We start from the raw sequence: 57,671 nt of genomic DNA, 5'->3' as shown, positions 1-57,671 counted from the left end.
AAACCAGCTTGCTGAACGGTGGATCCTTCTACGATTACTACAAAACTCAGGATAACCGCTGGCTCTCTGTAGGAAGCCTGGAGCCGCAGTTCTCCGCAAGGCTATGTGATGTGCTTGAACTGGCCGAAATGAAAAGCATGGCACTGAGCCAGAAACCGGAACACCAGAAAGCATTCAAGGCCGCGCTCAGTGAAAAGATACAGCAAAAAACGTTGGCGCAATGGCAGGTGATTTTTGCAGATACAGACGCCTGTGTCGAGCCGGTATTGACCATTTCTGAAGCGGCTGATCATCCGCAGCTAAAAGCACGGGACATGGTAATTGGTGTTGATCGGGGTGATGGCACGCTGCAGAGGCAGATAGGGTTTCCAATCAAGTTTGAGAAGACGGATTGTAAAGCCTCCCATCCAGGAAAATGATAATTACTTTTGGTGGGCGCTGATTACTCAGCTTGGTCCTCCTTAAATAAGAAAAACCGCGTGACCTTTCGGTCACGCGGTTTTTTCTCGTATTGTTTACGGGTTCTTAGGGAGGGGTGGGTAATGAGCCCATCATTGTGAGTGTTGCTCCAATCATTCCACCGAACGTGGCTGCTGCATCCGGTTGTGTCACAACTACATCACCGCCAGCTGAGAACGTGCGGTCTTTCAAGAAGCTGAACGACAAGTTTTGGTAGTCCGGTGCTTTTGTAACATCAGCTGTTGGCAGCACTGGTGTGCCATGGACCCCTTCTTCATAGTCTGCAAAGAAAGCGCTGCTATCGATTCCAAGGAACTTGGCAAGCGGCAGAGAGCCAGCCAAAGGCGCTTGGGAAGACCGGATTGGGAAGAACTGTGGAATATTCAGCTCAGCCGGGAGAACCCAAGGCGCGCTTCCAAAATCTTTGTAAGCGGCGTTTATGGTAGTTCTGTCTCCGGTTACCTGGGATACCATGACTGGTGCGCCCGAGGTCACCAAGTTGTCTGCAAAGTTGATAGGATCTGTTGAGTCGAGCGCCGCTTGGAACACGTTGAAGAACGTTTCAAGGTTTGCATCCCCTTGCATTAGACCCGCGCCCAAAGGAGTTGGCTGAGATAGACCACCAAGGATCCTGGGCGCAAATGATGGAGAGTTCTCAAGCATTCTCACGATGCCCGATGCAGGTGTCAGCAAGTGAGTCCCGGCAACCTCCAGATCTTCAGCACCGCTATCTGTGACAGAGGATACGAAGCTGGTTCCATTAACCGTACCAAGAGAGTGGCCAATCAAGAAAACGTTGCTCTGATCGACACCATCCCAGCTTGCGATGGTTTTTCTAAGGTTCATGAGGTCAACCGCGCCTTGGCGAAGGTTATCCCTGGAGTTCAGGAAGCCTTTGAGGTTGATGAACAGGTCTCCCGAGCCGCCCACTGCGTTCGCAGGGTCGAAATTCATAGCAACAACATCGTTCGTCGCATTGGTTGCGAGATTGAAGTGACGCTCTGAAACTCCGTCAATTGATGCCAAGCCCGGAATCGTGCTGCCCGCGTTGGCGACGGTTTTCTGAATTACGGCTACAGAGCCAATCGCCTTCTGAATATTAGCATCACTTGCAAGTGCGTTAACCGTGGGATCTGCGCTCGTAGCACTGAACAGAACCACAGCAACTAACTCAGTTGCCTGCTGTGTCGTTATAGTGGTTCCTGCAAGGGCTTGGGCTAGGTTAACTGTAAATCCAATGATAAATGACCCGTCAACAACTCCGGCGACATTTGCATCAGTTGGTGTTAGTAATGCCCCAAGAGGGGGAGTTTGAGAGGCTGCTGTAAGAAGCTGCTCTGCGAGCCCGCTTTGTTCTGCAGAGCTAGAGGGAGCTAGACCGTGTAGAGGTTGATCAATAGCAACTACAATTAGATTACCATCAGAATTATTGATCAGCGCACTACCAAAGCCCAGAGCGGCACTTCGGTCTGTCGTAATACCATGCTGGAAGATCGCAACCTTGTAATCGTTCGCGCCATCTGCGAGATCCGCTTCCGTAACACCTTTTGGTGTCATAACCAGAAGTGGAACCGTCTGGTCAGTTGTCTTCTCCGGGAAGGGGAAAATGCTGTTTACAACGGTGGATACATCCGAATCTGATTGCGCGACTTTGAAGCCAAGTTTGTCTGCAAGAATACTCGCGAGAGCAGTATCTGCGGTCCAGAAGCTGCCCCTCACTTTGGCAGTATCTCCGCCAACAGGAGTTCCGAGATAGTAAGGCAAAGTAATCGAGGCTTGATGTACGTCGACTTGAACTTGAGGAGCAGGCTTTAACACTGATGATAAAACAGCCGACACTTGCTGAGCGCTAGTAGGCTGAGAAATGCTGAAGTCTACAGTTTGTACGCTAGGTGCCGGGAACTCTGCCCCATATACGTTACTGGCGGTGCCATATAGCACGTTTCCTGTACACGCGAGTTTTAAATCTGTGGTAGGGGCTGCATCGCATTGACCCACGCCGGCGGGGACCAGCTGTGGGAATTGAGCGCTGGGCACGAATCCAGTGAGGGCACCTTGGACGGCAAGGTCTACATCTGCATAACCAAAATCTGCGACGCTACCGGAAGCTAGCAGAAAGCTACTTGGTGGGTTGTCATAGAAAGGCGAAAAGTCAGCAGCATTTACGACACCGTTTTTGTCAATGTCCCAAGTCGTACCGGGTAAATTTGGAGCACCGGGTACATTGTTTTGATTGAGGAAGTACAGCTGTGCACCACGAATTTTCTTCGCGGTTGTTGAAGTAATTAGCGCTCTGACTTGATCTTGAAACCATTTGGCAGGATTAGCCATGTAAGTCAGTACTTTTTCATCATTCGATGTTGTAAAACTATAGGCAAGAGCAATATCTGCGCGATTGGGCGCTACAGTTTTTTCAGCGATAGGTTCCCACAGCTTGTTAATGAGGTTAACAACCGGCTCAAGACCCGGGCCAACGGTTGTGTTGTCACTGTTGATTTCCGGGTAATTGGGATCAGGAAACTCGTTGTCTTTCAGCACGGTATAACGTGGTGAGCTAACGATTGGATTGCCATCTGCCGCATTCAGGCCTTTTTTGACCACAACAATATAGCGGGTGTTTGGCTTAAGGGGCTCTTTTGGTGAAATCCGAATGAAGTCGGTAATCGTGCCGTCTTCTGTTGTGAGTTCTTTTATTTCTATATCAACGCTTAGAATTCCTCCAGGGAGTCCCGGAACTGACATACGAGAAACGGTCGCTGGTTCTGATGCCGAGAGTCCGCGCAAGGGCTCTCCGCTGGCATACTTTGTTTCGATTAAAAATACGTTGCCAGCCAGCACGGCGGGGTCAGTAGCCTCAAGTTTACCACTCAACTGGATATCTATCGGAGCAACTGTTGAAGATCCGCTCAAACCATTAAGGGCAGCAATAACGGGATTTTCATCTGGATTGCTGACGGAGTAGGAGCCGTCCGCTGGTAGCCCTTTATCTGCTGCCGCTGAGGCATAGATCAGGTCATTGGGAATTGGCAGTTGAGAGACTGCGGGAACGGGGTCAAACAGTGGGTAAACTTTGCCCGCGAACTTTGCCTCGAATTCAGCCGAAAACTTATCCTGACTAATCTGATAATCCGGATTAGCATTCGCCCCCTCGTCGCCGCCGCTGAGGCAGCCAGTTAGCCCAAGGGAAGACGCCACGGCAAGACTTATTAGAGTTTTCTTGAACATGGGTGGAACCTTTTCCTGTTGTTGTATCGTTATGTTCGGCAACTAACGGGGCCGGTCTGATGCGGTAAACCCTATGTCAGTGGCCTGTTCTGCTTAAACAGTTGTCTGAAATTGTAGCCAGCGCATGAATCCAATTTCTATACCTATGACTATAGCGCCACTATAGCCAGTGTAGATCAGCCAAAAGTGTGATTCTTGCTGTTTGAGTCCTCCTCGCACAACTCCCAAAGCTCTCCATAGAAGGAAGCTTGGCCCCCATGAAAAAATAGTTGGCTGGGCGCCGTTTGTCGAGCCGCTGGGAATTATTTGAACCCTGAGAAGTCTGGCTTGCGCTTTTGCATAAATGCGCGGAAGGCTTCAGCTGCTTCCGGCGATTTCAGGCGTTCTCCGAACAGTTCGCCTTCCGCCAACATGGTGGCTTTGAGTTCTGCCTGAGTGGGGCCGCTGAGGAGCTTTTTGGTAGCCCGTATGGCGGCAGGTGGCTGGCTGGCGAGTTGCTGACAAGCTTTTAGAGCCGCTGCTTCGGTGTTGGCGGGATCACATACCCGGTTTATCAACCCAAGGCGATAAGCATCGTCTGCGCTAAAGGCTCCGCCCAGCATGAGGAGTTCGGCCGCGCGCACCCGGCCGATCCATGAGGGCAGTAGCAGGCTGGAGCCACCTTCAGGGCACAGCCCCAGGTTGGCAAACGGCATCTGGAAGCGTGTGTTGGTGCCGGCGAACACCATATCGCAATGCAGGAGCATGGTGGTGCCGATGCCAACTGCCGCTCCGTTAACTGCTACTACAACCGGTTTGGTTGCGTTGGCCAGAAGAAGGAGAAAGCGGCCTACGGGTGTTTCTTCGAAGTTACCGGGTAACCCGCTGGCAAATTCGCTCAGGTCGTTGCCTGCGGTAAAACACTCTTCACTGCCGGTAAACAGTACGCAGCGAATATCAGAATCGGAGTCGGCCTTTTCAATCGAGTCTCCCAGCGCCGTGTACATGGCATGGGTAAGGGCGTTCTTGCGCTCCGGGCGGTTGATGCGAACGGTCAGAATTTGGTTGTTGAGCTCGGTAAGAACGAAGTCTGTCACGGTGTCTCCTAAGGTGCTTCCTGAGGTCTTTTTATCATTTGATTAGGATGATACCTTTTTTGAGGCGTTTGTTAAGAAATGCCTTGCCTTCTGTCGAGTCCTCGCTCTTGCGAATTTCTGGTAAACTGTGCCTCCTGTTTTTCGACGATCCAATCATAACGAGACCAACCTGATGAGGCGCCTATGACCACCGTAATCCGCCAGGATGACCTGATTGAAAGCGTAGCGGACGCGCTGCAATTTATTTCCTATTATCACCCGAAAGATTTTATTCGGGCTGTTCACGAGGCCTATCAGCGTGAAGAGTCGCAGGCGGCCAAGGATGCCATGGCGCAGATTCTGATCAATTCACGTATGTGCGCCGAGGGTCACCGGCCACTGTGCCAGGATACCGGCATTGTTACGGTATTCGTGAATGTCGGCATGAACGTTCAATGGGATTGTGAGATGTCACTGGACGACGTGATCAACGAAGGTGTGCGCCGGGCCTACATGCAACCGGATAACGTGCTGCGGGCATCGATTCTGGCCGACCCGGATGGTAAGCGTCAGAACACCGGAGACAACACGCCCGCCATCATCCACTACAAGATTGTTCCGGGCGATACGGTTGAAGTACATGTGGCGGCCAAAGGTGGCGGTTCTGAAGCCAAATCCAAATTTGCCATGCTGAATCCATCTGATTCTGTGGTGGACTGGGTACTGAAAATGGTTCCGCAGATGGGTGCTGGCTGGTGTCCGCCCGGCATGTTGGGGATTGGTATCGGCGGAACGGCCGAGAAAGCCATGGAAATGGCCAAGGAATCTCTGCTGGATCCGATTGATATCCACGACCTTCAGGCGCGCGGTGCGTCCAATCGCGCCGAGGAACTGCGTCTTGAGCTGTTCGATAAGGTGAATGATCTGGGTATTGGCGCTCAGGGCCTGGGTGGCCTGACAACTGTGCTGGACGTGAAGGTAAAAGATTACCCAACCCACGCGGCGAACAAACCGGTGGCGATTATTCCTAACTGTGCCGCTACTCGCCATGCACACTTTACGCTGGACGGCACCGGCCCCTCTCTGCAAACACCGCCAAGCCTGGAAGACTGGCCCGAAATTACCTGGGAAGTGGGTGAAGGTGTGCGCCGTGTAAACCTGAATACGGTTACACCGGAAGAGGTAAAGGAATGGCAGCCGGGAGAAACCGTTCTGCTATCTGGCAAAATGCTGACAGGCCGCGACGCAGCCCACAAGAAGATGGTGGATATGATCAATGCTGGCGAAGAGCTGCCTGTGGATCTGAAAGGCCGCTTCATTTACTACGTAGGCCCGGTCGATCCTGTGCGCGAAGAAGTGGTTGGCCCCGCAGGCCCCACCACCGCGACCCGCATGGACAAGTTTACCCACACCATGCTGGAGAAGACCGGCCTTACTGGCATGATAGGTAAGGCTGAGCGTGGTCAGGTGGCTATTGACGCCATTAAAGAGTTTGGTGCTGTGTACCTGATGGCGGTGGGCGGTTCTGCTTATCTTGTATCCAAAGCCATCAAGCACGCAGAAGTGGTTGCCTTTCCGGAACTGGGTATGGAAGCTATTTACGAGTTTGATGTGGAAGACATGCCGGTAACCGTGGCAGTGGATTCCAAAGGTACATCGGTTCACCAGACCGGCCCTGTTGAGTGGCAAGAGAAGATCATTGCTGCCAAGGCCGTCTAGAGCTGCCAAAGCAATTAAACCGCGGGCCAGGTTTTCAGGTCTGGCCCCGGTTTCTCCCTTTTTCCCTGTTCCTAGCTCGAGCAGCTGATGTTTATGTGTTTGCCCCATTCTGGCGGCAGTGCAGCGTACTTTTCGTACTCAGGCTGCTCATCGTAGGGTCTTTCCAGAACCCTGATCAGTTCTTTCATCGGCTCGTAATCTCCATTCTGTGCTTCCAGGATGACTTTCTGCGCAAGGTAGTTCCGCAAGATGTATTTGGGGTTTACCTTGCGCATCTCGTATTCGCGTTCATCGTGGGCACGGGTTTCTTGTTCAAGTCGCTGCTCATAGCGCGCCAGCCATTTATCCGCCGCTTCGCGATCAACAAACAAATCCCGCACAGGTGCATGGCCATGGGCCTGCAGGTTTGAAAGTGCCCGGAAAAAAGCCGTGTAGTCCGTATGATGCTCTTGCAGCATGCTGAAGGTGTCCATAATCAGGCTGAGGTCGGCCTCGTCTTCCTGCACCAGGCCGAGTTTGTCTCGCATGTTCTGTAAAAAATGCCCGTTGTAGGCGACTTCGTAGCGCTGCAAGCTGTTGCGGATGGTGCCTTCATCCATTACTGGAAGAAGCGCGTTGGCAAGATACTGGCAGTTCGCAAAGCCCACCTGGGGCTGGCGGTTGTATGCGTAGCGGCCACCCTGGTCGGTGTGGTTGCATATGTATCCGGCATCGAAGTCGTCCAGAAATGCGAAAGGCCCATAATCGAAGGTATCGCCAATGATAGACATGTTGTCGCTGTTCATAACTCCATGGCAGAAACCGACCGCCTGCCAGTCCGCAATCAGGCGAGCCGTTCGCTCCACCACTTCTTCAAACCAGCGGGCGTAACGCTCTTCTTCAGCCAGCTTGATCAGGTGTGGAAAATGGAGCGCGATCACATGCTCAAGCAACGTTTTCAGCGCTTCCGGTCCTTCGTGGTGGGCAGCAAACTCAAAATGACCGAAGCGGATATGGCTCTGAGCTACGCGCACCAGTGCCGCGGCGGTTTCGATGGATTCTCTGCGTACCGGATTCCGGGCACTGATCATAAACAGTGCGCGCGTCGTTGGAATGCCCAGCCCGTTCATGGCTTCGCTGCACAGGTATTCGCGAATGGTTGAGCGTAAAACCGCCCGGCCATCCCCGAAGCGAGAGTAGGGTGTCATGCCAGCGCCTTTCAGGTGCCAGTCCCAACGACGGTCATCGGGGCCTACGGTCTCCCATAAAAGCAGACCACGGCCATCACCCAGTTCCGGGTTGTACATGCCAAACTGATGGCCGGTGTATTTCATGGCCACCGGGTCCATGCCCTCAAGCAGTTCCGTGCCCCCGCCGATTCCGGCCCAGTCGGCCTCATTGGTTACATGAAAGCCCATTTCCTGCGCCAGTTTGTGGTTGAAGCACGCCATTCTTGCGTCTTTAAGCGGAGTGGGCTGGACTCGGGTGTAGAAGCTGTCCGAGAGTTCCAGGTAGCGGTGTTCTACACGAAAATCGTTGCTACTCATAAAAACCTATACTCCCATATGGTACGAATTCTGCTGAATGCTTAATTAACCGATCCATCAAAGACGGGAACCATAACGTGACTGACAGTGAGCTTAAAACAACCATTGACGCCCTGATTGAGAAAGAAGGGCTTCCGCAAAATTACGCTGCCACCGTAGAACAGACCATCCTGCCTCTGATTGAACAAATTGTCTCGTTAAGGAACGCGAAGAAGAGGACCGTTGTTGTGGGGATTCACGGCGCCCAGGGCACCGGGAAGTCCACTTTGACATTGTTTCTGACCAGGCTGCTTTGCGATCACTGGCAATACCCCACAGCGAGCTTTTCGCTGGATGATCTTTACCTTACCAGAGCCGAGCGGCGGGCACTTGCTGAGCAGGTACACCCCCTGTTTATGACCCGGGGTGTGCCCGGAACACATGATGTAGAGCTTGGCGAGAGGGTTATTGGTCAGCTTCGAACCGCCGGCCCGCGCGATCACACCCCCATTCCTGCGTTCGACAAGTCTCATGACGACCGTGTCCCATCGAATGATTGGCCCGTTTTCGGCGGCAGGGCAGAGGTTATTCTGGTTGAGGGCTGGTGTCTCGGCGCTCTCCCTGAAGAAGAGAGCGCTCTGGCAGCCCCCCTCAATGCACTGGAAGCGGAGGAGGATCCCTCGGGCACCTGGCGAAGGTACGTAAATCAGTGCCTTAAGGGCAAGTATCAAGAATTTTTCAGCGAGCTGGATAGTCTGATTATGTTGAAGGCTCCGTCGATGTCACGGGTTCAGGAATGGCGCACTCTGCAGGAACATAAACTCGCTGAAAAAGCAGGTAATGCACTAAATGAGCGCACCTCGGCGAACGCTGCGCAGGATTTGCGCATCATGAGTGACCAGGAGGTGATCCGCTTTATCATGCACTACGAGCGGATAACCCGGTCCTGTCTCAAGCAACTACCAAGCCGGGCGGACGCGCTGATTGAGGTCTCAGGAGACCATGCCTTGAGCCGTCCTTATTTCCGGGCCCAATCATAGAGGAGCTTTCCATGGCCAAGCCGCGCCTGCTCATATTTACCGATCTGGATGGAACGCTGCTCAACCATGAAAACTATCGTTGGCAGCAAGCGAAGCCGGCATTGCAGAGAGTGGCTGAGGCAGGCATTCCGCTGATCCTGAATTCCAGCAAAACCGCTGCGGAAGTCCGGGTGCTCCGCGAGCAATTGGGAAACACCGATCCTTTCATCGTAGAAAACAGTGCAGCTGTTGTTATTCCTGCAAATGCTTTTGGGAATGAAAGCGAGCAAGTTGTGCATTTTGGGGCATCCCGGGATGAAGTGCTGAAGGTGCTGGCGACACAAAGAGCAAGTGGCGCACGTTTTCGGGGCTTTGCGGATATGTCAGATGACGAATTGGCGGAACACTCCGGGCTGGATTCTGCATCGGCTGCACGGGCCCGGGAGCGCCTGGGAACGGAGCCGCTGTTGTGGGAGGGAAGCGAGGACGAGCGGGTGTGTTTTGAAGCTGCCCTGACCGCTGAAAACCTGCGACTTGTTAAAGGCGGACGGTTTTATCACGCCATGGGCATTTTTGATAAGGCCGATGGGGCCCGCTTTTTGCTAAACAAATACAGAGAGCAATATCAGGAACGCTATGGCCATCAGCAAGTGACGGCCATAGCTTTGGGGGACAGCCCCAACGATCAGCAAATGCTGGAAGAGGCCGACATTCCGGTCGTCATCCGTGGGGTGAATAGCAATGAGGTGCAATTGCCCTCAGGGAAGCACGCTATGCGCTCTCTCAGGCCCGGCCCCGAAGGCTGGAACGAGTGTGTACTCAATCTCCTGTTTGAGTACGGATATTAGTACCGCAAAGGGGAATCGCCATGGGCGACTTTTATCAGAACGGCATCGTTACCACACTGCACAACCTTGTTCGCCGGCCGGTAGAGGATCTGGAAGCCGAGTTGATGACATTTCGCAAGTCCCGGCCGATGTCACTCGTGCTGCCGTCGCTCTACTCCGAACTGGAAGGACCGGCGTTAAAACACATCGTGCATGAACTCACGAAAGTGCCTTATCTGGACGAAATCGTTATTGGCCTGGACCGGGCCAATGAAGAGCAATACCGTCATGCGCTGGAATATTTTTCTGAACTTCCCCAAAACTTCAAAGTTCTCTGGAACGATGGCCCGCGCCTTCGTGCCATTGACCTGAAGCTTCGAGAGCAAAACCTGGCGCCGACGGAAATGGGTAAGGGCCGCAATGTCTGGTATTGCTTCGGCTACGTGTTAGCTTCCGGCGTGAGTGAATCGGTTGCACTGCATGATTGTGACATTCTCACCTATTCACGAGATCTGGTGGCGCGTTTAATCTATCCGGTGGCTAACCCCGGTTTTAATTATATGTTCTGCAAGGGTTACTACGCCCGGGTGGCGGATGGTCAGATGAACGGGCGTGTCAGTCGCCTGCTGGTGACGCCTCTGATTCGTGCTTTGAAAAAAGTGTGTGGTCCGAGTGATTTTCTGGATTACCTCGACAGTTACCGCTATCCCCTGGCTGGAGAGTTCTCCTTCCGCACGGATGTGATTAATGATCTTCGCATTCCCAGCGACTGGGGGCTGGAGATCGGGGTGCTCTCGGAGATGAAGCGGAACTATGCCACCAACCGGCTCTGCCAGGTGGACATTGCTGATGTCTACGATCACAAGCATCAGGAACTCTCACCGGAGGATGTCAACCAGGGCCTGTCCAAGATGAGTGTGGATATCGCCAAGGCACTGTTCAGGAAACTGGCAACGAACGGAGAGATATTCTCAAGCGAAAAATTCCGCACCATCAAGGCCACATATTTTCGTATTGCCCTGGATTTTGTAGAGACCTACCAGAATGATGCCATCATCAACGGTCTTGGGTTTGATCGCCATAAGGAAGAGAAGGCCGTTGAACTCTTCGCCCAAAACGTGATGAATGCGGGTGCATACTTTCTCGAGAACCCCATGGATACGCCCTTTATTCCAAGTTGGAACCGCGTAACCAGTGCTATTCCAGACATCAAGGAGCAACTGCTTGAGGCTGTGAATCTGGACAATGAGGAATATCGGCCGTGAGCCAGGTATTGAAGGCTAAGCTGGTTAGCATGCTTGAGACCGTTTATCCGTCGCTGGACTGCAATTTCATCGCCGGGCAGCTACTGACAGCAATGGGTCTCCATCCGGAGCAGGCTCCACCGCCGGCGCATCAGAACCGCTGGACGGAATCGGATGTCGTTCTGATCACCTATGCGGATACGATTCAGCAAGCGGACGAAAAGCCATTGGCGACACTGCATCAGTTTTTGAACCGGTGCCTTTCCGACATTATTTCCGCCGTCCATATCCTGCCTTTCTTTCCTTACAGTTCCGATGACGGCTTCTCGGTGATGGACTACCTTGCGGTTAATGAGTCTCACGGAAACTGGGAGGATGTCGAAGCCATTGCGCGGGATTTTAAACTTATGGCAGATCTGGTGATCAACCATATGTCAGCCCGCAGCCGTTGGTTTGAGAATTTCAAGAAACGGATTGATCCAGGCAAGGACTATTTTTTCGAGGGCAATCCGCGGGACGACCTGAGTGCCGTGGTCAGGCCGCGCACATCACCATTACTTACGCCGGTGCAGACCGACGATGGCGAGCGTTATCTCTGGTGTACCTTCAGTGAAGACCAGGTTGATCTTAACTTCGCCAATCCTCAGGTGTTGATCGAGTTCGCTGCCATTATCCGGTACTACCTTGAGCGCGGCGTGATTATTTTCCGGTTGGATGCTGTTGCATTCCTGTGGAAGGAGCCCGGGACCCCGAGTATCCATCTGCAACAGACCCATGAGCTGATCAAGATTTTGCGCCTGCTTATAGAACACCACAGCTCCGATGCAGTGGTCATTACAGAAACCAACGTGCCCAACCGGGAAAACCTGACCTATTTCGGCAACGCCAACGAAGCCCACGTAATCTACAACTTCTCTCTACCACCACTACTGATCAATACGCTGGTTACTGGCGACTGCAAACACCTGAAAACCTGGCTTATGAGCATGCCGCCGGCACAAATGGGAACTACCTATCTCAACTTTATTGCCTCCCACGATGGCATTGGCATGCGACCCACGGACGGGCTGCTGTCTGAAGAGGAAAAACAGCGACTGGTCAACACCATGGATTCATTCGGCGGTAAAGTGTCGTTCCGGCGCACGCCAGATGGCCGGGACCAGCCTTATGAAATCAACATCGCTCTTTATGATGCGCTGAAAGGTACGGCAGAGAATGGCGCGGACCATTGGCAACTGCAGAGGTTTATCTGTGCGCACATGGTGATGCTCGCACTGGAAGGCATACCCGCTTTTTACATACACAGCCTGCTGGCTACGGAAAACGATACCGCTCGGATGGAACATACCGGCCGCCTACGCTCTATCAATCGCGGCCAGTGGCAGCTTGCGGATCTGGAAAAGGACCTGGAGAACCCGTTGAGCCACCACAGCAAGGCCTATCAAGAGTTGAAGCGCCTGATTACGATTCGTCGCAAACAGTCAGCTTTTCATCCTAATGCGACCCAGTTCACCTTGCATCTGGGGCTAAAGTTGTTCGGCTTCTGGCGCCAGAGCATGCGGCGGGATCAGTCAATTTTCTGCATTCATAACATCAGTGACGAAGTGCAGCAGGTGGCATTGAGCGACATCAACCTGATCGGCACGGATCGCTGGCACGATCTTATCGCGGGTACGGCGATCGAGGATCTTTCAGGTGCTATTACATTGAAGCCTTATCAGAGCGTCTGGTTGTCCAATCGGGAGTAGGGCAGAATGCCCCTATGCCCAAAACGTCCACGCTCCGAAAACCCAGAATCCTCTTGCTCTCTGCCTATGATACAGGCAGCCATCGCCGCTGGAGAGAGCAGCTGTTGCTCAGTCAGCCGGAATTCGAGTGGCATGTACTTTATTTGTCTCCGAGGTTCTTCCGCTGGCGAATTCGAGGTAACGCGCTTACCTGGCTGAATGAGCCCCTGCTGAAACAGAGTTGGGATCTGCTGCTCATGACGTCCATGGTAGATCTGGCGTCAATTCGGGGGTTTCATCCGAATCTGGCACATACGCCAGCGCTTCTCTATATGCACGAAAACCAGTTTGCCTATCCGGCATCTGATGATCAGCACAACAGCATTGACCCCCAAATGGTAAATCTGTACAGCGCTATTGCGGCCGATAGTGTGCTGTTCAACAGTGACTGGAACCGGCGGAGCTTTCTTGATGGTGTTGATGCACTCTTCCGACGATTACCTGATGGCATCCCGGAGGGAACGCTCGAACTTCTTGCTGCGAAATCCTTTGTTCTGCCGGTTCCTATCGATGACCACGTATTCATCAACAACGATGGGTGCCGGAACACTGAGGTGGGAGAGTGTTTATGGAGCAATGGTCGTGAGCTCAGACCTTGTTCATCACGCCTAAGGATTGTGTGGGCGGCCCGCTGGGAATATGACAAGGGCCCTGACCGGTTGCTCGCGATTCTGAAGGAACTCGATCGTAGAGCAGTGAACTATCAAGTGTGCATTCTTGGTGAGAGCTTCCGAAAAGTACCCGAAGCGCTGGTGACAATCCGGGAGCAGTTTTCCCATCGGCTGGTTCAGTTTGGATATGCCTCCAGCCGCACTCAATACTACGAGTGGCTGGGAAGTGCGGACGTCATTCTTTCGACCGCGTTGCATGAGTTCCAGGGGCTGGCGGTGCTTGAGGCTGTCGCCGCTGGCTGTGTACCCATTGCACCGGAACGGGAAGTTTATCCAGAGTTGTTTGCACCGGAATACTTGTATCCGGACGGTGGTGACGATATTTCAGCTGAGGCTGCCCACGCAGCGGCACTGATTGAAAACCAGTCTGTGGATAGCCGCCATGAGCGATTAACGGTGCCAGATGTGAAGCGTTTCAGTCGTGACTCATTGACGCCGGTATACAAGACGCTGCTTTCGAAAACTATTGCAGGCAGCGTCTGATATCAGACCCGGGCACAAGGTACAGACGGTAACCGGATTGTGAAAACATACTCATTACAACCACCCAGCCACATGGGGTATCCTGACGTGATATTCCGGACTGGTCACTCGATTCATGACTGGACACTCAAAAGTGCCGAGATTCGATACATGATGAAAGCAATCAAGATAAACGGCGACTCCCTGGCATGGGAAGACTGCGCGAGCATTGAAGAGCTGCCGGCAGATCACGTAGAAATAGACGTTGTCTGGACTGCGGTTAACCGTGCCGACCTGTCGCAACGGGCCGGGGTTTATCCCCCACCTCCGGGTGCGTCTGACATTCTTGGGCTGGAAGTGAGTGGTCGCATCTCAGCAGTTGGCAAAGCCGTGACAACGTTCAACCCGGGCGATGAAGTGTGCGCATTGCTTACAGGCGGTGGTTACGCGACTAAAGTTGCTGTTCCTGCGGTTCAGGTGCTGCCGATTCCGAAGGGATTCACGCTGAAAAAGGCAGCGGCTATTCCGGAAGTGTTTGCGACGGCCTGGCTGAACCTGTACCAGGAAGCTGATCTGAAGCCTGGTGAAAGGGTGCTCTTGCACGCGGCCGCCAGTGGGCTGGGCACAGCCGTTATTCAGATTGCCACAGCATTTGGTAATCCGGTATTTGCGACAGCCGGCGATGAAGAAAAGCTGGAGGTGTGTCGTAATCTGGGTGCAACGGGCACCTGGAATCGAAAAGACGGCTCGTTTGTGGATGCGGTGAAAAGTTGGGGCGGTGTCGATATGGTGCTGGATCCCGTCGGCGGAAGCTACATTCAGGAAGATCAGAAAGTCCTGAGTGCCGATGGCCGGATTATTCTGATCGGCCTTCTGGGTGGTCGCTTTGCGGAAGTTGATTTGGGTCTCATGTTGATGAAGCGCCACCGATTGATTGGTTCTACATTGCGGTCCCGTTCAGTAGCAGACAAAGGGCGTGTCATGCAGGCGCTGTATCGCAACGTTTGGCCGTTGCTGGTCGCAGGACAGATTGAGCCCATGATCGATAGCACTTGGCCCATTGCGCAGGTTGAAGAGGCTATGGCGCACGTAGCGGCCAACAACAATACCGGGAAGGTGCTTCTCAAAATAGGAGAATAGCCTTCCCGGCGTTGAGTACCGTTTTGTTTTAGTCGGCGATATGAACCAGTTGCTTACCGAAGTTTTTGCCCTTCAGCATGCCCTTGAAGGCCTCAACTGCGTTTTCGAGGCCTTCAGCAACCGTCTCACGGTATTTGATCTGGCCTGAAGCAATACGACTCGTAAGAATATCGGTAATTTCCTGGTGCTTGTCTTGCCACTCGGTTACCAGGAAAAAACGGTGCTCGGGTACCGGGTCGAGGCGCTTGAGAATATCGAATGGCGTCTCTACCTCGTCTGTGCTCTTGGCGTTATACGCTGAGACATAACCGCAAATGGGTACCCGTGCCCCTGGGTTCAGCAGTGGAGCAACGGCTCTTGTAACGTCACCTCCTACGTTCTCATAGTAGATGTCGATGCCGTCGGGGCAGGCGGCTTTCAGATCGGCTTCCAGATTGCCTGCTTTGTAATCCACGCAGGCATCAAACCCCAGTTCATCAACCACATAGCTGCATTTTTCCGGACCGCCGGCAACACCCACTACCCGACAACCGTTGGTTTTGGCAGTTTGGCCGACAACTGTACCCACCGGGCCTGATGCCGCAGAAACCACGACGGTTTCGCCGGCTTTGGGCTTGCCCACGTAGGTCAGGCCGCAGTAGCCGGTGCGACCTGGCATGCCGGCAACGCCAAGATATGTCTGCAGCGGAACGCCTTCTTTCTGATGGATTTTGTAAACCATCGGCGCGTCTGCCGGGAAGGTTACGTATTCCTGCCAGCCTGAGTAACAGGTTACCAGATCACCGACTTTAAGCTTGTCTGACCGGGACTCCACAATCCGCGCCACGCTCTCGCCGGTGATGGGTTCATCAATGGCGATCGGGTCCATGTACCCTTTTGCATCGTTCATGCGAGGGCGCATGTAGGGATCCAGAGACAGCCAAAGAATCTGGGCAACGACTTCACCCTTTTTGGGCTCGCGCACCGGGCGCTCTTCCATAACCAGATCGCCCTTCTGGATTTCTCCGTTGGGACGCTGCTTCAGCACAATGGCATGATTTTGATATTGGCTCATGGTGTTTCTCTCTACCTGAAGTTGAATGGTGCTATATGTTAGGTGGTACGACCCTACCTGAAGTGAGGTAATTCGGAGCGGTCTTGCTCTTTGGGTTGCGTAATGAAACCAGATTAGCGTGCAGCAGAATGATGTTGTGGTCAACCTCTCATGTTTTCTGCGGCCTCAGTGCTGCGGGGTTACATTACGGAATCTGAAGGTTATAATCGGGCATCGGCTCAGGATGAGCACGAACAAGACACCAATCTTCAGGGATCGAAGATATGCTCCAGGCAAACGGACTGCAGTTTACCGCCAGTGTTGGCGACCTCCCCTCTGATCTATTTTCTGTTGTCGGCTTTACGCTGACCGAACGGTTATCCGAACTGTTTCACGGCTGCCTTGAGCTGGCCAGTACCAACCCGGACGTGGGTGCGGGTGAGGTTCTGGAACAGCAGGTGGATCTGGTGGTCTGGCAGGATGGCGTGCCGCTTCGCCGCTTCACCGGCGTGGTCAACGAGTTTGCCCGGGGTGATTCCGGCCACCGTCGCACCCGCTACGAACTCATCATCCAGCCGCCTCTATGGCGCTTGGGGTTGATGCACAACAGCCGCATCTTTCAAACCCAGACCACCGACACCCTCGTGCGCACCCTGCTGGAAGAGCGGGGCATTGCGAACTCAGTGTTTGATCTCAAGCGCAATCCTCAGGAGCGCGAGTACTGCGTTCAGCACCGGGAAAGTGATCTGGCGTTCATTGAACGCATGGCCGCAGAGGAAGGCTGGCATTACCGCTACCAGCACGGCAGTGTAGACGGGGATGAGCAGCCGGGCCTGGTCCTTGCCGACCACCACGGCGACGCACCTCGCCTCGAACCTGCCGAATACAACGGCAAAGCCGGTGGAAGCACCCAACAGCCGGCGGTCTTCCGTTTCCGCTACGAAGAACGGGTGCGTGCCGCCTCGGTTGCCATGAAGGACTACACCTTCAAAAATCCTGCTTATGCCTTAATGCACGAACAGAGCGCCGCCAGTGCAAACCAACGCCAGGATTATCAGCACTTCGACTACCCGGGCCGCTTCAAAGCCGACGCCAGCGGCCAGCCGTTTACCGAAGCAAAGCTGGACGCCCTCAGAAACGACGCCAGTACTGCCCACGGCGAAAGCAACCGCGTCGACTTTACATGCGGTGCCAAAACCGAACTCACTGAGCACGACAACCCCAGCCTGAACCGGGACTGGCTGCTCACCGCCGTTATCCACACCGGCAAACAACCCCAGGCCATGGAAGAAGAGGGCGGATCTGAACCGACCACCTATCACAACACCTTCAGTGCCGTACCTGCCGACAAAACCTGGCGACCAAAACGTACCCATCGCCCACTGATGGACGGCCCGCAAATTGCCATAGTGACCGGCCCCGAAGGTGAAGAAATTCATTGCGATGAATATGGCCGGGTAAAGGTGAGGTTTCCTTGGGATCGGCGCCAGCGGCCAAATGAGGTAGAGAGCAGTAAAAACGATGAGCACAGCAGCGCCTGGCTCCGTGTCAGCCAAGGCTGGGCTGGCGGGCAATACGGCTTTATGGCCTTGCCGAGAATTGGCAACGAAGTGATCGTCTCCTTCCTCGACGGCGACCCGGATCAGCCCATCATCACCGGCCGCACCTTCCACGCCACCAACACACCGCCCTACGCGTTACCGGAACACAAAACCCGCACCACCCTGAAAACCCAGACTCACAAGGGAGAAGGCAGCAACGAACTGCGGTTTGAGGACGAAGCCGACCAGGAGCAGATCTACATCCACGCCCAGAAAGATCTCGACCTGCTCACCGAAAACAACCGTACCGAAGTCATCAACAACGACAGCCACCTGACCATTGAGAACGACCGCTTCAGCCACATAAAAGGCAGCAAACACCAAACCATCGACGGCGAAAAACGCCAAAGCATCGGAACTGATTGTAGCCAAAACATTGGTGGCACCCTGCACCAGAAATCCGGCTGCGCGACATTGTGTGAGGCCGGCAATGAGGTTCACCATAAAGCTGGTGCCAAGGTGGTGCTAGATGCAGGTGTTGAACTCACCATTGCCGGTGGCGGCAGCTTCATCAAGCTGGACCCCAGCGGGGTTACGTTGAGTGGGCCGGGGATCAAGATTAATTCGGGGGGAGCGCCGGGGAGTGGGAGTGGTGTGAGCCCTGAAAGCGCAGATTTGCCAAACCTGTTGGATGGCGATACGCCTGCCTCTCCGCTTGCCACAACTCTTACGAATGTCAGTGCGCGCAAAAATGCGTCTGCGGATCCGCTTCATATAGAAGAGCTGCCAAGTACCCACCGAAAGCTCATTGTTGATGTGATTGGAGGGAATGCCAGCGGGGGAGTCGTTGACGTTATCAAGGATTCTTCAGAAGGAGGTGAAGCGTGACAGGTCCTGTAACTTTTACTGATGAATCCAGGGATCGCTCAGTTCGTCGCAAAGCAGAATACGATGACAGCAATCCTCACGATCTGGTTCTCACGATAGCCAAGCGTGAAGGGGGGCAAATCACTATCCCTCTCCTGAAAAGTGCCCGTTCGAATATTGAGCGGGAAGACTATCAGGAGAACACCCTGTTGAGAATTAAACCCTTTGCAGAAATTGAAAGCGCATTGCCCGTCTCCACCGGCTATGGCACCCCGGTTTATCAGGGTAAGGCTGTTGCAATGCTCCGCCCGGGTTATCTGTATATCTATCGCCGGGACAGGCTGTGGCGTGAGCTGGAGATTGGGCCAGATTCGAAGGTGAGTGATGTGGATCTGGCTGCTGCTCGAAAAGCCGTAGATAGCCCGGAAAGCAACTTACGGATACAGCGGCCAGCCGAAGGTGAATGGCTTGATGATGTGCTTGTACCGGTATTCCTGCAGGGCCAGGGGGTCATGCACGATATCCGCATGGCTTACAGTGAAGTGCAGTGGGATTGGGGATATATCCAGAAGCTGGAGGCAGACGAAAAAGCCCGAAATGCCCGCACGACAGGCGTCGGGCACGCCTGGGCCGTGACTACGGTGGAAGGTCTCAGTTTCCAGACCGGATTTCCGGCATCAAGAGTTGAGGATTTGCCAGAACTCCGCGCAAGGGATCTGGGTGTTGAACTGATGCTGGAGAACCCCAGGGACTTCACACCCGAATTCGAAAAACCCTCTGATTCAGAGCTCTGCGCAAAACTAGCCGCCCGCCTGCGCGAAGCGCAAGAAAAGGGTGAAGAACCTGTTGAACTGGATATCCGTTGTGATCCCGATGAAGACCGATTGGCTGGACTGAGAGGGCAGAAAGGACTGGCCTGTGTGGCATTGCCGGATCCGCTATTCAAACTGCGCCATTCTCTAGCTCAGTTACAGTTGGCTTTGCATTATCTTGATGCGGTTGATGTATCCATCCAGAAGAATCCGATGGCTCACTCGGCGATGCTCATTCGGCAAGCGGTGTTTGATCCACAGGCAGACGGAAAGGCTTCGTCATTGGCAAAATATGCAGAGGCTATTGACCGCCAGAAGTTGGATGAGGTGTTGGATACCGCAGAAAAGAATCATGCCATCCGCGTCATTGAACAACATGCTGAAAGCCTAACCGGCATGATGAAAATGGGGAGACTCGACCCATTCTTTGATGACTACCGGACATGCAGTGATCATGCGATCTGTGAGGCTTATTTTCTGGTAGCGGATAAGCTTAATGTTTTGCAGCAAATCCCCGGCGTGCTCAAGGCGCAAGGTGTGAATAGCCATGCCCAGGTGTTAAGCGGATTAAAACAATGGATCCTTAAGGGTAGTTTTCTGACTGATTGGGCACCGCAGCACAAAAATGTGGACTCAACTGCTGAGAATGGCGGGATACCGTCTCCTTATGAACGGTTGCGGGCGCTTGCTGATGGGCAGGCCGAGATTGATGAGGCTATGCTGAACCGCCTGAACACGCAGTCATTGGTGTATCTGGAAAAGCAGCTTAAAGAAAAAAGAGAGGGTACTGACAGCGTTATCAAGGATGTTTCCAATGCGGGGAAAGTTGGAGGTCTGGTATCCGGCGCATTGACTGAGTGGAGCTCCGCGATATTGGCGGTGTGCAAACGCCTGTTGGAGGAAGGCGAAATTCAGCAGGTTGAATTGCAGAGGGTCATGCAGGGTGTTTCATCGAACCTTGTTTTGGCTGATCCCGAGTTGAAAGGCATCAGGGTGATGGATCGGGCAGGTGCCGTCATAAGTGGCTCTATTCTTGGTGTGCACGGAAATGGCCTCGACCGGGGTTTAAATGACTTTGACCATACAGAAGGCGTACTCACTCGAAAAAAAGATTATCTGTATGCGGACCTGTTCGACAGCTCTGATGACGTAATGGCATCAAGCAGCCCCACACGAGCCGCTGATGCGGTGGAGGAAGCTGTTCATAAGGTAGCCGGTGGAACCATGGTGTTCTTTGCGCCTGACGCGCACCCCGAGGCACAGAAGCTTGGGCTGTTGAAGGTGGATTTCGCCAAGCGTGTCGGGAAAATTGTAGATGGCCCGGTTGTGTCCCGTGGGTTGGTGGTGTTGGCGGCATTTAATATTTTTATGGAATCTCAAAACGTGATTCAGGTGCTTCGGCGTCGTGACGGCAATACTTTATTGGCATCTAGCAAGATGGCCGGCGCTTTTACAGAGTTACTTGCTGCATCTCTAAAGCTTAACGTTGTTCTGGAGGGCAATAATAAGATAAAAACCAAGGTTTACAGGTTTTCCGTCCGACCACTTTTTGACATGAAAAACTGGGTCTTTATTGGTACCAGGCTAAGAAAACTTAGAGCAGGCACACTCGTTCGAACTGTTGGCTTAGCAAGTTTTACAGCGGGAGCCGTCGGTGTTGCCTTGAGCTCTTGGGAGATGCGAATTAGTCTGTCCAATAAAGATTTCGATGCTGCTACAGGCCACGCAATAGCAGTGACAGGTGGTTTGATTTTCCTGGCTCAGCCACTCGTCGGCTCTTTGCTGGCCATACCCGGTTGGGGTTGGGCCATCCTTGGTATATCAATGGTCGTTGGAGGCGGGGTATATGCAGACGCAGCAACAGACGATTCGTTCGAACAACTACTAAAGCGTGGTCACTGGGGGTGCTATCCCGACGACTTGCTGGCTAGGCAAGATGATCAAGCTTATTACAGCCAGTTGCTTTCTCTTCTTTCACCGATTCAGGTGACTGCCCAAAAGTACGCAGATATTGAGCCAGACCCAGCACTATCCCATCCGAGTTATTCGCCGCAGCCGGATGATTACGTGATAACAATGCAATTCCCTCTCGTCAGCCAGTTGAGTATTTTCCGTGGGAATGAGTGCAGGGAAGACTTACCTGTGAGGCCATTCAATCTGGTCGTACAGGAAGTTGCCTACCAATCGTCGAATACAAGTATTGTTGCGCCGGGCTCAATAGCTCCAGTTAGCAGCACTCAGCTCGTCAAAACCACACCGTTGACGAATGTCATGGCCAGGCAATCCCTGCCGCACCTGTCTGCTGTTCGATTTCTGGTGAAACGAGAGCTTCAGGGTAGTGAGTATCGTAGCCTGCTCTATCAGGAGTCGGTGACGACCCGGGTTAGGGTCGGGCTTCAGGCTACTTTGGATACCGAACTGGGGCCACTGGTGTTTCCTGCACCGCTGTATGAAGACTACGAACCATATAGCGCTGCCCGCCACAGCAACCCACCACCTAAGGAGCGGACTATCTTGGATCCTCATTCTCAGCCCAAGTCGCCGTATTGGTTTTTCGTTGAGGTTAGCGCATGAGAGGCTCCCAAGCTATGTGTGAATTTTCGGCCACGGTCTTCAGGGCGACGGCTATAGAGCCTTTGCCCGAAAGTCCACAAAAACGCATCCGTATTGGCGAAGAATTGCAGCCCGTTGGCAGCTATGCAGGAGTCATTCCCTATCACGGAACAGTCCAAGATGTGGAGGCACTTCAAGATCATGAGAAAACAGATTCTGAATTCAAAGACGAAGATTGGTGGTCGGATCACCAACGTCTTCGCTTTCTTAACGGAAAGCAGGGGATCAAATTCCTGATTCTAGCCTTACCGCTGACCTGGGTACTAACACTAGTAATCGGTGGATTAGGATCCGTAGTTTGGGGGGTGGTGCAGTTAACTGAATGGTATGAACTTCCCGCTTTTCTTCATTTGGCGCTGTTGTTTTTCTTGGTGCCAGCGTGGTTAATATTTTCATTTTGGATCATTCCCCCCACCACCAACTGGATCATGAGCACCGGCATCGGTTTTTTTCTCAAACCCTTCGAAAAAATCATCAACAAGAAGCTGGACGATACTCTCGAAGATGGTTGCAGCGAATTCAACCGCATCACTGGCCAAGTGCGCTTTGCGCTTGGGCGAAAGCGCTTTTTCGAAGCCCCTTTTGTGGAATTTGACGCCTATGTAGAGCGGGTTGTTCAGCACGGCGGCATCTTCTATCGGCTAATGCTGGTGCACCGCTACACTCAGAAAACCTTCAACAAGACCGCCTTCAGCACCATCGAAGCTGAAAAGCACGAGGTGTTGGCCCTTTGGGATATGCTTCAGCGTTACATGGACGTGACCCAACCCCTCCCCGATACGCCGCGCCTGGAACCCTTCCGCCATCTGGATCCGGTCACTGTGGAGCATGACAAGAAAACTGGCCGCAACCCCCGTTATTGGCGGGATCTGGATCTTGAGTCCTGGAAGGAAGGTGAGGGATGGACTGAGATCCATCAGAGGCAGAGCCAATTCCCTTGGAGCAGCCGAACCTGCAAGCTCACGCCCCGACTGGGCAAGATTTCCATGGACGAGTACCGGCAAAAACGCCCTGCGGGTTCATGGCCGATCTGAGAAATGAAAATCCGGGTCAAGCTTTTTCAAGACGTACAGAAATGTGGAGCTCGTTTGGGGATAGACGATGCTTGATGTAGGGCTTAGTAAGAGGTCACCCTGTGAGCAAAAATGGTGAAAAAATCAGCCATGAAAAGGATGGGTTCCGGTCAGATCAGGTCCCGCTTCTTCCGGAACCCGCAAAAAGTAGAAAACAGCTTGGTCAAGATCTTCAACCTGTTGGCAATTACACTGGGATCGAGCCCTATTACCGGGTGTGTGAGGATGCTGGTGACATCCAGCATCAGAGACAGAGCGAACCCGAGGCATTTACTTCTGGCGACTGGTGGTGGAGTCATCAGAAAATTCGTTTTCTCAACGGTAAAGCCTTTCTTGGCCTTTCTGCTTTGATACTGCTTATTCCCTACGTTTGGGGCACCGCTTTAGTGGGGGGCGGCGGCGTGCTGTCATTGTATCTCGCTGACTTTGTTGAAATGCCCCGAATCCTTAAAGTGCTTTGGTTTCTTGTAGTGGGTTTTGGCTGGATAGCCGCGTCTTTTTATATCCTCATAAAAACCATGCCTTGGGTCATGGGCTTTTTTGCCCTACTGCTCAGGCCATTCGACAAACTCCTCGCCAAGCTACTGGATCGAGGTCTGGAGGCGGGTGAAAGCTGTTTCAGTCGTGAGACCGGCGAGGTGAGCTTCGCTCTATCGGGGGGCAAGAAACTGACGGCCCCCTTTGAAGAATTTGATGCCTATGTGGAACGAGTGATCGAGGCGGGGGGTATCTTCTATCGCCTGATGTTCGTGCACCGATACACTGGTAAACAATTCATTCAAACGTCCTTGAGCCGTGTAGAACCGGCGAAAGAAGAAGTGATGGCACTGTGGGATATGCTCCAACGGTACATGGATGTGATCCAGCCCTTGCCCGATGTACCAAGACTGGAGCCCTTCCGGCACCTGGACCCGGTAACCGTCGAGCATGATCAGCGCACCGGGCGAAATCCCCGCTACTGGCGCGATCTGGATATAGAAGCTTGGAAGCAGTGTGAAGGGGCCGAGTGGCTGAAGCGACAAGCGGAATATCCCTGGGGCAAGCGCACTTGCAGGCTGACCCCGCAACTGGGCCAGATCTCAATGGAAGAATATCGCAAAAAGCGATCCCCGGAGGCTTGGCCGATTTAATGCCCGATCAGACATTCTTTCAAAGAGAAAGTCGGGACAGGGAAGACCAAGAAGCGAACTCAATTTCAGGGAAGAAACGATGAGTGATTATTTAGAAGCAATCTGCGCGACTTGCAATGGCAAGAATCAGCTGTCGAAAGAGCAGTTGGAGAAGCTGGAAAAACCTGAACCTGTCGAATGCACCGAGTGTGGGTCGATGGTCAAGATAAAGACAGACCCGGAGTCAGAACGAAAAGCCAAACTGTCGGTATTGACCTTAACAATTGGAGCTGCAACCGTTGGTGTTGTGGCGCTGATCAATATTTTTGGTAATGCTGGTTTTCCGACCTATTACGTTGCGATTCCTTTCATTCTGATTTCTGCATTGATGGCCTCTGGCCAAAGCGGCAGTGTTCTTGAGTTACAGAGCGTTGACGCCAGTGACTGATCACAGAGGAAGCCGCAAGGCAAGGCCTGCAGAAAGTGCCTGAGTTTATGGAGACTGCCTTTCGGGCAACAGCCATCGGCCCCTTGCCTGAATCCCCCAGGAAGCGCGCTCGCATTGGCGAGGAGCTTCAGCCCATTGGCAGCTACGCGGGGGCCGTTCCTTATCTTGGCACGATTGAGTCTGTTGAAGCGCTTCAGGACTGTAAGAAAAGCGATCCTGAATTTCAGGACAAAGAGTGGTGGTGGAACCACCAGCGGATAAGGTTTTTGAATGGGAAGCTGGGGTTAAAGTTTCTGATCTTGATCATTCCCATTATTTGGATATTCATTTTATGGCTCGCAGGCCCAGCAGTGTTGGTTTGGACGATCGTCGAGATAGAGTTAGTTCGATCTCTTCCAGGGTTGCTCGTGGGCGGCGTTGGTATAGTACTAGCTCTCGCATGGTACATATTCGCTATTTGGATAACCCCGCCCACCACCAACTGGATCATGAGCACCGGTATAGGCTTCTTCCTCAAGCCTTTCGAAAAGACTCTCACCAAAAAGCTGAGCGAGACGCTGGAAGACGGATGCAGTGAGTTCAACCGGGTCACCGGGCAGGTTCGCATTGCTTTGGGACGGAAACGGTTTTTTGAAGCTCCCTTTATAGAATTCGATGCCTACGTTGATAGGGTTATTCAGGAAAGCGGTGTGTTCTACCGGTTAATGCTGGTACACCGCTATACCCAGAAAACCTTCAACAAAACGGCCTTTAGTTCAATCGAATCCAACAAGAATGAAGTGCTTGCGACCTGGGATATGTTGCAGCGCTACATGGACGTGGCTCAGCCGTTACCGGATACCCCTCGCCTCGAACCTTTCCGTCACCTGGATCCCGTAACGGCAGAACACGACAGAAAGACAGGGCGTAACCCGCGATACTGGCGCGACCTTGATCTGGAATCCTGGAAGGAGGGTAAGGGTTGGACGGAAGTTCACAGATATCAGAATGAATATCCTTGGGGAAGCCGAGTCTGCAAACTCACCCCACAGCTAGGCAAGATCTCGATGGAGGAGTACCGAAAGCAGAGACCGGCGGGAGCGTGGTCTATATGAACGAAAGGAAGTCATTGCCAGACAATTCCTACCTCATCAGTGTGGTGTTCGATTTCTGGTGAAACGAGAGCTTCAGGATGGTGAATATCGTAGCCTCCTACATCAGGAGTCGGTGACGACCCGGGTTCAGGTTGGGCTTCAGGTTACCTTCAAACCACCAGCCCATGATAAAACTAAACATGGTATCCGACCCCGTGATCTTAGCCTGATGATCAAACTGGAAACTCTACAGGCAGTCGGTGCTTACACAAGTGCTGTGTATATGCTGAAGGTCACGCCCGAGAGTCGGTATCCCCTGACTCCTGTTCAGGAAATGCCAAAAGCTGAGATTTCCTGGTGGCAGCTCTGCCAGCCACTCATAGTGATGGATACCCTTTAATGAATGCGAAAACCAATCAGTCAGAGTTACTGCCCCGTGCGGGGCGTTCTGAGCCCTTTCCGAGCGGACGGCTAACATTTTTGTCACCCGCACCTCTGCCGACCGGACTGTTGCCGGTGGATCATGACCACGTGGTGGGAGAAGTGAATGATGCCTACCTGGATTTTGGGGCTGGTACTACCTCAGTTTTTGGTTGGCAGGCCTCTTTGGGCATACCCTTTTTTTGTTTTTTGTTTATTGCATTTGTTTTCCCCATTGTCGTCTTTTTTGGGGGGGGTTGTTTTCGGTAATGGCTGGGAAGATGCCCTATGGGGGGGGCGCGTAACCTTTGATTATTCCTTCCAGATTTCTATCTGGGCTGGGCTGTTTGGTTTCTTTATGCTCTCCTTTCCTCGTTGGCTGGCTTATGGCAAGTTAAAAAATGTGATCCCCACCCGCTTCAATCGCCAACGCCGTGAAGTATGTTTTGTACCTGAGGGCCAGAAAGAACCGATCTTCGTCCCTTGGGAAGACTTGGTCGCCTGGGTCACAGAAGCACAAGGCGCTACGGAATATGGCGTGCAACGCCAGTACGGCTTCGGCATTGGCTTCTATCACCCGGAAACGGGTGAGAAATATACCCTGGAGTTTGAAACCCCGGGCTTGCCGCTGGCCATCAGCAACTGGGAAGCGATCCGGGCGTACATGGAATATGAAGTGCACACCCTGAAAGAAATCCAGGACCCACTGGAACTTCAAGGCCCGGACGATCCGCCGTGGGAAGGCGTTCATGTCTTCCGCAACGCCCGCAAACGCCTCCATTGCGAATACAGGCAAGGCAAGCGGGGAATGTTCTACCTGATCGGCTGGTACCTATACCACCTTGTGACCTTCTGGACGATCCCGAACCGGCTGGTGGAATGGGAGGTCCAAAAGATCAAACGCGTGAGCCGAAAGACCTTGCCAAAGGCAATGTCTGATTGGTCTGAAGCACTCCCGGAAAACCAATGGGCGAAGCCGAGCGAGGAACTGAAACGCCAGAGCAGGCGTGTATTGGAATTGCAAAAGATACATCCCGGCAAGCCCACCCTGGAAATTTTTGCACTCGTAAGCGACGAGGCCGTCTCCAGGAGAGCGATGACGGCATGAGCAAAGAACGCGGCTTGCTTGAGCTCTTGGATGCATGATCCATTTGCGACAATTGTTGCAAAATGCAACGCCCGTGGTAATCTGTAAATATTAAAAGCCAAGCCATTGGAGGTTCACATGACTATCGCCATTCGTCTGGATGATAATCTGGTTCGTCACGCCGCTGCCGAGGGGCAGGTCCACCGCCGCTCTACGCCCAAACAGATCGAGTATTGGGCGGAGATAGGTCGTGTGGTTGCAGGGGAGGTAAGCGCGGAGGATCTAATTGCCATTCTTCAGGGCATCCGGCGCGTGAAGGTGGAGCCAGTGGTTCCGGAAACGGTCACCAGTGATGATTTGTGGGCAGAAGTGAATCAGGCCCGCGACAGCGGCGAATTGAGCCGCTCGATTGCTCGGGGGCGGACGGTTTATCAAGCCGCCGCTGACAAACCTGGGTACCTGGAAGCTATTTACCCCGATGGTATGCGCCAGATTGGCCAATTCCGCAATGGGCGGTTTGAAGCCGTGAGCGACCGCGACGATGCAGCCTGAGCTTTGGCTGCTCGTTGGTGGTAATGGTGCGGGCAAGTCTACGTTTTATGAGCGCTTTCTTGCCCGGCGCAGTATTCCTTTGGTCAATGCAGATAATATTGCGCGCAGCCTTTGGCCTGGTTTTCCCGAAAAGCACAGTTACGAGGCGGCTCTGATTGCTGAGAAAGAGCGGTTCCGTCTCTTGAAAGAGCGCCAGAGCTTCTGTTTTGAAACGGTTTTTTCTCATCCCTCTAAAATAGATTTTTTGGGGGCTGCGAAGGCGGCAGGTTTTCGTATCCGAATGTTCTATTTTCATCTGGAAACCACCGCGCTGAACAAGGCTCGCGTCACCACTCGCGTCCAGTCTGGTGGCCACAACGTGCCGGAGAAAAAAATAGAGAACAGGATTCCGAGAACGTACGCCAACTTGCGTGAATGCGTCGGGCTGGTGGATGAGCTGCATCTTGTTGATAATTCCAGCCTGGATCAGCCCTTTGTTCGTGTTGCCGTCTGGGAAAACGGCGAGTGGCTGCGCTACTGTGAGACGTTGCCCGCATGGGCGCGGGACTTGCTGGATGGATAAAGTTTTTGCGCAAGAGTCTTGGCAGGAATTTCAGGGCCAGGTTTCCGGCACCACAAACACCCGGTCGGTTTCGAGCCAGTTACCCGTTTGGCGATCTTCCCGCAGCACTGCGAACAGTTGCGGAACGGATTTGTTCTCGACACGCTTCAGAGCTTCCTGAGTATGCTCTGTCTCCGGCGGCTCACTCTGAAACCAGTTGCCAATCCAGTGCGGTTTGTTTAGTACAACCCATTGTGACGTGTCTATCGCCCTCGCGTCGTGGGCGTACGTCCAGCGCCCGCGAAGATGCCCTGCCGGAACATAATCCGGCGTTACCGCAGGCTGATCGTCGGGGTAGAAAAGATACCCTGGCATGAAAATTCGCGGGGTTAGCGGGCCTGTTATATGGGATTCCGCGAGCAGTGCGATTGCTTCGGGTAGTTGTGTGCGGCGGCTCTGTTGTTCGAGAAGGCTGGTTGTTTTCATATCAAGCCGATCACGGGCGTTGGGGCCGTACCAGAGTGTTGAAGCGGCGCACTCTGAAACACCGAGATAGAATTTGATCGCGATTTCATGGTGCTCAATGCGATCATCTTTCTTGTTGTGCACCACGAAATCCAGTTCGCCGATGGTGCGCCCGCTTGACTGGATCTGTCGGTTTTTCAGCAGGATAGGCCAGCCAAGCACGTCCTCGAGAAAAACCTGGTAGAGTCGCTCGAAATAGAAACCCAGCCGGCGTTGCGGTGGCTCACTTAGCAATGATGGTGCTGCCTCAATGTCCTGATCCCAGGCATTGAGGATATCGGAATAGTTTGAGGGTAGATGTTGTGCGGGCTCAAATGTGATCGGCGAGCGCATCAGCTGCGGTGCCTGACACAACCATGCAAGGTGTCGTATCGCTGGCGTGTGGTAAGAATTAATCAGCTCAGAGGCAAGGTTTGCATTCATTCGCTCAGAATACCGTAAACTGGTACTTAATAAAGGCCTGGCGCATTCCGGGATGGTGGCTGAATTGCGAGTGCCTAAGGCACAATGAACCAAGAAGCGACAGGAGATAGCATGCAATATCTGCATACAATGATCCGTGTAAGTAATCTTGAGCAAACCCTGCATTTTTTCTGCGATCTGCTGGGTATGGTTGAGATCAATCGAAAAAGCAGCGACAAGGGCCGCTTCACGTTGGTGTTTCTGGCAGCGTCGGCAGACGAATCCAGTGCTTGTGAAAACAAAGCACCGATGCTTGAGTTGACCTATAACTGGGATCCGGAAGAATACTCCGGCGGTCGTAACTTTGGCCATTTGGCCTACCGGGTGGATGATATCTATGCTCTGTGCGAGACGCTGCAGGCAAATGGCGTAACCATTAACCGTCCACCCAGGGATGGCCACATGGCCTTTATCCGCACGCCAGATAATATATCCATAGAGCTGCTGCAGAAAGGCGAAGCCCTGGAGCCCAAAGAGCCTTGGGTCAGTATGGAAAATACGGGCACCTGGTAAGCAGAAAAATTATCGACATATTTTCGACGGCATCAGGATGATGCGAAAAAAACAGGGAGATGTTTCATGGAAGATTGGCAGGGATGCCTTACCCCTCAATGCCAGACGGCATTATTAAGCGCTCGCGATCATGTTGATCGCCGTGGCGGGACAGTTATTACGGTAGAAGATTTCCTGCTTGCACTGCTGGACGCCAGCCCCTCCGCGAGTAAGTTTTTGCGCGCCTCGGGGGTGGATATGGATGAGTTAACTCGTACTATCCAATGCGAGCAGCCCATTGTGACTGAGGTCGGCGGTGAAGGCCTGCTGTCTTCCCAGTTAATATACTGGTTGGCGGCCGCGCGTGAATTCTTTGGCACGCCCGCCTGGCTGGACTGGCCTCAACTTCTCGAGGTGCTTGCCCGGAGGGCGGAGCGTTTGCAGGGAAAGGCCTATGTTGCGGTTCTTGAGTTGGTTTCGCGCTGGCCAGAATCGGGTGACCTGGTTAACACCGGAGTGGGACCGGAGCAGTCAGGTATTGAAGAGCATGAGGCGGCACCGATTGTGATTACCGATCCGGAGTGGATCGAGCTGGCGGAAGACGTCGCTATAACACTTGCCGCAACACCTGACGCTCTATTGTGGGTCAGAGGCGAGCGCGGGGCAGGGAAGTCCTCCTGGCTGAGCGCCCTGCTGTCGTCGCTAACGCAACCCTATGTTGAAATGGATCTGCGCCGTGAAGCTGAGCTTATGGCCAGCGATCTCGCCGTCATCCCTGCGGCTTCCAGAACACCCTGGCCCGTTCTTGTGCTGGATAATGTAACCCCCGCCGACCTGCTGGCTCTGATGGAACTTCCTTCCGGCCTTGCGTCGGAGCTGGTTCTGCGCTGGCAGGGGCCGGTATTGCTTCTGGGGCCTGTCACGCCGGGCGGTGAGGAGAGCTGTGGTTTGTTGGAACAACGCCTTGGCCGGGCGCTTGATGCGTTCAACATGCGCCCTTCAAGTGTCGTCCAGCGCAAGGCCATTCTTGTCGCCCATCAGGCGGCTATCGAGCGCCGTTGGAACATTCAGTTGTCTTATCCCGTTGCTCAGTTTGCGGCTTCCCGGCGCAGCCGGTGCGTCAGTACGCCGGGAGGAGTGCTGCAGTGGGTAGAGCGTGCTGCGGCGCGACTTGATCTTTTTGCGCGCCGCGGCCCGGCAAGTTCGGTGGCGCTTTCTGGCCAGGCGGATACGCTTCTGCGGCAAAGCCTGGTTGCGCTGGCACGGCAGGAGCCACTGAATAAAATTGAGGAGGCACTTGAGGAGCTAAGCCTTATGCGTGCCGCCACCGAAGTAGCATGGCACGAACGCAAAGCTGCAGGCACGCTACGCCGGCTTACGGTGGAAGACCTGCGTCAGGAACTGGAGCGCTGGGTTGCAGCGCGGCGCGGGCCGGTTCACTATGTGCTCCATTGTGATCATCAGCATGGAGAATCTGCGGGTGCAGGATCTGGAAATCTACATTCGTGACCTTGAAGCAGGCGCGGTTGGACGTTGGCTGGAAAGCCATCTTGAGCAATTAGTGCTTGATGACAGCGATACTTCGTCTGTCATCAAGGGCTCTGCGCACTTTAATAAAGGCCAATTGAAAATAACGCTGTATCCGCAAGCTTTTGGTAGGCGGTATACCTCGCTGCTTATCGAAGGCGAACATCTTCCCTGGAGCAGTGATCTCGATTGTGCCCGAAGTGCATGGCGAGCCATGGAGGCGGAGGTCCGCTGCAGCCCGGGAGAGTGGAAAGAGGGTGAGCCGGCAGAGGATGAGAAGTGGTGGCGCTTGGACAGCCGGGGTGAGCAGCTCGTAGCCTGGAATTGAAATAGTGGGAAACTGAATAGCGTTAAATGAAAAAAGGCAGTCCGCAATCAGTTGCGGGCTGCCTTTTGTTTTACATCAACGAACGTTTTATTCGCTCAGAATAGAAACGTTGTCCGCCTGCAGGCCTTTGTCCGCATCAACCACGCTGAAGCGAACCAGTTGGCCCTGGCGCAGTACCCTGCGACCACTTCCGCGAATGGCACGGAAGTGAACGAACACTTCATCTCCGCTGTCACGAACGATAAAGCCGAATCCCTTTTTAACGTTGAACCACTTTACAGTGCCTTCCTCGTCGCCTTCCGGGCTGTTGTCATCATAGTCGGTATCATCATCTGCATAGTTCTGCGTAGAACTTTGATTCCGTGATGGAGAGCTTGCACGCTGCGACGCGCCGCGTGCAGGCTGTGGCTTGGCTGCAATGACCACCGCCAGAAAACCGGCAATGCCGAAAACGATAAAGGTGATGATGTATGCGGCGATGCCACGAGTGCTGCCCAGAGCCTCTACAAACTCGCCTACGGCAATCAGGCGAAGTGGTTCGGGGGTAAATGATAGCAGCAGGGCAAGTACCAATGGTGCTGGAATCGCGATCAGGAGAGCAACAAGGATCGCTTTGGCTGGATTACGCATTGACTGAAAAATCTCCATTATTTATTAACGCTGACGATAAAAAACCGGATATCGGGTAAAATCGCACACCCGGCCAGTGAATACCGCCTGATTTCCGGAAAAACGGAAGCTCTGGCGGGCAAAAGCGGCATGATAGCAGATTATCCAGACTGCTGACCAAATAGCCATTATATGTGACGGAGTTTCAGTACCCGATGAGCCATAACGATCTGCAAGCCAGACTGGACGAGCTTGAAACACGGCTCGCCTTTCAGGACGATATAATCAATACCCTGAGCGAACAGGTAGCGAAACAGGAAATGGATATCCGCGAGCTCTGGAACGCAAAGCGTTTATTACACAACCAGCTGAAAGATGTGTCACCTTCCCACATGAAGCGTGAAGAGGAAGAAACCCCTCCGCCCCATTACTGACGCTCTATAAAAAAATGCCGAAGCAACTGCCTCGGCATTTCGCGTACGCTATTCAGTCCGTAAAAAACCAGTCAAGCCAGCAATTCCACAAGTATCTGCTCATAGATCCGGGATAATGTATCCAGATCTTCAGCTTTCACGCACTCGTCTATCTTGTGAATGGTGGCGTTGATCGGGCCGAGCTCCACAACTTGCGCTCCAGTGGGTGCGATAAAGCGCCCGTCAGATGTGCCGCCTGATGTGGAAAGCTCGGTTTCACGCCCGGTCACATCGCGAATGGCACTTTGGCAGGCCGCGACCAGAGCACCTTTGTCGGTCAGAAAGGGCCGGCCACTGAGGTGCCACTGCAGATCGTACTTAAGATTGTGCCGGTCAAGAACTGCCACTACCCGCTCTTCAAGACTTTCCGCCGTATTTTCAGTGCAGTAACGAAAGTTGAAGTGCACCAGGCACTCGCCTGGAATGATATTGCTGCCGGTGCCGGCTTCGACTTTCGTGATCTGAAAGGTTGTCGGCGGGAAATAATCGTTGCCGTTATCCCAGAACTCGTTAGCAAGTGTATGCAGGGCAGGCGCAATGGCATGAACGGCGTTGTCCGCAAGGTGCGGATAGGCCACGTGGCCCTGAACCCCTTGCACCGTAAGATAGCCGTGCAACGAACCGCGACGGCCATTTTTTATCACGTCTCCGACATCCTGAGTGCTGGACGGCTCGCCTATCAGGCACCAGTCCATCTTTTCCGAGCGGGCTTCCAGAGCTTCGATTACCTTCACAGTGCCGTTCTGCGCCGGGCCCTCTTCATCGCTTGTAATCAACAAGGCTATAGAGCCGCGATGGTTCGGATGAGCACTGACAAAGCGCTCGCAGGCGGTGATGAAAGCCGCAAGACTGCCCTTCATGTCGGCGGCGCCACGACCATGCAGATAACCGTCTTTGATAACGGGATCAAACGGAGGGTGTGCCCATTTGCTTTCCGGCCCTGTGGGAACCACATCGGTGTGCCCGGCAAAAGCCAGCACTGGCCCCTCTGAACCTTTGCGGGCCCAGAGGTTGTCTGTATCGTCAAAGCGCATGTGTTCGCCAATAAACCCCAACGGGATCAGGCGAGACATCATCAGTTCCTGGCAGCCGGCGTCATCTGGCGTGACCGATGGCCGGCTGATCAGGTCGATGGCCAGTTCGAGTGTTTGAGAATCAGTTGTTTGCATGCAGTTCTTCATTCAGCTCGATGGCGGATTTGTTGGTTTTGCATTCAACCGCGCCGGTCTGACTGTTTCGGCGGAACAGCAAGTCTGGCTTGTTGGCCAGATCACGAGCCTTGATGATTTCCACAAGCTCGTTGCTGTCATCCAGCAAGGCAACCTTGGTGCCGGCTGTTATGTACAGGCCAGCCTCAACCTTGCAACGGTCTCCCAGGGGAATGCCAATGCCGGCATTGGCGCCGATCAGGCAGTTCTCACCAACGGAAATAATCATGTTGCCGCCACCGGATAGTGTGCCCATGGTGGAACAGCCGCCGCCAAGATCGGAGCCTTTGCCTACCATAACGCCCGCAGAGATGCGGCCTTCAATCATGCTGGTGCCTTCGGTACCGGCGTTGAAGTTGATAAAGCCTTCGTGCATTACGGTTGTACCTTCACCCACATAGGCGCCGAGGCGCACGCGTGCTGTGTCGGCTATGCGAATGCCTTTTGGTACCACGTAATCTGTCATTTGTGGGAATTTGTCTACGGATTTTATTTCCAGCGAGCGGCCATCCAGGCGGGCTTTGAGTTGGCGCTCCGGCAGTTCGTTCAGATCAATGGCACCCTCGTTGGTCCAGGCCAGGTTCGGCAGCAGGCCGAATATGCCGTCGAGCTTGACGCCGTGAGGTTTGGCCTGGCGATGAGAGATCAGGTGCAGCTTAAGGTACACCTCTGGCGTGCTGGAGGCGGTGTCATCCGTTTCCAGAATCGTGACGACCACCGGGCGTTTGCTGCCGGCTGCTTTTTCCGCAAGCGAGGCCTGATCGCTTGCGCCGATCTGACGCAGCGCGTTGGCAAACTGCACAAGCTGCTCCGCGGTCGCCTGGATAGCCTGGTTGCCGCCTTTGTAGTCGAGGGCAGTTTCTACCACATCGATCAGCTCTTTTTCGGGTGTAATGATCGGCTGCTGGTAAAAAACCTCCAGCCACTCGCCCTGGTTGTTTTGGGTGCCGATACCGATACCGAATGCAAAGCTCATGTGGTGATTGCTCCTGTTTATTTGAAGATTATTGCCCAGTCTTCGGCGTTAAAGCCGACATAAACCGAACCTTCATGCTCGACCACGGGTCGTTTAATGATCGAGGTGTTTTCCAGCATGAGGTCGTGGGCAGATTGGGCGTCAATGGTATCACGAACCTCATCGCTGAGTTTGCGCCAGGTTGTGCCTCTACGATTCAGAAGACGTTCCCAGCCAACTGCGTTTTCCCATTGGCTTAGTTGAGCTTCGTTGAGTTCGTCTTTTTTGAAATCGTGAAATTCGTAGGGAATGCCCTGTTCATCAAGCCAATTTCGGGCTTTTTTGACGGTGTCGCAGTTTCGTATGCCATACAGCTTCATGGTTCAGTTTGCCTTTACAAAATCAACAATGCGCCTCGCGGCCTCAACGCATTCTTCCAGTGGCGCAACCAGTGCCATGCGAATCCTGTTCTCTCCCGGGTTGTGACTGTCCACTGTGCGCGATAAGTAGCGTCCGGGCAGTACATGAACGTTCTGCTGTGCCGACAGCTCTTTCGCAAAGGTTTCGTCATCCATCGGAGTGACGGGCCAAAGGTAGAAGCCGGCGTCGGGGAAGTCCACGTCCATGACGTCACGAAGAATGGGTACCACCGCTTCAAACTTGGCACGGTAAGCCGCGCGGTTGTCCCTCACATGGGCTTCGTCTTGCCAGGCAGCAATACTGGCCAGCTGGTTGTGAACGGGCATGGCGCAACCATGGTAGGTGCGGTAGTCAAGATAGCCTTTTAATACGCGTGCATCGCCCGCAACAAACCCCGACCTCAGTCCCGGCAAGTTGCTGCGTTTTGAAAGGCTGTGAAATACCACACAGCGTGCGAAGTCATGTCGACCGATAGCTGCGCAGGTTTGCAGCAGTCCCTCGGGCGGATTGTTTTCATCCGGATAGAGCTCGGAGTAACACTCGTCTGAAGCCACAATGAAGTCGTGCTTGTCTGCCAGTTCAATAACTTTCGTCAGGGTTTCCCGAGGCATAACGGCGCCACTGGGATTGCCTGGCGAACACAGGAACAGAACCTGGCAATCGCGCCATACAGACTCGGGTACCGCGTCAAAATCCGGGATAAAACCGTTGGTGCCATCACAGGGCAGGTAAACCGGGGTAGCACCTGCCAAAAATGCCGCGCCTTCATACACTTGATAGAACGGGTTCGGGCTTACAACCGTTGCAGGCTTGCTTGAATCAACCACCGCCTGCACCAGTGAAAATATTGCTTCCCGGGTGCCGTTCACCGGAACGATGTTGTGGTCCGCGCTGAGGGATCCGGCTTGCAGTTTAAATCGCCGCGTAGTCCATTCGCTGATCGCCTGCCGCAGCTCATACAGGCCTTTTGTGGTGGGGTAGTTGGCCAGTCGGTCGAGGTTGTCGGCAATCACCTGTTTCACAAACTCAGGGGAAGGGTGTTTGGGTTCGCCGATGCCCAGGGAAATGGGGCGCAGATTGTCCGGCGGTGCTATACCAGCCTTTAATTTGGCAAGTTTTTCGAACGGGTAGGGGTGGAGTTTGTCGAGATTCGGATTCATTGAATGTCATCCAGCATTTTGCATAGGTCCTGCTGCAGGGCGAGGCACACGGCGGGATCGCCGACAGGGTCGCCGTGTTCGTCGGTCACAAAGAATACGTCTTCTACGCGCTCGCCTAGTGTGGCGATTTTGGCGTTGCTCAGGCGTATGCGATGATCCAGCAGCACCTGCCCAATCCGTGCCAGAAGGCCGGGGCGATCAGGCGTAATCACTTCAATCACCGTGCGCTCGTTAATGGTGTCGTTGGAAAACAGCACCTCGGTCGGGAACGCGAAATGCCTGAGCTGCCTTGGTGTGCGGCGGTGAATAATGTCGGGATAGTCTTCCGGATCATCCAGCTCTTCGATCAGGCGCTTGCGCACCCGTTCCTTGCGGGCAGGATCTACGCCCAGAGGCTGGCCTTTTTCGTCGAGAACGACATAGGAGCTGATTGTATAGGGGCCTTCGTTTGAACTTATGCGGGCATCCACAATGTTGAGGTTGAGCTGCTCCAGTACCGCAGTTGTGGCGGCAAACAGGGTTGGCCGATCGTTCATGTAAATAATGATTTGGGAGTAACCATCGGTTGGACCGCCGCGGGTGTCTCGGATAAGTACCAGTGGTCCCGGCGTATTGCCATGGTTAATGATGGCTGCGGTTTGCCAGGCGATATCAACCGTGGAGTCCTGCAGGAAGTAGTCTTCATCGACCGTGTCCCAGATGGCATCGATCTGTTCGTCAGTGATGCTTTGGGCATGGAGAATTTCCCGGGCCTCCGACTGGGTTGCGCGCACCCACTCCTGCCGGTCAACGGGGATCTCTGTGCCGCTTCGCAAGGCACGCTTGGCTTCCATATACAACTGGCGCAACAGGGACGCTCGCCAAGTGTTCCAGAGCTTCGGGTTGGTTGCGCTGATATCACATACCGTGAGTATATAGAGATAGTCGAGGTGCGCCTGACTGGGCAGAGCCCGGGCAAATGACCGGATAATATCCGGGTCAGAAATGTCCTTGCGCTGGGCCGTCATGGACATCAGCAGATGATTTTCCACCAGCCAGGAAGCCAACTGGGTATCACGCTCCCCGAGATGATGACGTTTACAGAACGACTCTACATCGATAGCACCAAGCTCTGAATGATCTCCCCCACGACCCTTGGCAATGTCGTGATACAACCCGGCAATATAAAGAACCTCCCTTTTGGGAAGCCCGTGAATCAGTCGGGCGGCCAAGGGGTAGTCGTCGCGCGCGTCCGGGCCGTTCAGCCGCACCATGTTACGGACAACCCGCATGGTGTGAGCATCAACGGTGTAAATGTGGAAAAGGTCGTGCTGCATCTGACCGATAATCTGCCCGAACTCGGGCAGATAGCGACCCAGCACATTGTACTTTTTCATGGCGGAGAGGGATTCATCCAGCGCATGGGGTGTTCTCAGCAGTTCCATGAACAGGGAAGTCACGGCCAGGTCAGAACGGAAAGCATCGTCAATCAGATGCCTGTGTGCCCGCAACGACCGTATTGTTGTGGCCCGGATGCCCCTTATTTCAGGGTGCTGGGCCATCAGCACGAAGATTTCCATGATCGCGTAGGGGGAATAGGCAAATACCTGGTTATTTACCGCCTCTATGTAGCTGTTGCGAACCTGGAAGCGCTTGTTGATCGGCTGAATATTATCTTCTGTGCCGGTGCCGAGTATCGCCTCGTCGTAAAACTGGAGAATAACGTCAGCGAGCTCTGCCAGTGCCAGCACGGTCCGATAATAGGACTGCATCATCAACTCGACATCCAGCCGCTTGCCTTCGTCTTTGTAGCCCAGCATTTGCGCCAGGGCTCGTTGATGATCGAACAGCAGCCGGTTTTCGTTACGGTCCGCGATCAGCTGCAGTCCGTAGCGCAGTTTCCACAGCAGGGTCTCACCCTGAACCAGGATCTGGTGTTCCTCGTCGGTGAGGATGCTGAAGCGGGTCAGGTCGGCAATGCTCTGAAGGCCAAAATGCCGCTTGGTAATCCATCCAATGGTCTGGATATCTCGCAGGGCGCCCGGGGAGCTCTTTACATTGGGCTCCAGGTTGTACTCGGTGTCGCTGTATTTCTTGTGGCGCTGCTGTTGCTCTTTGCGCTTGGCAATAAAGTAGTCGCGATCAGTGATGATGTTATCGGAGTAGGCTTGTTCACTGAGTTCTTTACGCAGTTCATCCGGGCCGGCAATTGTGCGGGTTTCCAGCAGGTTGGTCAGTGTGGCTATATCGCCTCGTGCCGCCTCTTTGCTTTCTTCAATGCTGCGAACGCTGTGGCCAATGTCGAGCTTCAGATCCCAAAGCAGAGTGACAAAAGCTCCGAGATCTTCCTGCCAGCCCGGTTCAATGCCGTTGCGTGTCAGAATCAGCAGGTCAATATCCGAGTGTGGGTGGAGTTCGCCTCGCCCGTAGCCGCCAACGGCGATGAGCGCAATGTCCGGTGAGCCGGAGAAGGGATAGCGATCCCAGATCAGCCTCAGCACGGTGTCGACCGTATCGGCCCTGGAGCGAACCAGGGCCCGCACATCGGCGCCCTGTCTAAAGGCTTCAGCATCGGCATTGTAACGCTGTTTGAGCAGCTCCCTGGCTGCCTTCACAGGAGATGGATCCCTGCTGATACTGGCCTCCAGTTCCTCGCGGTCCACTTAGAAGGATTCCTCCGACCGTTTGGTCAATACTTCATAGCCATCGGCCGTCACGAGAATAGTGTGTTCCCACTGCGCAGAAAGCTTGTGGTCTTTGGTGACCACTGTCCATTGATCCGGAAGCATTTTGGTGTGGTACTTGCCTTGGTTGATCATGGGCTCAATAGTAAAGGTCATGCCTTCTTGCAGTTCCATGCCTGTGCCCGGTTTGCCGTAGTGCATAACCTGCGGCTCTTCATGGAATACTTTGCCAATGCCATGGCCGCAGTAGTCCCTGACCACGGAATAGCGATGCTTTTCGGCGTGCTGCTGGATTACATGGCCAATGTCGCCCAAACGAGCGCCTGGCTTAACCAGCTCAATGCCTTTGTAGAGGCATTCCTGAGTAATGGCGACCAGGCGTTCAGTGCCGGGCTTTGGTTTACCGACGATCCACATCTTACTGGTGTCGCCGTGGTACTCATCTTTTATAACGGTAACGTCAATATTGACAATGTCACCGTCCTTCAGAATCTTTTTCTCTGAAGGTATGCCATGGCAGATAACGTGGTTGACTGAAATGCAAACCGACTTTGGAAAGCCTTTGTAGTTCAGAGGAGCAGGAATCGCCTGTTGCTCATTGACGATGTAGTCATGGCAGATCTGGTTGAGCTCTTCCGTTGAAATGCCAGGTTTAACGTGTTCCCCGATCATTTCGAGAACCTCGGCCGCCAGACGGCCGGCCACACGCATCTTTGCAATTTCTTCCGGAGTCTTGATCGATACTTGCATTAGGCTTCCCGTTAATTTGTATCAATCGCGTATTTTAAGGGGCTGGGGCTCTGGGTACAAGGAAGCCCTGATGCAAAATTAATGGCGGGAGGTCTGCATTTTGTGATATAAACGCGCCCGCTGGAAACAAATCCGGCAAATTCGCACACGTGTCAGCACGTTGTCCCAGGGTGCCTACTTCCACTTTTAAGTTGTAAAGGGAGTCTGGTTGGGGCAATTGGACGCGTGGAGGACTAACCCGAAGCTAAACTAAGGTAATATCATGGCTCAGGTAAATATGCGTGACCTGCTCAAGGCAGGTGCTCACTTCGGTCACCAGACTCGCTACTGGAACCCGAAAATGTCGAAGTTCATCTTCGGCGCCCGTAACAAGATTCACATCATCAACCTTGAGCAAACTGTTCCTGCAATGAATGAAGCACTCGACTTCGTTCAGAAGCTGACAGAGAGCAAGAACAAGATCCTGTTCGTTGGCACCAAGCGCGCCGCAGCCAAGGTCATCAAGGAAGAAGCAGAACGTTCCGGTCAGCCTTTTGTTAACCACCGCTGGCTCGGCGGCATGCTGACCAACTACAAAACCATCCGTCAGTCCATCCGTCGTTACCGTGATCTGGAAGCCCAGAGCAAAGACGGTACTTTCGACAAGCTGACCAAGAAAGAAGCTCTTGAGCGCACCCGTGAAATGGATAAGCTTGAGCGTTCTATTGGCGGTATCAAGGATATGGGCGGCCTGCCTGATGCGTTGTTCGTTATCGACGTTGATCACGAGCGCATTGCTATCAAAGAAGCCAACAAGCTGGGCATCCCTGTTATCGGCGTTGTTGATACCAACAGTAACCCGGACGGCGTAGATTTCGTGATTCCGGGCAACGACGATGCTATCCGTGCGATCCAGATCTATGTGAAAGCTGTTGCTGATACGTGCCTTGAATCAGCACAAGCTGGCGGCGCAGGCGCTGATGAGTTTGTAGAAGTCAGTGAAGAAGCTGCAGGAACCACTCCAGCTGCTGAGTGATGCATACGCGTCACCTTTGAGATGTAAAGCCTACCCGGAGGAGTCTCCGGGTAGGCTTCCCCACCGAATTCGAACAAGTTAAGAGGATTGAACATGGCTGCAATTACCGCTGCAATGGTCAAGGAACTGCGTGATCGCACTGGCCTTGGCATGATGGAGTGCAAAAAGGCTCTGGTTGAATCTGAAGGCAGTGTAGACGCCGCGATCGAAGAATTGCGCAAGTCTTCTGGCCTCAAAGCCGCCAAGAAAGCCGGGCGCACAGCCGCTGAAGGTGTTTCGCTGATCAAGATTTCTGACGACAACACTGCTGCTTACATTGTTGAAGTAAACTCCGAAACCGACTTTGTTGCTCGTGACGACAACTTCATCAATTTTGCCAACGACGTTCTGAACGTTGCCTTTGAGAAAGGTGAAACCGACGTTGCCAAGCTGATGGCAGGTGATCTCGAAGCCAAGCGCGAAGCGCTGGTTCAGAAAATTGGCGAGAACATCAGTGTTCGCCGTGTTGTTGAGCTCAAAGGTCCTGTTGTTGGTGGCTATGTTCACAGCACCAATAAAATCGCCGCTGTTGTTGCTCTGACTGCTGGTGACGCCGAGCTGGCTCGCGATATCGCGATGCACGCTGCAGCTGTTAATCCGCGCGTTGCAAAGCCGGAAGACATGCCAGCTGAAGAACTCGAGAAAGAGAAAGATGTCATCAAGGCGCAGCCGGATATGGCAGGCAAGCCAGCCGAAATCGTTGAAAAAATGATGGGTGGCCGTATTAAGAAGTTCCTCAAGGAGCACAGCCTTGTAGAGCAGCCTTTCGTCAAAAACCCGGAGCAGACCGTGGGTGAGTTGATCAAATCCGCTGGCGGTGAGCTGGTAGGTTTCATTCGCCTGGAAGTGGGTGAAGGCATTGAAAGAGAAGAAGTAGACTTTGCTGCCGAGGTTGCTGCTGCAGCCGGTACAGGCAAGGCCTGATTTTTCTCGGCGCTGTAACAGCCAGTTACAGCGCCACCTGAGTCTGCCACGTTGGTTGGATTTTTCCGGCTCTCGTGGCGGGCTTGTATCTGAGATCCCCCTTTTCCGAGGAGTATGTCAGATACAAGCCTGCGATGCGTATCACGCCGGATAGCAGTTAACAGACAAAAAGGGGATCAATATGCCGACATCATCGAAAAACCAGCCGAGATACAATCGTGTTTTGCTCAAGCTCAGTGGCGAAGCCCTGATGGGTGAGCATGATTTCGGTATTGATCCCAAAGTTCTTGATCGGATGGCACTTGAAATTGGTGCTTTGATCGGCATCGGCGTTCAGGTTGGCCTCGTTATTGGCGGCGGCAACCTGTTCCGGGGTGCATCGCTGAGTGAAGCAGGTATGGACCGGGTTACCGGTGATCACATGGGCATGCTGGCGACCGTTATGAACGGCTTGGCCATGCGTGACGCTCTCGAGCGTTCGAACATCCGCACCCGGGTTATGTCGGCTATTCCCATGAGTGGTATTGTTGAGCATTATGATCGCCGCCGTGCTGTCCGGGACCTTAAAGATGGTGATGTGGTTATATTTTGTGCAGGTACGGGCAACCCCTTCTTCACAACCGATTCGGCAGCTTGCCTGCGTGGTATCGAGATTGAAGCCGACGCAGTACTGAAAGCAACCAAGGTGGATGGGGTGTATTCTGCGGATCCGTATCTTGACCCCACGGCGGAAAAGTACGACAAACTGACTTATGATCAGGTGCTTGATAAAAAGCTGGGTGTGATGGATCTGACGGCAATATGCCTGGCGCGGGATCATGGTATGCCGCTGCGTGTTTTTGATATGAACCGTGCGGGCGCGCTGACGCGCATCGTGACGGGTGAGAAAGAAGGTACACTGATTGAATAACGGGCTTCACAATGCCCCGACGAACGAATTGAGGATTATTACGTGATCAACGATATAAAAGCTGAAGCCGAAAAGAAGATGGAAAAGAGCCTGGAAGCTCTGCACTCAGCGTTTAACAAAATCCGTACAGGCCGTGCACATCCGTCTATTCTGGACAGTGTGATGGTTAACTACTACGGTCAGGAAACGCCGCTGAAGCAGGTCGCGAGCGTTAACGTGGAAGATAACCGTACGCTGGCTGTGTCCCCTTGGGAGAAGAATCTGGTACCGGTTATCGAGAAAGCCATTATGATGGCCGACCTCGGTCTGAACCCGGCAACCAGCGGTGATCTGATTCGTATACCGATGCCGATGCTGACCGAAGAAACCCGTAAAAACATGGTCAAGCAGTCGAAAGCGGACGCAGAGAATGGTCGTGTGTCTATCCGGAACGCCCGTCGCGATGCAAACAGCATGATGAAAGATCTGCTGAAAGACAAAGATATAAGCGAAGATGACGTGCGCAGGGGTGAAGAAGAAATCCAGAAGCTTACAGATCGCTATATCGCTGAAGTCGAGAAGATGCTCAAAGCGAAAGAAGAGGATCTGATGGCGGTCTGATCGCCTCGGTTCACTTGCAAGCGAAACATGCGGCTAGCGGGTTTTCTGCTGGCAGTACAGGGGATTTCATGACGGGAACAGTATCCGCAGAGATTCCGGTGTCGGCTGATAGCCGGCCCCGGCATGTGGCCATTATCATGGACGGTAATAACCGGTGGGCCAAGGCGCGTCGGTTAAAAGGAGTGGCAGGGCACAAAGCCGGAGTGGATGCGGTGAAGTCTGTTGTTGAAACCTGTGCCCGGGAAGGGGTGGAGGTGCTCACGCTGTTCGCTTTTTCAAGCGAAAACTGGCGTCGTCCAAAGGACGAAGTCTTCGCTCTGATGAAACTGTTTGTTTTTGCGCTGGAGCGGGAAGTCAGGAAATTGCACCGCAATGACATACGCCTGCGCATTATCGGGGACCGTTCCGCGTTTAACTCCACGCTGCAGGAGCTCATGGCCAAGGCGGAGCAACTTACGTGTAACAACACCGGAATGACGCTCGTCATTGCCGCGAATTACGGCGGCCATTGGGATATTGCACAGGCAACAAGGCAAGTTGCCGAACAGGTCAAAGCGGGGCACCTTCAGCCATCCGATATTACCGACGATCTGATTCAACAGCACCTGAGCATTGGTGATCTTCCCATGCCGGATCTCATGATTCGTACAGCGGGCGAGCAACGCATAAGCAACTTTATGCTCTGGCATCTGGCTTACACCGAGCTCTATTTTTCGCCTGAATTCTGGCCCGATTTCAAAGAAGACGAGATGCGCAAAGCGCTACAGGCCTATGCCGGACGTCAACGCCGATTTGGTCAGACAGATGACCAGATTACGGCCAAACCGTCACAACAATAACGAACCACGGCGACTCCTACTGTGCTAAAAACCCGGATCATAACCGCTCTTATTCTTGCCCCCATCGCTATTGGCGGCGTCTTTTTCCTGCCGCCTTTGGGTTTTGCGCTGTTTACCGCTGCAATTATCACCTTGGGTGCCTGGGAGTGGGCCAATATGTCCGGGCTTGAGCAGCAATCACGCCGAGTTGCATATGCGGCAGTGATTGCACTTATCCTGTATGGCCTCCTGAATGTATCGGCTGTTGCAATGCTTTGGCTCGCTCTTGTCTGGTGGGTTGTCTGTTTTTTGCTGGTTCGCAGTTATCCAGCAGGTTCAGAGCGTTGGGGCAGTGTGCCGGTGAGGGCGTTTATGGGTGTGCTGGTGTTGGTGCCTGCATGGGTTGGTCTGAACCATCTCCGGGCCGGCGGATTCCAGTTTGGAAGTACGGACAACAACCTGCTGCTCATTCTGTATGTGTTTTGCGTCGTCTGGGTCGCAGATATAGGTGCCTATTTTGCCGGCAGGGCTTTTGGCAAGTCCAAACTTGCGCCGAGAGTCAGCCCTGGTAAGTCCTGGGCAGGCGTATGGGGCGGCCTGGCGGCCGTTGGCACCTTTGCCTTTATTGTGAGTATTCTTGCTTCGGCCGGCGCCGTTGAAACCGTTCTGCTGGTTATTGCGAGCCTGGTAACCGGCATAGTGTCGGTGCTTGGAGATCTGCTTGAAAGCATGCTCAAACGCTTCAGAGGCATCAAGGATAGCAGCCGCTTGCTACCCGGGCATGGCGGAATCATGGATCGCATCGACAGCCTTACTGCTGCGGTTCCGGTATTTGCGCTTATTATCACTCAACTTGGCTGGCTGACAGCGGTCGGGCACTTTTGAGTATGATCGCTCGCGCCATTACGGTTCTTGGTGCCACGGGATCAATCGGGCTCTCCACTCTGGATGTTATTCGGCGTCACCCCGGGCGGTTTTCAGTGTATGCACTCACAGCCGGAACCCGTGCTGAAGAGCTTGCAGCGTTGTGTCGGGAGTTTCACCCCAGGGTTGCGGTGATGGCCGATGCTACCGCAGCGCAAAAACTTGCTGAACTGCTTTCAGACCTCCCGGATATCTCTGTCTTAAGCGGAGAGGCCGGGTTGTGTGAAGTCGCTTCCTCCCCGGAAGCCTGTACCGTTATGGCCGCGATTGTAGGGGCCGCTGGGCTGGTTCCCACGCTTGCTGCTGTCCACGCGGGTAAACGTGTGTTACTTGCGAATAAAGAAGCGCTGGTTATGTCCGGCAAGTTGTTTATGGACGCTGTCTCGGCTTCAGGCGCCGAGTTGCTGCCCATAGACTCCGAGCACAACGCCATCTTCCAGTGCTTGCCTGCAGACAGGATTCGCGATCCGGATGGGGCCGGCATTACCCGGATTCTTCTGACGGCTTCCGGCGGGCCTTTTCGGGAGCACAGCGCTGAAGCCCTGCATTCAGTAACGCCGGCCCAGGCCTGCGCTCATCCGAACTGGTCCATGGGGCAGAAAATCTCTGTAGACTCGGCCACCTTGATGAATAAAGGGCTTGAGCTGATCGAGGCATGTTGGCTGTTTAACATCACACCCGATCGGATAGAGGTTCACGTACACCCGGAAAGTATTATCCACTCCATGGTAGAGTATGCCGACGGTTCTGTGCTGGCTCAGCTGGGCAGCCCGGATATGCGTACGCCCATCGCAAACGGGTTGGCTTGGCCGGAACGTATCGATGCAGGGGTCGCCCCGCTGGATCTTTTTACGATAGGACGATTTCACTTTGAGCGTCCAGACCTCTTGCGCTTTCCCTGTTTGCGATTAGCGGCCGAGGCCTTTGAAACAGGCGGTACAGCTCCAGCGGTGCTGAACGCGGCGAACGAGGTCGCAGTGGCCGAGTTCCTGAACGGGAATCTGGCTTTTACAGACATACCGATTGTTATTGAGAGAACTCTTGCGGTTACGCCGGTGGTGTCTGCTGACAGCTTTGATATCATCTTCGCGAAAAACTCGGAAGCACGGCAGCAGGCGCGGGAACAGATCGCGCTGTTAACTGTCTGATATAAAATAAAGAATTTCGCCTGGCTGGCGCCAAAACCAGGAAAGCTATGCAGATTATTCAAACCCTACTTGCTCTCGCACTTACCCTGGGCATACTCGTCACCCTCCATGAGTATGGCCACTTCTGGGTGGCGCGTCGCTGTGGTGTGAAAGTACTTCGTTTTTCGGTGGGTTTCGGCAAGCCGCTATTCTCTTGGTATGATCGTCATGGAACCGAGTTTGCCATAGCGGCTATTCCGCTGGGTGGCTATGTAAAAATGCTGGATGAGCGCGAGGGTCCGGTTCCCGAAGAGCTCAGGGATCAGGCTTTTACCGCCAAACCGCCTTCCCAGCGGATTGCTATTGCGGCAGCAGGCCCGATTGCCAATTTTCTTTTCGCAATTTTTGCCTACTGGGTGCTCGGTGTAGTGGGTGTTACCCATATTGCGCCGATCGTTGGCGACGTTGCCGAAAAAAGTGTTGCTGAGCGAGTTGGCTTGCAAAATGGTATGGAACTTCATGCCGTTGACGGTCACCGGGTAAGTTCCTGGCGTGATGTGAACATGCGCATCCTCGAGCGTGCAGGGGAGCAGGGTGAGATAACACTGGACGTGTCCAGCGGCGGGGCCAGGGGCGTCGTGAGTGGTGAGCTCGGCGGCTGGGGTCTGAGTGAAGATGTGCCCAACCCGCTTGCAGAGTTTGGTATTACGCCGTGGCGACCGGACGTGCCAGCGATTCTTGGCCAGATTTCAGATGGTGAGGCTGCGCAGGCTGCGGGTCTTGAGGCGGGGGATCGCATCCTTGCAGTGAATGACCTGCCAGTGGGTGACTGGTTTGACCTGGTCGAGTTTATTCGCGATGCACCCGAGCAAACACTGGCTCTTACGGTTGAGCGCGCCGGGTCCGAACGAGCCGTACAGATTACCCCGGGCGCAAAAAAACTGGATAATGGCGAGACAATCGGATTTGTCGGTGCCGGTGTTGAAGCGGTTTCGTGGCCCGACAGTGTGATGCGAGACGTTCGCTATGGTCCTCTGGCTGCAATTCCCATTGCGTTGGATGAAACCTGGGCGGATACACGTCTTACGTTGGTTGCTATCAAGAAAATGGTTACAGGGCTGCTGTCGCCCAGTAATCTCAGCGGTCCGATTACAATTGCCCGGGTAGCCGAGGCTAGTGTCAGTTCCGGGTTTGAAGATTTTGTTCGTTTTCTGGCTTATCTCAGTGTCAGCCTCGGTATTCTCAATCTGTTGCCGGTACCGGTTCTGGATGGTGGTCACATCGTGTATTACACCATTGAGGCAATCCGCAGAAAACCGCTTTCGGATGAGACCCAGGCGCTTGGGTTACGAATTGGTATGGCAATGATTCTCACATTAATGGTGTTTGCTCTTTACAACGACCTGATGCGGTTGTGAGAATTGCGGGCTCCTTACGCGCATCAACCAGGCGAAATAATTGAATGAGACGCTCTCTTCTAGGTTTAGCCGTTGGCCTCGCTGTTGCCGCAACCGGCATGAAGCCAGCATTTGCAGATGAATTTACGGTTGCAGATATCGAGGTGGAAGGCTTGCAGCGCGTTTCTGCGGGTACTGTGTTTTCCGCTTTCCCTGTCAATATTGGCGAACAGATGGATGAATCCGAGTTGGCAGATGCGATCAAATCGCTTTTCCGGACCGGACTGTTCACGGACATAGACGCCAGCCGCGATGCCGGTACTCTCATCCTCACCGTGCGGGAGCGCCCTTCAATTACGTCGATCGACATTGAAGGCAACAAGAACATCGAAACTGACATGCTCATGGATGCTCTGGCTGGCGCCGGGCTCCAGGAAGGTCAGGTGTTCCGCCGGGCAACGCTTGAAAGGCTCGAACTGGAAATTTTGCGATCCTATATCGGTCAGGGCCGTTACAATGCCCGGGTAAAAGCAACGGCTGAAGAGCTGCCGCGCAATCGTGTAGCCATTCGCCTGGATATCAATGAAGGTACGGTTGCCGCCATTCAGCACATCAACCTGGTAGGGAATCGCGACTTCAGCGACGAAGAATTGAGGGATCTCTTTGAGCTGCAAACCAGCAGCTGGTGGAACTCCCTTACGAACTCAGACAAGTACGCGCGGGAACGCCTTAGTGGCGATCTCGAAACGCTGCGCTCATTCTACCTCGACCGGGGTTATCTGGACTTCAATGTGGAGTCTAGCCAGGTGTCCATTTCGCCGGATAAGCGGCAGGTCTTTATTGCGATCGCACTGAACGAAGGGCCGCAGTACACGATCTCCGAGATCCGGCTTCGTGGCAACCTCATTATTGATGAAAAAGAGCTTCGGGAGCTGATTCCGGTAGATGAGGGAGATGTATTCTCCCGTGCCCGCATGACGGCGATCTCGGAAACCCTTGCGTTTCGGCTGGGCAAGGAAGGTTATGCGTTTGCCAGCGTGAATGCAGTGCCTGAACCCGGAGAAGACAACACAGCTGCCGTTACGTTTTTTGTTGAGCCTGGCAAACGAGCCTATGTTCGCCGCATCAACTTCGATGGCAACGTGTCCACCCGTGATGACGTCTTGCGCCAGGAAATGACTCAGATGGAGGGTGGTATTGCCTCCTCCGACCGCATCGAATTTTCCAAAACCCGTCTCGAGCGCCTTGGCTTTTTCAAGGGGGTTAATGTGGAAACTGTTCCCGTGCCTGGAACAGATGATCTGGTCGATGTTAACTACTCTGTCGAAGAACAGCCGACGGGTAGCCTCTCTGCGTCCGTGGGCTTCTCTCAGGATTCCGGTGTTATTCTTGGTGCTAATGTCTCTGAGAACAATTTCTTCGGCACTGGCAAGCGCGTGTCGTTTGGCGTAAATGTCAGCGACTCGGTCAAGAGTGCAAATATTGGCTACACCGATCCCTACTACACGGTAGATGGTGTCAGCCGGGGGTTCAGTGTTTTTGCCCGTGAGACCGACTTTGAAGAAGAAGATATTACGTCCTACCTCCTGGACGAATACGGTGGTCGCCTTACGTTTGGCTATCCAACGGATAACATTACCCGATTGAATTTTGGACTGGGGTATACACTTTCCAAGGTCAAAGGTGGCGTATTTACGTCCCAGGAAGTCAGCGATTTTATCAATACCGAAGGCGATACCTTCAATAACTTCTTTATGTTCGGCAGCTGGCGTCGCAGCACTCTTAACCGGGGCATACTGCCAACAGAAGGCTACAGCCACTCGTTGTCGCTCGATGTTGCGGTGCCTGGCAGTGATCTCACTTTCTATAAGGCAAGCCATAAAACTGATTTCTACTACCCACTCACGGATACTGACCGTTGGGTGCTGCGCACGAGAACAGAGATAGGTTACGGGGACGGTTACGGTGACCGCTCAATCATGCCGTTTTATGAACATTTTTATGCCGGCGGTTATGGGTCTGTCCGAGGCTATCAGGCCAACTCACTGGGACGGCGTGCTACCAACGCCCCCAATGATTTTTCCGACCCCGATCCTTTCGGTGGTAACCTCCTGACGGAAGGTTCTCTGGAGCTTATTTTCCCGACACCGTTTGCGGGTGATAGCAGATCCATGCGTACAGCGTTCTTTTTGGACGCAGGGCAGGTATTCGATCCGGATCGGGATTTTGATCCGGCTCTGGATGAAGTGCGCTTGTCAGTGGGTATCGGCTTCCAGTGGATCACAGCGGTGGGCCCTCTGGCATTCAGCCTTGCCAAGCCGCTTAACGACAAGCCTGGTGACGATACTCAGATATTCCAGTTCTCACTGGGCCAGACATTCTGAATCAGACACACAAGAAACAAGAACGAATGAGAAACAGGAGCCTTATTATGTTTAGAACCGTACTGATGTTTGCCGCAGCTATTTCGCTGGCAATGCCGGCTGTGGCGGAGACCCGTATTGGTGTTGTGGACCTGCGTCAGGCTTTGTTTTCATCGGACGATGCCAAAACCTTCAGCGAAAGTCTCCAGAAAGACTTTGCTGGCGACGAGGAAAAAGTCCGCGCAACTCAGGAGTTCGCCCGCGAACTGAAAGAGCGTCTGGAAAAAGACGGTGCGATGATGAACGAGAGCGAGCGCAACAAGCTTGCCGGCGAGTTTCAGGAGAAGGTTAAAGAGTTCAACTTCCTCAAGCAGCGTCTCGACTCCACAGTTAACCAGCGTAAGCAGGCGTTTCTTGAAGAAGCCCGTCCTGAAGTGGATGCGGCGGTAAAAGAGCTGCTGGAAGAAAACGACCTCGATCTGATTCTTCCGAGTGAGGCTGTTGTCTATGTGAAGCCGAGCATGAACCTGACCCCGCAGCTTCTGGAGAAGCTGAACCGTTAATTCCTGCCGGAGAGCCTTCGGGCTCACGAGCGTGTTGTGGAGCGCGTGATGACAGAAGCGACTTACCGGTTAGGAGAGATCGCGAAGGCTCTGGGGGCAGAGCTTCGCGGCGATCCTGAAATCCGGGTTTCCGGTCTTGCGACCCTCGAGGCAGCTGGCCCGGATCAGCTCAGCTTTCTGGCAAATCCCGCCTACGCCAAGCACCTGTCGAATACCCGCGCTGCAGCGGTTATTTTATCGCCTGCCGCTGCGGCAGACCGTCCGACCAATGTCCTGTTACTTGATAATCCGTACCTGGGCTATGCTCGGCTCAGTCACTGGTTTGATCCTGCCCCCGTCGCGCCGCCAGGCATTCACCCTTCGGCCGTGGTTGATGCCAGCGCGACAATAGCGGTCAGCGCCAGTATAGGCCCCAACACCGTTATTGAAGCGGATGTTGTGATTGGTGATCAAGTTGCTATTGGGCCAGGTTGCATTATCGGAGCTCGAACCAGCATCGGCCCTGGCTCCATTATCCGCCCCAGAGTGACTCTGGCCCACGATGTCGTTGTGGGGCAGCGTTGCCATATCCTAAGCGGTGCTGTGATTGGTTCTGATGGATTTGGCTTTGCCAATGAGAAAGGCCAGTGGCACAGAATCGCGCAACTCGGGCGCGTTGTTCTGGGTGACGACGTTGAAGTTGGCGCGAATACAACGATCGACCGTGGCGCACTGGACGACACGGTTATCGGTAATGGCGTGAAACTCGACAATCTCATTCAGATTGCTCACAACGTCCGCATTGGCGACCACTCAGCCATGGCTGCGATGGTCGGGATTGCGGGTAGTACGCGGATCGGCAGTCACTGTGTTTTCGGTGGAGCCGCCGGAGTGGCTGGGCATCTGGAAATAGCCAACCAGGTGCACCTTACCGGCATGACTCTGGTAACCGGTGATATTCGGGAACCGGGAGTCTATTCCTCTGGCACTAGCGCAGACACGAATCGGCAATGGCGAAAGAACGCCGTGCGTTTCCGCCAGCTGGATACGCTGGCACGTCGCATAAAAGAACTGGAAAAGAAATCAAAGGGCTGAGGCCGATCAAAATGATGTACATCGATGAAATACTGGAATACCTGCCGCACCGCTATCCGTTTTTGTTGGTGGATCGGGTTACCGAGATTGAAAAGGCCAAGTCGATCAAGGGTTACAAGAACATCTCGTTTAACGAGCCATTCTTCACCGGTCATTTTCCGGGCAACCCGATTATGCCAGGTGTGCTGATTATTGAAGCTATGGCTCAACTGTCTGGCATTCTTGGTTTTGTGACCGTGGGGCGGAAACCTTCCGACGGGCTGGTACAATATTTAGCAGGATCCAGTAAGGCGCGTTTCAAACGCCCCGTGTTGCCCGGAGACCGTCTGTGTTTGGAGTCGGTGCTTATCTCAGGTAAACGTGGTATCTGGAAATTTGATTGTCGCGCACTGGTCGATGGTGAGGTGGTTTGCGTGGCAGAGATACTGACCGCTGAGAGAGAAGTTTAATGGCGACAAATGACTGGTCGGGTGTCCATCCTCAGGCGATTGTAGATCCGTCTGCCAAGCTTGCGGATAACGTAACGGTTGGCCCCTGGAGTTACGTAGGCCCAAACGTTGAGATTGGCGAAGGCACGGAGATTCTTTCCCACGTGGTTGTGAAGGGACCAACGGTCATCGGCCGGAACAACCGGATTTTCCAGTTCTGCAGTATCGGAGAAGAGTGTCAGGACAAAAAATACGCCGGTGAGCCAACCACATTAGTGATCGGCGACAACAACGTTTTCCGCGAGAACTGCACCATCCACCGGGGCACTGTCCAGGATAAGGGCGAAACCCGTATTGGCAGCAACAATCTGCTGATGGCTTATGTTCACGTGGCTCATGACTGTGTGATTGGCGACAACATCATTCTTGCGAACTGCGCAACGCTTGCCGGCCACGTAACGGTGGGTGATTACGCCATTCTGGGCGGTGGCACCATGGTACACCAGTTCTGTCATATCGGCCCGCACAGCATGGCGGCAGGTGGCAGTATCGTGCTCAAGGATATCCCGGCGTACGTGATGGCGGCTGGCCAGTCGGCTGAGCCTCACGGAATGAACGTTGAGGGCCTCAAACGCCGGGGTTTTGGCAAAGAGGTTTTGATGACTCTGCGTCGGTCCTACAAGATTATCTACCGCCAGGGGCTTACAACAGAGCAGGCCGTTGAAGTGCTGGAAGATGCCTATGCCGATACGCCGGAAGTGCGCGTGCTTATCGACTCCCTGCGTGGAGCTCATCGCGGCATTATCCGCTGAGCCGGCAGGAGCCCTGTTTGATGTGTCACCCCCTTGCTGCGGTCGTCAGTGATCGCAGAATGACCTTCGCAATAGTTGCAGGTGAGGCGTCGGGAGACATCCTCGGCGCCGGTCTGATTCGATCACTTCGCACTCGCTACCCGAACGCCCGATTCGTCGGAATCGGGGGCGATGAGATGATCGCCGAAGGTTTCCACTCTCTGGTTCCCATGGAACGCCTTTCCATTATGGGGCTGGTGGAAGTTCTTGGTCGCATACGGGAGCTTTTCAGCATTCGGTCCCGATTGCTGAGCTATTTATTTGCCACACCACCGAATGTGGTCATCGGAATTGACTCACCGGATTTTACCCTTGCCATCGAGCGGCGCTGCCGTGAAGCGGGTATCCCGTCGGTGCATTATGTGAGCCCCTCCGTATGGGCGTGGCGCCAGAAGCGAATCTTCAAAATCGCCAAATCCGTTGATTTGATGCTCACCCTCCTGCCATTTGAGGCCAGGTTTTATGAAGAGCATCAGGTGCCTGTGGCATTTGTAGGCCACCCCCTCGCAGACCGAATTCCTCTGGTCCCTGAAACGGGTAAAGCTCGCCAGGAATTGGGGCTTGATGAGAAGGTACCGTTACTGGCGATACTGCCGGGAAGCAGAGCCGGTGAAGTTGAACGCCTGGGTACTCTGTTTCTGGAAACGGCGCGCTGGATACAGGCCAAGCGACCGGATGTACAATTGGTCATCCCCTGTGTGAACCGTGAGCGCGAAAAGCAGGTTCGCGATCTTATTGAAGCTCTCGATGTAAAGCTGCACGTCACCATAGTGAGAGGCCGTTCCCGTGAAGTGATGGCCGCTTCAGACGTTGTATTGCTGGCCTCCGGGACCGCGACTCTTGAAGCCATGTTGTTGAAGAAGCCCATGGTAGTGGGTTACCGGTTGAGCAACTTGAGCTACACGCTGATCTCCCGCCTGGTGAAAGTACCTCATGTGTCATTACCAAACCTGTTGGCCAGGCAACCTCTGGTCCCCGAGCTTTTGCAGGACGACGCGACCCCGGAATCACTTGGCTCCGCGGTGCTGGAGCGCCTGGAAAACCAGCAGGAACGCGATCGGCTGGTGGAAGCCTTTACAGACCTGCACCTCACCTTGAAACAGGACGCCGACGAGAAGGCGGCCAATGCAATCTCCAGGCTTATTGAGGAGAGGACTCACTGAATGGCCCGCTCTCCCGCATTACCTCCATTCGAATGCGCCTATCAGGGTCGGCTACTGGCCGGCGTTGATGAGGTAGGGCGTGGACCACTCATTGGCGCGGTAGTGACCGCAGCGGTGATTCTCAACCCCGATCGACCCATTGCAGGGCTCGCGGACTCCAAAAAACTAACGGAGAAAAAGCGTAATGCTCTGTACGACGAGATCATCGAGCACGCTACCGCCTGGTGTTTAGGCCGCTGCGAGGCCCATGAGATTGATCAGATCAATATTTATCAGGCCACAATGATTGCCATGGAGCGAGCGGTTGCCGGTCTTGGTATTGCACCTGAATACGTGCTGGTGGATGGAAACAAATGTCCGAAGTGGCATTGGCCCTCGGAGCCGGTGGTCAAGGGAGATAGCCGGGTAGAAGCGATCAGTGCCGCATCCATACTGGCCAAAGTAACCCGTGACCGGGAAATGGAAGTGATGGAACGGAAGTATCCGGGTTACGGTCTCGCCCAACATAAAGGGTACCCTACGCCCGTGCATATGGAAGCCTTGTTTCGTTTGGGCGTAACGCCAGAGCATCGGAAGTCGTTCCGGCCGGTTCAGGAAGCGATGGATCAGGTTGGTTTCTTCGAGGAGCCGATGGCATCAGTGGTAGATGAACTTCATTACCCCGCAGATCTCTTTGAAAACAGCAATTGACAAAGCTCTCGTAAGTCCTTAATATACGCGCACGTTGATCGGGGTAACCCGGTAACAACCAGTTTGATGCGGGGTGGAGCAGTCTGGTAGCTCGTCGGGCTCATAACCCGAAGGTCGTAGGTTCGAATCCTGCCCCCGCTACCATATTAAAAGGCAAATCAGTAGCTTACTGATTTGCCTTTTTTCGTTTCTAGCCTCGAAGCTCTTTTTTGCACCAAGCCAGTTATTTAATATTCGATTAACTTTGTTGTTGCTCGGTTGAAACCTGTCAGGAGTGACCAGCATCGGTGGCCAGTATGTTGGCTTGGCGCCGATACTTCTTATTCTGCACGCGCTTGTCTACGCACTGTTGATCGTCGTTGAGTATGACTACGCACTCCAGGCATTGTATGCATTCATCATAATCAATCCGGCCATCCTTACGAATCGCGTTAATACCGCAGGCATTTTTGCAATGCTGGCAGGGGGTGCCGCACAACTCCACTCGATCCAGCCAGCTGAATAGCCTCAGGCGACCGATAACGGCCAATCCGGCGCCTAATGGGCAGAGGTAGCGACAATAGAATTTGTGGATAAACATACCGACAACCAGCAGCCCAACGGCGTACACCACGAATGGCCAGTGGCGCACAAAATACAGGGTGATGCTGGTTTTGAAGGGCTCCACTTCCACCAGCTTTTCCGCCAACGCGAGCGAATAGAAAGCCGTACCCACCAAGCCGATCAGAATAGGATACTTGATAAGAATCAGGCGACGGTGCCAATACTCGGGTACTTTGATCTGGCGCAGGCCAAACTTTTCCCCCAGCCAGGCCGTCATCTCTTGAAGTGCACCGAACGGGCACAGCCAGCCACAGAACAGACCGCGCCCCCAAACGAACAGGCTGATAAATGTGTACAGCCATAAAATGAAAATAATGGGGTCGAGCAGGAAGACGTTAAGTGAGAATCCATCTGAGAGCGCAAGAAAAATCGTATATATATTGACCACTGATAACTGACCCTGAGCGAAAAAGCCGATAAAGAACAGGGTGAAAATCAGAAACCCCCAACGAAACCGATGAACCAGTGTTGGGTGCCGACTCAACGTTTTCTGGCGGGCAAAAAATACGGTCAACACAGTCAACGCAGCTAGTAAAATCGCGATCTGCCACCAACGCTGCTTCCAAAGGCCAATCCATACAGGCTCGCGCTGATCCTGAAGCGACGCTGCTGGTTCCACTGCTTCAAATAAATCCGGGTTGAATCGAACAGGCACTTCGATAACGGCACTGTCTTGCACCAAATGGTTGCGGAAAAGTTCGATGTGGAAATTTAACGTCGCATCGGCACCTGGATTAAAACCTGCGCTTCCGCCCGTGCGAAAAAAATGGTGGGCGGCCAGGTCGGGCATACCCGCCGCCTGCAAATCCAGGCCTTGGCCTGACAGGTTCAAATCCCGCATTTCAACAGCCAGCCCGTTCTGGTTCAGGCTCAGACGCTGTGGATTGGTGCCGGGTACAAAGCTCTCAGAGACGTGAGGAAAGGCTCCCTGCGACATCACAAGCATCACCTGCGCGCCTGGCTCCAGCCGCTCCATAAACGCTTGGTAGCCACGCTCTCCCAGCAGGTTGCGACCCACCATCGGGGAGTTGATGTAAGTGAAGAACAGCTCGGTGAATGGTTCGCTGCTGGAGCCTTCAAAATCCTGAGGATAATCTGCCAAGGGTCGGCCGAGTTCAGACTCGATCTCCTCGCGGCTCAGGCGCCACTGGCCAATGTAGCCACGATCAAGCAGTTGTTGCCACATTAGTGGTTCAAAGAAGTCTGGTTTTGCTCGCGTTGGCGCAGCTTGCGCGAAACCGGAAAGTTTGTTGCGAGCCACCTTTAAGGCAGATGAAAGCACGGTGTCGTTGATGATCAGAACCGAAACGGTGGCTTTGCTGACACCGTCAAAATACACCGAATTTCCGTCAGCTGTTCGCCCTTGGCTACCGGTATTGGAAGTGTTAATGACGATCTGTTCGCGCAACGACCGTCCCTCGTATTGATCGACAAAGTCGAATAATGGCTCTTCGCCCAAGCCGTGTAAAAACACCGGTTCGTGGTGGTTTAGCACTTTTACCCCGGTAAAACGGCCTCGGATGTCCATACCGACCAGCATGCTGATGGGTTTGCCAGCGAATCCCTGAAGCCTGCTCAGATCAATGGACTCATAGGCGTAGCCCAGTAATTCCTGAAGCTGGTAAACGGGGTAAACCGGGAAGTCTTCCAACTTTTCATCGATAACTGTCGCCGACGGAAACAGTTCCTGGATCAGCGCTTTTTTCTGTTCAGAAAGCTCAGCCTGGGCTACCGAATTACAAACAAACAAATACAGGAAAAAGAGCACTATGCGCCCGACCATGAGTTACTCCTGGTATTTTTCGGGTAGTTCCTTTCATGCTATTGAGTTTGTGTTTTGACTCAATACGACCTCAGAGCCAGCCGCCTGCTACTTTATGGTTGATTTTGTGTATTTATCATCAGAGGCAGTAATTTGTGCTGGCGCTTGGCCATCTGTAACACCTGATCTCGATTGTTATCGCAAATTCAGACAAATGAATGTCTTAGTCCAAAAGTGCTATTACTACTCCCTCCCAAATAAGCATAAAACCGGCTCCCTCGGCCGATACCTCAGGTTTTCTTGTTAGCCGATTATAAAGTTCAGGCAACAACTGTCGCTTGCGGCATTTACTAACGGTCGCCTGATTCGGAATAACGAACATACTGGGGGAATTATGAACAACAACAAAATCAGAAAGTCAGGGCTGTCCATCGCAATGGCGGCTGTGATGGGTGCCAGTGCAGGGGCAAATGCGGCGGTCGAATTGTATAACGAAGACGGCACAACGTTTTCCGTCGATGGCTATTTCAACGCATTTTATGTAAATCGCGACGATGATGTGAGCG

Annotated in this window: 51 protein-coding genes and 1 tRNA gene (2 of these 52 running past the window's edge); 39 read left to right on the top strand and 13 right to left on the bottom strand. The window is 53.6% G+C overall.

Going from position 1 to position 57,671, the window contains the following annotated elements; all coding sequences use genetic code 11:
* Nucleotides 1-419, top strand: partial view of a CaiB/BaiF CoA transferase family protein gene (locus FFI90_RS17315; protein ID WP_144779839.1) — the 3' end only. 673 nt of this gene lie to the left of the window's left edge; the window shows 419 of its 1,092 coding nt (coding positions 674-1,092); its start codon lies beyond the left edge, outside the window; it ends in the stop codon at nt 417-419.
* A 106-nt stretch (nt 420-525) separates the two neighbouring features.
* Here FFI90_RS17315 and FFI90_RS17310 read toward each other — a convergent pair whose 3' ends face one another.
* Together FFI90_RS17310 and FFI90_RS17305 are read right to left on the bottom strand one after the other, a co-directional pair.
* Nucleotides 526-3,684 carry a hypothetical protein gene (locus FFI90_RS17310; RefSeq protein WP_144779837.1) on the bottom strand — a complete coding sequence of 1,053 codons (3,159 nt, stop codon included), beginning with the start codon at nt 3,682-3,684 and terminating at the stop codon, nt 526-528.
* 302 nt (nt 3,685-3,986) lie between these two features.
* Nucleotides 3,987-4,760 carry an enoyl-CoA hydratase gene (locus FFI90_RS17305; protein ID WP_144779835.1) on the bottom strand — a complete coding sequence of 258 codons (774 nt, stop codon included), beginning with the start codon at nt 4,758-4,760 and terminating at the stop codon, nt 3,987-3,989.
* A gap of 183 nt (nt 4,761-4,943) precedes the next feature.
* Between FFI90_RS17305 and FFI90_RS17300 the strand changes: the two genes are divergently transcribed.
* A complete protein-coding gene (locus FFI90_RS17300; protein WP_144779833.1) occupies nt 4,944-6,458 on the top strand; it encodes a fumarate hydratase in 1,515 nt (504 codons plus the stop codon).
* A gap of 71 nt (nt 6,459-6,529) precedes the next feature.
* Here the strand turns inward: FFI90_RS17300 and FFI90_RS17295 are convergent, their stop codons facing one another.
* Nucleotides 6,530-7,984 (bottom strand): protein adenylyltransferase SelO, encoded by a 1,455-nt coding sequence (locus tag FFI90_RS17295; protein WP_144779831.1) that lies wholly within the window; start codon nt 7,982-7,984, stop codon nt 6,530-6,532.
* 77 nt (nt 7,985-8,061) lie between these two features.
* On the opposite strand from FFI90_RS17295, the gene FFI90_RS17290 reads away from it, so the two are divergent.
* From FFI90_RS17290 to FFI90_RS17265, 6 genes are all read left to right on the top strand, one after another.
* Entirely contained in the window at nt 8,062-9,003 is a 942-nt protein-coding gene (locus FFI90_RS17290) for a hypothetical protein (protein ID WP_144779829.1), read from the top strand.
* A gap of 11 nt (nt 9,004-9,014) precedes the next feature.
* Nucleotides 9,015-9,830, top strand: coding sequence for an HAD-IIB family hydrolase (locus tag FFI90_RS17285; protein WP_144779827.1), 816 nt, complete (start codon nt 9,015-9,017; stop codon nt 9,828-9,830).
* A 20-nt stretch (nt 9,831-9,850) separates the two neighbouring features.
* Nucleotides 9,851-11,074 (top strand): glycosyltransferase family protein, encoded by a 1,224-nt coding sequence (locus tag FFI90_RS17280; protein WP_144779825.1) that lies wholly within the window; start codon nt 9,851-9,853, stop codon nt 11,072-11,074.
* Nucleotides 11,071-12,801, top strand: a complete 1,731-nt coding sequence (locus tag FFI90_RS17275; protein ID WP_144779823.1) for a sugar phosphorylase — start codon at nt 11,071-11,073, stop codon at nt 12,799-12,801. The genes FFI90_RS17280 and FFI90_RS17275 overlap by 4 nt, the downstream gene beginning before the upstream one ends.
* Nucleotides 12,802-12,815: 14 nt before the next feature.
* On the top strand, nt 12,816-13,994 hold the full coding sequence (locus tag FFI90_RS17270) for a tRNA-queuosine alpha-mannosyltransferase domain-containing protein (protein ID WP_144779821.1): 1,179 nt from the start codon (nt 12,816-12,818) through the stop codon (nt 13,992-13,994).
* A 153-nt stretch (nt 13,995-14,147) separates the two neighbouring features.
* A complete protein-coding gene (locus FFI90_RS17265) occupies nt 14,148-15,113 on the top strand; it encodes an NAD(P)H-quinone oxidoreductase (RefSeq protein WP_425463115.1) in 966 nt (321 codons plus the stop codon).
* A gap of 28 nt (nt 15,114-15,141) precedes the next feature.
* On the opposite strand, the gene FFI90_RS17260 is transcribed toward FFI90_RS17265, so the two are convergent.
* On the bottom strand, nt 15,142-16,167 hold the full coding sequence (locus tag FFI90_RS17260; RefSeq protein WP_144779817.1) for an NADP-dependent oxidoreductase: 1,026 nt from the start codon (nt 16,165-16,167) through the stop codon (nt 15,142-15,144).
* Nucleotides 16,168-16,430: 263 nt separating this feature from the next.
* On the opposite strand from FFI90_RS17260, the gene FFI90_RS17255 reads away from it, so the two are divergent.
* The 10 genes from FFI90_RS17255 (at nt 16,431) to FFI90_RS17210 (ending at nt 28,303) form a co-directional block, all read left to right on the top strand.
* Nucleotides 16,431-18,575, top strand: a complete 2,145-nt coding sequence (locus FFI90_RS17255) for a type VI secretion system Vgr family protein (protein WP_144779815.1) — start codon at nt 16,431-16,433, stop codon at nt 18,573-18,575.
* Nucleotides 18,576-18,853: 278 nt separating this feature from the next.
* Nucleotides 18,854-21,940: a toxin VasX gene (locus FFI90_RS17250; protein WP_342779391.1), complete on the top strand. Its 3,087-nt coding sequence runs from the start codon at nt 18,854-18,856 to the stop codon at nt 21,938-21,940.
* Nucleotides 21,941-22,044: 104 nt separating this feature from the next.
* Nucleotides 22,045-23,013: a hypothetical protein gene (locus FFI90_RS17245; protein ID WP_222120531.1), complete on the top strand. Its 969-nt coding sequence runs from the start codon at nt 22,045-22,047 to the stop codon at nt 23,011-23,013.
* A 101-nt stretch (nt 23,014-23,114) separates the two neighbouring features.
* Nucleotides 23,115-24,182, top strand: a complete 1,068-nt coding sequence (locus FFI90_RS17240) for a hypothetical protein (protein WP_144779810.1) — start codon at nt 23,115-23,117, stop codon at nt 24,180-24,182.
* A 79-nt stretch (nt 24,183-24,261) separates the two neighbouring features.
* Nucleotides 24,262-24,609, top strand: a complete 348-nt coding sequence (locus FFI90_RS17235; protein ID WP_144779808.1) for a hypothetical protein — start codon at nt 24,262-24,264, stop codon at nt 24,607-24,609.
* Nucleotides 24,610-24,656: 47 nt separating this feature from the next.
* A complete protein-coding gene (locus FFI90_RS17230; RefSeq protein ID WP_144779806.1) occupies nt 24,657-25,703 on the top strand; it encodes a hypothetical protein in 1,047 nt (348 codons plus the stop codon).
* 58 nt (nt 25,704-25,761) lie between these two features.
* Nucleotides 25,762-26,082 (top strand): hypothetical protein, encoded by a 321-nt coding sequence (locus tag FFI90_RS17225; RefSeq protein WP_144779804.1) that lies wholly within the window; start codon nt 25,762-25,764, stop codon nt 26,080-26,082.
* 147 nt (nt 26,083-26,229) lie between these two features.
* On the top strand, nt 26,230-27,210 hold the full coding sequence (locus FFI90_RS17220) for a hypothetical protein (RefSeq protein ID WP_222120534.1): 981 nt from the start codon (nt 26,230-26,232) through the stop codon (nt 27,208-27,210).
* 117 nt (nt 27,211-27,327) lie between these two features.
* Nucleotides 27,328-27,741, top strand: coding sequence for a TA system antitoxin ParD family protein (locus FFI90_RS17215; RefSeq protein ID WP_144779802.1), 414 nt, complete (start codon nt 27,328-27,330; stop codon nt 27,739-27,741).
* On the top strand, nt 27,731-28,303 hold the full coding sequence (locus FFI90_RS17210; protein ID WP_144779800.1) for an ATPase: 573 nt from the start codon (nt 27,731-27,733) through the stop codon (nt 28,301-28,303). The genes FFI90_RS17215 and FFI90_RS17210 overlap by 11 nt, the downstream gene beginning before the upstream one ends.
* Before the next feature lie 30 nt (nt 28,304-28,333).
* Here the strand turns inward: FFI90_RS17210 and FFI90_RS17205 are convergent, their stop codons facing one another.
* The gene (locus FFI90_RS17205; protein ID WP_144779798.1) at nt 28,334-29,230 is read right to left on the bottom strand and encodes a DUF1853 family protein; all 897 of its coding nucleotides are present in this window, start codon (nt 29,228-29,230) and stop codon (nt 28,334-28,336) included.
* 111 nt (nt 29,231-29,341) lie between these two features.
* On the opposite strand from FFI90_RS17205, the gene FFI90_RS17200 reads away from it, so the two are divergent.
* The 3 genes from FFI90_RS17200 to FFI90_RS17190 all read left to right on the top strand — a co-directional run bounded on the left by FFI90_RS17200 (nt 29,342) and on the right by FFI90_RS17190 (nt 31,616).
* A complete protein-coding gene (locus tag FFI90_RS17200) occupies nt 29,342-29,782 on the top strand; it encodes a VOC family protein (RefSeq protein ID WP_144779796.1) in 441 nt (146 codons plus the stop codon).
* Nucleotides 29,783-29,848: 66 nt separating this feature from the next.
* A complete protein-coding gene (locus tag FFI90_RS17195; RefSeq protein WP_144779794.1) occupies nt 29,849-31,270 on the top strand; it encodes a hypothetical protein in 1,422 nt (473 codons plus the stop codon).
* The gene (locus tag FFI90_RS17190; protein ID WP_144779792.1) at nt 31,242-31,616 is read left to right on the top strand and encodes a hypothetical protein; all 375 of its coding nucleotides are present in this window, start codon (nt 31,242-31,244) and stop codon (nt 31,614-31,616) included. Before FFI90_RS17195 ends, FFI90_RS17190 begins: the two co-directional genes overlap by 29 nt.
* Nucleotides 31,617-31,703: 87 nt before the next feature.
* On the opposite strand, the gene FFI90_RS20420 is transcribed toward FFI90_RS17190, so the two are convergent.
* Nucleotides 31,704-32,246: a cold-shock protein gene (locus FFI90_RS20420; protein WP_144779790.1), complete on the bottom strand. Its 543-nt coding sequence runs from the start codon at nt 32,244-32,246 to the stop codon at nt 31,704-31,706.
* 194 nt (nt 32,247-32,440) lie between these two features.
* Here FFI90_RS20420 and FFI90_RS17180 point away from each other — a divergent pair, with 194 nt between their 5' ends.
* Nucleotides 32,441-32,659 (top strand): SlyX family protein, encoded by a 219-nt coding sequence (locus tag FFI90_RS17180; protein WP_144779788.1) that lies wholly within the window; start codon nt 32,441-32,443, stop codon nt 32,657-32,659.
* A gap of 71 nt (nt 32,660-32,730) precedes the next feature.
* Here FFI90_RS17180 and dapE read toward each other — a convergent pair whose 3' ends face one another.
* The 6 genes from dapE to map are packed head-to-tail and all read right to left on the bottom strand — an operon-like array spanning nt 32,731 to nt 39,854.
* Nucleotides 32,731-33,867 (bottom strand): succinyl-diaminopimelate desuccinylase, encoded by a 1,137-nt coding sequence (gene dapE, locus FFI90_RS17175; protein ID WP_144779786.1) that lies wholly within the window; start codon nt 33,865-33,867, stop codon nt 32,731-32,733.
* The gene (gene dapD, locus FFI90_RS17170; protein ID WP_144779784.1) at nt 33,854-34,882 is read right to left on the bottom strand and encodes a 2,3,4,5-tetrahydropyridine-2,6-dicarboxylate N-succinyltransferase; all 1,029 of its coding nucleotides are present in this window, start codon (nt 34,880-34,882) and stop codon (nt 33,854-33,856) included. Before dapD ends, dapE begins: the two co-directional genes overlap by 14 nt.
* Nucleotides 34,883-34,899: 17 nt before the next feature.
* Nucleotides 34,900-35,241, bottom strand: coding sequence for an ArsC family reductase (locus tag FFI90_RS17165; RefSeq protein WP_144779782.1), 342 nt, complete (start codon nt 35,239-35,241; stop codon nt 34,900-34,902).
* 3 nt (nt 35,242-35,244) lie between these two features.
* Nucleotides 35,245-36,441, bottom strand: a complete 1,197-nt coding sequence (gene dapC, locus FFI90_RS17160; protein WP_144779780.1) for a succinyldiaminopimelate transaminase — start codon at nt 36,439-36,441, stop codon at nt 35,245-35,247.
* The gene (locus tag FFI90_RS17155) at nt 36,438-39,083 is read right to left on the bottom strand and encodes a [protein-PII] uridylyltransferase (protein ID WP_144779778.1); all 2,646 of its coding nucleotides are present in this window, start codon (nt 39,081-39,083) and stop codon (nt 36,438-36,440) included. Before FFI90_RS17155 ends, dapC begins: the two co-directional genes overlap by 4 nt.
* Entirely contained in the window at nt 39,084-39,854 is a 771-nt protein-coding gene (gene map, locus FFI90_RS17150; RefSeq protein WP_144779776.1) for a type I methionyl aminopeptidase, read from the bottom strand.
* 262 nt (nt 39,855-40,116) lie between these two features.
* Here map and rpsB point away from each other — a divergent pair, with 262 nt between their 5' ends.
* The 16 genes from rpsB (at nt 40,117) to FFI90_RS17070 (ending at nt 54,884) form a co-directional block, all read left to right on the top strand.
* Nucleotides 40,117-40,869 (top strand): 30S ribosomal protein S2, encoded by a 753-nt coding sequence (gene rpsB / locus FFI90_RS17145; protein WP_144779774.1) that lies wholly within the window; start codon nt 40,117-40,119, stop codon nt 40,867-40,869.
* A 93-nt stretch (nt 40,870-40,962) separates the two neighbouring features.
* Entirely contained in the window at nt 40,963-41,832 is an 870-nt protein-coding gene (gene tsf / locus FFI90_RS17140; RefSeq protein WP_144779772.1) for a translation elongation factor Ts, read from the top strand.
* A 181-nt stretch (nt 41,833-42,013) separates the two neighbouring features.
* Complete coding sequence (gene pyrH, locus FFI90_RS17135; protein ID WP_144779770.1) at nt 42,014-42,742, top strand: UMP kinase; 729 nt, start codon at nt 42,014-42,016, stop codon at nt 42,740-42,742.
* Between the two features lie 42 nt (nt 42,743-42,784).
* On the top strand, nt 42,785-43,342 hold the full coding sequence (gene frr, locus FFI90_RS17130) for a ribosome recycling factor (RefSeq protein WP_144779768.1): 558 nt from the start codon (nt 42,785-42,787) through the stop codon (nt 43,340-43,342).
* 68 nt (nt 43,343-43,410) lie between these two features.
* Entirely contained in the window at nt 43,411-44,181 is a 771-nt protein-coding gene (gene uppS / locus FFI90_RS17125) for a polyprenyl diphosphate synthase (protein ID WP_144779766.1), read from the top strand.
* Nucleotides 44,182-44,202: 21 nt separating this feature from the next.
* The gene (locus tag FFI90_RS17120) at nt 44,203-45,045 is read left to right on the top strand and encodes a phosphatidate cytidylyltransferase (RefSeq protein WP_144779764.1); all 843 of its coding nucleotides are present in this window, start codon (nt 44,203-44,205) and stop codon (nt 45,043-45,045) included.
* A gap of 2 nt (nt 45,046-45,047) precedes the next feature.
* The gene (ispC, locus tag FFI90_RS17115; RefSeq protein ID WP_144779762.1) at nt 45,048-46,232 is read left to right on the top strand and encodes a 1-deoxy-D-xylulose-5-phosphate reductoisomerase; all 1,185 of its coding nucleotides are present in this window, start codon (nt 45,048-45,050) and stop codon (nt 46,230-46,232) included.
* Nucleotides 46,233-46,279: 47 nt separating this feature from the next.
* Nucleotides 46,280-47,629 (top strand): RIP metalloprotease RseP, encoded by a 1,350-nt coding sequence (gene rseP, locus FFI90_RS17110; RefSeq protein WP_144779760.1) that lies wholly within the window; start codon nt 46,280-46,282, stop codon nt 47,627-47,629.
* 44 nt (nt 47,630-47,673) lie between these two features.
* Complete coding sequence (bamA, locus tag FFI90_RS17105) at nt 47,674-49,992, top strand: outer membrane protein assembly factor BamA (protein WP_144779758.1); 2,319 nt, start codon at nt 47,674-47,676, stop codon at nt 49,990-49,992.
* A 47-nt stretch (nt 49,993-50,039) separates the two neighbouring features.
* A complete protein-coding gene (locus FFI90_RS17100) occupies nt 50,040-50,534 on the top strand; it encodes an OmpH/Skp family outer membrane protein (RefSeq protein WP_144779756.1) in 495 nt (164 codons plus the stop codon).
* 48 nt (nt 50,535-50,582) lie between these two features.
* Nucleotides 50,583-51,608, top strand: coding sequence for a UDP-3-O-(3-hydroxymyristoyl)glucosamine N-acyltransferase (lpxD, locus tag FFI90_RS17095; protein ID WP_144779754.1), 1,026 nt, complete (start codon nt 50,583-50,585; stop codon nt 51,606-51,608).
* A gap of 11 nt (nt 51,609-51,619) precedes the next feature.
* Nucleotides 51,620-52,057, top strand: coding sequence for a 3-hydroxyacyl-ACP dehydratase FabZ (gene fabZ / locus FFI90_RS17090; protein ID WP_144779960.1), 438 nt, complete (start codon nt 51,620-51,622; stop codon nt 52,055-52,057).
* The gene (gene lpxA / locus FFI90_RS17085; protein ID WP_144779752.1) at nt 52,057-52,848 is read left to right on the top strand and encodes an acyl-ACP--UDP-N-acetylglucosamine O-acyltransferase; all 792 of its coding nucleotides are present in this window, start codon (nt 52,057-52,059) and stop codon (nt 52,846-52,848) included. Before fabZ ends, lpxA begins: the two co-directional genes overlap by 1 nt.
* 20 nt (nt 52,849-52,868) lie before the next feature.
* Nucleotides 52,869-54,050: a lipid-A-disaccharide synthase gene (gene lpxB / locus FFI90_RS17080; protein ID WP_144779750.1), complete on the top strand. Its 1,182-nt coding sequence runs from the start codon at nt 52,869-52,871 to the stop codon at nt 54,048-54,050.
* Nucleotides 54,051-54,740, top strand: coding sequence for a ribonuclease HII (gene rnhB / locus FFI90_RS17075; RefSeq protein WP_144779748.1), 690 nt, complete (start codon nt 54,051-54,053; stop codon nt 54,738-54,740).
* 67 nt (nt 54,741-54,807) lie between these two features.
* Nucleotides 54,808-54,884, top strand: a tRNA-Met gene (locus tag FFI90_RS17070).
* A gap of 124 nt (nt 54,885-55,008) precedes the next feature.
* Here FFI90_RS17070 and FFI90_RS17065 read toward each other — a convergent pair.
* Nucleotides 55,009-57,126 carry a NosR/NirI family protein gene (locus FFI90_RS17065; RefSeq protein WP_144779746.1) on the bottom strand — a complete coding sequence of 706 codons (2,118 nt, stop codon included), beginning with the start codon at nt 57,124-57,126 and terminating at the stop codon, nt 55,009-55,011.
* 373 nt (nt 57,127-57,499) lie between these two features.
* Between FFI90_RS17065 and FFI90_RS17060 the strand changes: the two genes are divergently transcribed.
* Nucleotides 57,500-57,671, top strand: the 5' portion of a protein-coding gene (locus FFI90_RS17060; protein ID WP_144779744.1) for a porin. It continues 929 nt past the right edge of the window; the window shows 172 of its 1,101 coding nt (coding positions 1-172); it begins with the start codon at nt 57,500-57,502; the stop codon falls past the right edge of the window.

It is taken from the genome of Marinobacter maritimus, from assembly GCF_007671675.1.
Taxonomy (GTDB): domain Bacteria; phylum Pseudomonadota; class Gammaproteobacteria; order Pseudomonadales; family Oleiphilaceae; genus Marinobacter; species Marinobacter maritimus.
The sequence above is the reverse complement of the archived record's forward strand: the minus strand, read 5'-3'. Positions and strand labels throughout refer to the sequence as shown.

Excerpts from the sequence above, each read along its gene's own strand:
- dapC (WP_144779780.1), bottom strand. The coding sequence starts at position 36,441 with ATGAATCCGAATCTCGACAAACTCCACCCCTACCCGTTCGAAAAACTT.
- dapD (WP_144779784.1), bottom strand. The coding sequence starts at position 34,882 with ATGAGCTTTGCATTCGGTATCGGTATCGGCACCCAAAACAACCAGGGC.
- FFI90_RS17220 (WP_222120534.1), top strand. The coding sequence starts at position 26,230 with ATGATGCCTACCTGGATTTTGGGGCTGGTACTACCTCAGTTTTTGGTT.
- rnhB (WP_144779748.1), top strand. The coding sequence starts at position 54,051 with ATGGCCCGCTCTCCCGCATTACCTCCATTCGAATGCGCCTATCAGGGT.
- FFI90_RS17310 (WP_144779837.1), bottom strand. The coding sequence starts at position 3,684 with ATGTTCAAGAAAACTCTAATAAGTCTTGCCGTGGCGTCTTCCCTTGGG.
- FFI90_RS17265 (WP_425463115.1), top strand. The coding sequence starts at position 14,148 with ATGAAAGCAATCAAGATAAACGGCGACTCCCTGGCATGGGAAGACTGC.
- FFI90_RS17200 (WP_144779796.1), top strand. The coding sequence starts at position 29,342 with ATGCAATATCTGCATACAATGATCCGTGTAAGTAATCTTGAGCAAACC.
- lpxD (WP_144779754.1), top strand. The coding sequence starts at position 50,583 with ATGACAGAAGCGACTTACCGGTTAGGAGAGATCGCGAAGGCTCTGGGG.
- FFI90_RS17260 (WP_144779817.1), bottom strand. The coding sequence starts at position 16,167 with ATGAGCCAATATCAAAATCATGCCATTGTGCTGAAGCAGCGTCCCAAC.
- FFI90_RS17255 (WP_144779815.1), top strand. The coding sequence starts at position 16,431 with ATGCTCCAGGCAAACGGACTGCAGTTTACCGCCAGTGTTGGCGACCTC.
- rseP (WP_144779760.1), top strand. The coding sequence starts at position 46,280 with ATGCAGATTATTCAAACCCTACTTGCTCTCGCACTTACCCTGGGCATA.
- ispC (WP_144779762.1), top strand. The coding sequence starts at position 45,048 with ATGATCGCTCGCGCCATTACGGTTCTTGGTGCCACGGGATCAATCGGG.
- FFI90_RS17065 (WP_144779746.1), bottom strand. The coding sequence starts at position 57,126 with ATGGTCGGGCGCATAGTGCTCTTTTTCCTGTATTTGTTTGTTTGTAAT.
- lpxB (WP_144779750.1), top strand. The coding sequence starts at position 52,869 with ATGTGTCACCCCCTTGCTGCGGTCGTCAGTGATCGCAGAATGACCTTC.
- FFI90_RS17100 (WP_144779756.1), top strand. The coding sequence starts at position 50,040 with ATGTTTAGAACCGTACTGATGTTTGCCGCAGCTATTTCGCTGGCAATG.
- rpsB (WP_144779774.1), top strand. The coding sequence starts at position 40,117 with ATGGCTCAGGTAAATATGCGTGACCTGCTCAAGGCAGGTGCTCACTTC.
- FFI90_RS17210 (WP_144779800.1), top strand. The coding sequence starts at position 27,731 with ATGCAGCCTGAGCTTTGGCTGCTCGTTGGTGGTAATGGTGCGGGCAAG.
- FFI90_RS17195 (WP_144779794.1), top strand. The coding sequence starts at position 29,849 with ATGGAAGATTGGCAGGGATGCCTTACCCCTCAATGCCAGACGGCATTA.
- pyrH (WP_144779770.1), top strand. The coding sequence starts at position 42,014 with ATGCCGACATCATCGAAAAACCAGCCGAGATACAATCGTGTTTTGCTC.
- FFI90_RS17250 (WP_342779391.1), top strand. The coding sequence starts at position 18,854 with ATGCTCCGCCCGGGTTATCTGTATATCTATCGCCGGGACAGGCTGTGG.
- FFI90_RS20420 (WP_144779790.1), bottom strand. The coding sequence starts at position 32,246 with ATGCGTAATCCAGCCAAAGCGATCCTTGTTGCTCTCCTGATCGCGATT.
- FFI90_RS17285 (WP_144779827.1), top strand. The coding sequence starts at position 9,015 with ATGGCCAAGCCGCGCCTGCTCATATTTACCGATCTGGATGGAACGCTG.
- lpxA (WP_144779752.1), top strand. The coding sequence starts at position 52,057 with ATGGCGACAAATGACTGGTCGGGTGTCCATCCTCAGGCGATTGTAGAT.
- map (WP_144779776.1), bottom strand. The coding sequence starts at position 39,854 with ATGCAAGTATCGATCAAGACTCCGGAAGAAATTGCAAAGATGCGTGTG.
- bamA (WP_144779758.1), top strand. The coding sequence starts at position 47,674 with ATGAGACGCTCTCTTCTAGGTTTAGCCGTTGGCCTCGCTGTTGCCGCA.
- FFI90_RS17280 (WP_144779825.1), top strand. The coding sequence starts at position 9,851 with ATGGGCGACTTTTATCAGAACGGCATCGTTACCACACTGCACAACCTT.
- FFI90_RS17230 (WP_144779806.1), top strand. The coding sequence starts at position 24,657 with ATGGAGACTGCCTTTCGGGCAACAGCCATCGGCCCCTTGCCTGAATCC.
- fabZ (WP_144779960.1), top strand. The coding sequence starts at position 51,620 with ATGATGTACATCGATGAAATACTGGAATACCTGCCGCACCGCTATCCG.
- FFI90_RS17270 (WP_144779821.1), top strand. The coding sequence starts at position 12,816 with ATGCCCAAAACGTCCACGCTCCGAAAACCCAGAATCCTCTTGCTCTCT.
- dapE (WP_144779786.1), bottom strand. The coding sequence starts at position 33,867 with ATGCAAACAACTGATTCTCAAACACTCGAACTGGCCATCGACCTGATC.
- FFI90_RS17205 (WP_144779798.1), bottom strand. The coding sequence starts at position 29,230 with ATGAATGCAAACCTTGCCTCTGAGCTGATTAATTCTTACCACACGCCA.
- FFI90_RS17300 (WP_144779833.1), top strand. The coding sequence starts at position 4,944 with ATGACCACCGTAATCCGCCAGGATGACCTGATTGAAAGCGTAGCGGAC.
- uppS (WP_144779766.1), top strand. The coding sequence starts at position 43,411 with ATGACGGGAACAGTATCCGCAGAGATTCCGGTGTCGGCTGATAGCCGG.
- FFI90_RS17165 (WP_144779782.1), bottom strand. The coding sequence starts at position 35,241 with ATGAAGCTGTATGGCATACGAAACTGCGACACCGTCAAAAAAGCCCGA.
- FFI90_RS17295 (WP_144779831.1), bottom strand. The coding sequence starts at position 7,984 with ATGAGTAGCAACGATTTTCGTGTAGAACACCGCTACCTGGAACTCTCG.
- FFI90_RS17235 (WP_144779808.1), top strand. The coding sequence starts at position 24,262 with ATGAGTGATTATTTAGAAGCAATCTGCGCGACTTGCAATGGCAAGAAT.
- FFI90_RS17180 (WP_144779788.1), top strand. The coding sequence starts at position 32,441 with ATGAGCCATAACGATCTGCAAGCCAGACTGGACGAGCTTGAAACACGG.
- tsf (WP_144779772.1), top strand. The coding sequence starts at position 40,963 with ATGGCTGCAATTACCGCTGCAATGGTCAAGGAACTGCGTGATCGCACT.
- FFI90_RS17215 (WP_144779802.1), top strand. The coding sequence starts at position 27,328 with ATGACTATCGCCATTCGTCTGGATGATAATCTGGTTCGTCACGCCGCT.